Annotated in this window: 51 protein-coding genes, 1 tRNA gene and 2 pseudogenes (2 of these 54 running past the window's edge); 25 read left to right on the plus strand and 29 right to left on the minus strand. The window is 61.9% G+C overall.

The window, feature by feature from the left end; genetic code table 11:
- Positions 1–27, minus strand: the 5' end (the start) of a protein-coding gene (locus tag G6N78_RS07455) for a two-component system response regulator (protein ID WP_165217064.1). Its footprint begins 2,124 nt before the window's first position; the window shows 27 of its 2,151 coding nt (coding positions 1–27); it begins with the start codon at positions 25–27; its stop codon lies off the left edge, out of view.
- Positions 28–391: 364 nt separating this feature from the next.
- Between G6N78_RS07455 and G6N78_RS07460 the strand changes: the two genes are divergently transcribed.
- Positions 392–607, plus strand: a complete 216-nt coding sequence (locus tag G6N78_RS07460; RefSeq protein WP_165217066.1) for a hypothetical protein — start codon at positions 392–394, stop codon at positions 605–607.
- 72 nt (positions 608–679) lie between these two features.
- Positions 680–1,063, plus strand: coding sequence for a hypothetical protein (locus G6N78_RS07465; RefSeq protein ID WP_165217068.1), 384 nt, complete (start codon positions 680–682; stop codon positions 1,061–1,063).
- Positions 1,064–1,072: 9 nt separating this feature from the next.
- On the opposite strand, the gene G6N78_RS07470 is transcribed toward G6N78_RS07465, so the two are convergent.
- Positions 1,073–1,297, minus strand: coding sequence for a DUF1674 domain-containing protein (locus G6N78_RS07470; protein WP_165217070.1), 225 nt, complete (start codon positions 1,295–1,297; stop codon positions 1,073–1,075).
- A gap of 115 nt (positions 1,298–1,412) precedes the next feature.
- Between G6N78_RS07470 and htpX the strand changes: the two genes are divergently transcribed.
- From htpX to purH, 4 genes are all read left to right on the plus strand, one after another.
- Complete coding sequence (htpX, locus tag G6N78_RS07475; protein WP_165217072.1) at positions 1,413–2,372, plus strand: zinc metalloprotease HtpX; 960 nt, start codon at positions 1,413–1,415, stop codon at positions 2,370–2,372.
- Complete coding sequence (locus tag G6N78_RS07480) at positions 2,369–3,772, plus strand: RsmB/NOP family class I SAM-dependent RNA methyltransferase (RefSeq protein WP_370691493.1); 1,404 nt, start codon at positions 2,369–2,371, stop codon at positions 3,770–3,772. Before htpX ends, G6N78_RS07480 begins: the two co-directional genes overlap by 4 nt.
- A 110-nt stretch (positions 3,773–3,882) precedes the next feature.
- Positions 3,883–5,559 (plus strand): heparinase II/III family protein, encoded by a 1,677-nt coding sequence (locus G6N78_RS07485; protein ID WP_165217073.1) that lies wholly within the window; start codon positions 3,883–3,885, stop codon positions 5,557–5,559.
- 110 nt (positions 5,560–5,669) lie between these two features.
- Positions 5,670–7,286, plus strand: a complete 1,617-nt coding sequence (purH, locus tag G6N78_RS07490) for a bifunctional phosphoribosylaminoimidazolecarboxamide formyltransferase/IMP cyclohydrolase (protein ID WP_165217075.1) — start codon at positions 5,670–5,672, stop codon at positions 7,284–7,286.
- 213 nt (positions 7,287–7,499) lie between these two features.
- Here purH and G6N78_RS07495 read toward each other — a convergent pair whose 3' ends face one another.
- On the minus strand, positions 7,500–8,888 hold the full coding sequence (locus G6N78_RS07495) for an MFS transporter (RefSeq protein ID WP_234905903.1): 1,389 nt from the start codon (positions 8,886–8,888) through the stop codon (positions 7,500–7,502).
- A 33-nt stretch (positions 8,889–8,921) separates the two neighbouring features.
- Positions 8,922–13,667 (minus strand): NAD-glutamate dehydrogenase, encoded by a 4,746-nt coding sequence (locus tag G6N78_RS07500; RefSeq protein WP_165217077.1) that lies wholly within the window; start codon positions 13,665–13,667, stop codon positions 8,922–8,924.
- A 148-nt stretch (positions 13,668–13,815) separates the two neighbouring features.
- On the opposite strand from G6N78_RS07500, the gene pdxY reads away from it, so the two are divergent.
- Both pdxY and G6N78_RS07510 read left to right on the plus strand, forming a co-directional pair.
- On the plus strand, positions 13,816–14,685 hold the full coding sequence (pdxY, locus tag G6N78_RS07505) for a pyridoxal kinase PdxY (RefSeq protein WP_165217079.1): 870 nt from the start codon (positions 13,816–13,818) through the stop codon (positions 14,683–14,685).
- 74 nt (positions 14,686–14,759) lie between these two features.
- Positions 14,760–15,401, plus strand: coding sequence for a carbonic anhydrase (locus G6N78_RS07510; protein ID WP_165217080.1), 642 nt, complete (start codon positions 14,760–14,762; stop codon positions 15,399–15,401).
- Positions 15,402–15,489: 88 nt separating this feature from the next.
- Here G6N78_RS07510 and G6N78_RS07515 read toward each other — a convergent pair whose 3' ends face one another.
- Positions 15,490–16,260, minus strand: coding sequence for a lytic murein transglycosylase (locus tag G6N78_RS07515; RefSeq protein ID WP_165221451.1), 771 nt, complete (start codon positions 16,258–16,260; stop codon positions 15,490–15,492).
- Positions 16,261–16,285: 25 nt separating this feature from the next.
- On the opposite strand from G6N78_RS07515, the gene G6N78_RS07520 reads away from it, so the two are divergent.
- Entirely contained in the window at positions 16,286–16,471 is a 186-nt protein-coding gene (locus G6N78_RS07520) for a hypothetical protein (RefSeq protein WP_165217082.1), read from the plus strand.
- 15 nt (positions 16,472–16,486) lie between these two features.
- On the opposite strand, the gene G6N78_RS07525 is transcribed toward G6N78_RS07520, so the two are convergent.
- The gene (locus G6N78_RS07525) at positions 16,487–17,521 is read right to left on the minus strand and encodes an aspartate-semialdehyde dehydrogenase (RefSeq protein ID WP_165217089.1); all 1,035 of its coding nucleotides are present in this window, start codon (positions 17,519–17,521) and stop codon (positions 16,487–16,489) included.
- Positions 17,522–17,898: 377 nt separating this feature from the next.
- On the opposite strand from G6N78_RS07525, the gene G6N78_RS07530 reads away from it, so the two are divergent.
- The 3 genes from G6N78_RS07530 (at position 17,899) to G6N78_RS07540 (ending at position 21,885) form a co-directional block, all read left to right on the plus strand.
- Positions 17,899–18,960, plus strand: coding sequence for an MraY family glycosyltransferase (locus G6N78_RS07530; RefSeq protein ID WP_165217091.1), 1,062 nt, complete (start codon positions 17,899–17,901; stop codon positions 18,958–18,960).
- 20 nt (positions 18,961–18,980) lie between these two features.
- Positions 18,981–19,913, plus strand: coding sequence for a UDP-glucose 4-epimerase family protein (locus tag G6N78_RS07535; protein WP_165217093.1), 933 nt, complete (start codon positions 18,981–18,983; stop codon positions 19,911–19,913).
- Positions 19,914–19,989: 76 nt separating this feature from the next.
- Positions 19,990–21,885, plus strand: a complete 1,896-nt coding sequence (locus G6N78_RS07540) for a polysaccharide biosynthesis protein (RefSeq protein WP_165217095.1) — start codon at positions 19,990–19,992, stop codon at positions 21,883–21,885.
- Positions 21,886–21,913: 28 nt separating this feature from the next.
- Here G6N78_RS07540 and G6N78_RS07545 read toward each other — a convergent pair whose 3' ends face one another.
- The 4 genes from G6N78_RS07545 to G6N78_RS07560 all read right to left on the minus strand — a co-directional run bounded on the left by G6N78_RS07545 (position 21,914) and on the right by G6N78_RS07560 (position 25,076).
- Positions 21,914–22,729 (minus strand): phosphatase PAP2 family protein, encoded by an 816-nt coding sequence (locus G6N78_RS07545; RefSeq protein ID WP_206531616.1) that lies wholly within the window; start codon positions 22,727–22,729, stop codon positions 21,914–21,916.
- Positions 22,730–22,827: 98 nt separating this feature from the next.
- Positions 22,828–23,937, minus strand: a complete 1,110-nt coding sequence (gene leuB, locus G6N78_RS07550) for a 3-isopropylmalate dehydrogenase (protein WP_370691494.1) — start codon at positions 23,935–23,937, stop codon at positions 22,828–22,830.
- Positions 23,938–24,090: 153 nt separating this feature from the next.
- Positions 24,091–24,696 carry a 3-isopropylmalate dehydratase small subunit gene (leuD, locus tag G6N78_RS07555; RefSeq protein ID WP_165217097.1) on the minus strand — a complete coding sequence of 202 codons (606 nt, stop codon included), beginning with the start codon at positions 24,694–24,696 and terminating at the stop codon, positions 24,091–24,093.
- A 134-nt stretch (positions 24,697–24,830) separates the two neighbouring features.
- Positions 24,831–25,076 carry a hypothetical protein gene (locus G6N78_RS07560; protein ID WP_165217098.1) on the minus strand — a complete coding sequence of 82 codons (246 nt, stop codon included), beginning with the start codon at positions 25,074–25,076 and terminating at the stop codon, positions 24,831–24,833.
- A 110-nt stretch (positions 25,077–25,186) separates the two neighbouring features.
- On the opposite strand from G6N78_RS07560, the gene G6N78_RS07565 reads away from it, so the two are divergent.
- The 3 genes from G6N78_RS07565 (at position 25,187) to murA (ending at position 27,835) form a co-directional block, all read left to right on the plus strand.
- The gene (locus tag G6N78_RS07565) at positions 25,187–26,089 is read left to right on the plus strand and encodes an HpcH/HpaI aldolase/citrate lyase family protein (protein ID WP_165217100.1); all 903 of its coding nucleotides are present in this window, start codon (positions 25,187–25,189) and stop codon (positions 26,087–26,089) included.
- A gap of 1 nt (position 26,090) precedes the next feature.
- Entirely contained in the window at positions 26,091–26,297 is a 207-nt protein-coding gene (locus G6N78_RS07570; protein ID WP_165217102.1) for a DUF1737 domain-containing protein, read from the plus strand.
- 227 nt (positions 26,298–26,524) lie between these two features.
- On the plus strand, positions 26,525–27,835 hold the full coding sequence (gene murA, locus G6N78_RS07575; RefSeq protein WP_165217104.1) for a UDP-N-acetylglucosamine 1-carboxyvinyltransferase: 1,311 nt from the start codon (positions 26,525–26,527) through the stop codon (positions 27,833–27,835).
- A 19-nt stretch (positions 27,836–27,854) separates the two neighbouring features.
- Here the strand turns inward: murA and G6N78_RS07580 are convergent, their stop codons facing one another.
- Complete coding sequence (locus tag G6N78_RS07580) at positions 27,855–28,298, minus strand: metallopeptidase family protein (RefSeq protein ID WP_165217106.1); 444 nt, start codon at positions 28,296–28,298, stop codon at positions 27,855–27,857.
- A gap of 172 nt (positions 28,299–28,470) precedes the next feature.
- On the opposite strand from G6N78_RS07580, the gene G6N78_RS25770 reads away from it, so the two are divergent.
- From G6N78_RS25770 to bfr, 5 genes are all read left to right on the plus strand, one after another.
- Positions 28,471–29,406 carry an ImuA family protein gene (locus tag G6N78_RS25770; protein WP_234905904.1) on the plus strand — a complete coding sequence of 312 codons (936 nt, stop codon included), beginning with the start codon at positions 28,471–28,473 and terminating at the stop codon, positions 29,404–29,406.
- A gap of 40 nt (positions 29,407–29,446) precedes the next feature.
- Entirely contained in the window at positions 29,447–30,874 is a 1,428-nt protein-coding gene (locus G6N78_RS07585; protein WP_234905941.1) for a Y-family DNA polymerase, read from the plus strand.
- Positions 30,871–34,260, plus strand: coding sequence for an error-prone DNA polymerase (locus tag G6N78_RS07590; RefSeq protein ID WP_165217109.1), 3,390 nt, complete (start codon positions 30,871–30,873; stop codon positions 34,258–34,260). The genes G6N78_RS07585 and G6N78_RS07590 overlap by 4 nt, the downstream gene beginning before the upstream one ends.
- A gap of 230 nt (positions 34,261–34,490) precedes the next feature.
- Positions 34,491–34,808, plus strand: coding sequence for a (2Fe-2S)-binding protein (locus tag G6N78_RS07595; protein ID WP_234905942.1), 318 nt, complete (start codon positions 34,491–34,493; stop codon positions 34,806–34,808).
- A complete protein-coding gene (gene bfr, locus G6N78_RS07600; RefSeq protein WP_165217112.1) occupies positions 34,774–35,259 on the plus strand; it encodes a bacterioferritin in 486 nt (161 codons plus the stop codon). The genes G6N78_RS07595 and bfr overlap by 35 nt, the downstream gene beginning before the upstream one ends.
- 64 nt (positions 35,260–35,323) lie before the next feature.
- Here bfr and G6N78_RS07605 read toward each other — a convergent pair whose 3' ends face one another.
- On the minus strand, positions 35,324–36,283 hold the full coding sequence (locus G6N78_RS07605; protein WP_234905905.1) for a quinone oxidoreductase family protein: 960 nt from the start codon (positions 36,281–36,283) through the stop codon (positions 35,324–35,326).
- 89 nt (positions 36,284–36,372) lie between these two features.
- On the opposite strand from G6N78_RS07605, the gene G6N78_RS07610 reads away from it, so the two are divergent.
- Positions 36,373–37,242: a LysR family transcriptional regulator gene (locus tag G6N78_RS07610; RefSeq protein ID WP_165217113.1), complete on the plus strand. Its 870-nt coding sequence runs from the start codon at positions 36,373–36,375 to the stop codon at positions 37,240–37,242.
- A 14-nt stretch (positions 37,243–37,256) separates the two neighbouring features.
- On the opposite strand, the gene G6N78_RS07615 is transcribed toward G6N78_RS07610, so the two are convergent.
- From G6N78_RS07615 to rplU, 14 genes and pseudogenes are all read right to left on the minus strand, one after another.
- On the minus strand, positions 37,257–37,727 hold the full coding sequence (locus G6N78_RS07615) for an RNA pyrophosphohydrolase (RefSeq protein WP_234905943.1): 471 nt from the start codon (positions 37,725–37,727) through the stop codon (positions 37,257–37,259).
- A gap of 70 nt (positions 37,728–37,797) precedes the next feature.
- A complete protein-coding gene (locus tag G6N78_RS07620) occupies positions 37,798–38,997 on the minus strand; it encodes a divergent polysaccharide deacetylase family protein (protein ID WP_206531617.1) in 1,200 nt (399 codons plus the stop codon).
- Positions 38,998–39,065: 68 nt separating this feature from the next.
- A complete protein-coding gene (locus G6N78_RS07625; RefSeq protein WP_165217117.1) occupies positions 39,066–40,397 on the minus strand; it encodes a S41 family peptidase in 1,332 nt (443 codons plus the stop codon).
- Positions 40,387–41,802, minus strand: coding sequence for a murein hydrolase activator EnvC family protein (locus tag G6N78_RS07630; RefSeq protein ID WP_370691495.1), 1,416 nt, complete (start codon positions 41,800–41,802; stop codon positions 40,387–40,389). Before G6N78_RS07630 ends, G6N78_RS07625 begins: the two co-directional genes overlap by 11 nt.
- Positions 41,803–41,885: 83 nt before the next feature.
- Complete coding sequence (gene rlmH, locus G6N78_RS07635; RefSeq protein WP_165217119.1) at positions 41,886–42,368, minus strand: 23S rRNA (pseudouridine(1915)-N(3))-methyltransferase RlmH; 483 nt, start codon at positions 42,366–42,368, stop codon at positions 41,886–41,888.
- A gap of 110 nt (positions 42,369–42,478) precedes the next feature.
- The gene (gene rsfS, locus G6N78_RS07640; protein ID WP_234905906.1) at positions 42,479–42,922 is read right to left on the minus strand and encodes a ribosome silencing factor; all 444 of its coding nucleotides are present in this window, start codon (positions 42,920–42,922) and stop codon (positions 42,479–42,481) included.
- Positions 42,923–42,980: 58 nt separating this feature from the next.
- Positions 42,981–43,647 (minus strand): annotated as a pseudogene (locus G6N78_RS07645) (nicotinate-nucleotide adenylyltransferase); the annotation flags it as partial.
- A complete protein-coding gene (locus tag G6N78_RS07650; RefSeq protein ID WP_165217126.1) occupies positions 43,622–44,902 on the minus strand; it encodes a glutamate-5-semialdehyde dehydrogenase in 1,281 nt (426 codons plus the stop codon). The gene G6N78_RS07650 and the pseudogene G6N78_RS07645, both read right to left, overlap by 26 nt.
- Positions 44,892–46,064 (minus strand): glutamate 5-kinase, encoded by a 1,173-nt coding sequence (proB, locus tag G6N78_RS07655; RefSeq protein WP_165217128.1) that lies wholly within the window; start codon positions 46,062–46,064, stop codon positions 44,892–44,894. The genes G6N78_RS07650 and proB overlap by 11 nt, the downstream gene beginning before the upstream one ends.
- A gap of 3 nt (positions 46,065–46,067) precedes the next feature.
- Positions 46,068–47,129, minus strand: coding sequence for a GTPase ObgE (obgE, locus tag G6N78_RS07660; RefSeq protein ID WP_165217129.1), 1,062 nt, complete (start codon positions 47,127–47,129; stop codon positions 46,068–46,070).
- Positions 47,130–47,305: 176 nt separating this feature from the next.
- Positions 47,306–47,878 carry a GNAT family N-acetyltransferase gene (locus G6N78_RS07665; protein ID WP_165217131.1) on the minus strand — a complete coding sequence of 191 codons (573 nt, stop codon included), beginning with the start codon at positions 47,876–47,878 and terminating at the stop codon, positions 47,306–47,308.
- Positions 47,875–48,510 (minus strand): GNAT family N-acetyltransferase, encoded by a 636-nt coding sequence (locus tag G6N78_RS07670; RefSeq protein ID WP_165217132.1) that lies wholly within the window; start codon positions 48,508–48,510, stop codon positions 47,875–47,877. Before G6N78_RS07670 ends, G6N78_RS07665 begins: the two co-directional genes overlap by 4 nt.
- A 134-nt stretch (positions 48,511–48,644) precedes the next feature.
- Complete coding sequence (rpmA, locus tag G6N78_RS07675) at positions 48,645–48,914, minus strand: 50S ribosomal protein L27 (RefSeq protein WP_165217134.1); 270 nt, start codon at positions 48,912–48,914, stop codon at positions 48,645–48,647.
- A gap of 40 nt (positions 48,915–48,954) precedes the next feature.
- Positions 48,955–49,266, minus strand: coding sequence for a 50S ribosomal protein L21 (rplU, locus tag G6N78_RS07680; RefSeq protein ID WP_165217136.1), 312 nt, complete (start codon positions 49,264–49,266; stop codon positions 48,955–48,957).
- A 310-nt stretch (positions 49,267–49,576) separates the two neighbouring features.
- On the opposite strand from rplU, the gene G6N78_RS07685 reads away from it, so the two are divergent.
- Positions 49,577–49,666: transfer RNA gene (locus tag G6N78_RS07685), tRNA-Ser, on the plus strand.
- 222 nt (positions 49,667–49,888) lie between these two features.
- On the opposite strand, the gene G6N78_RS07690 is transcribed toward G6N78_RS07685, so the two are convergent.
- The gene (locus G6N78_RS07690) at positions 49,889–51,712 is read right to left on the minus strand and encodes a hypothetical protein (RefSeq protein WP_165217138.1); all 1,824 of its coding nucleotides are present in this window, start codon (positions 51,710–51,712) and stop codon (positions 49,889–49,891) included.
- 220 nt (positions 51,713–51,932) lie between these two features.
- Between G6N78_RS07690 and G6N78_RS07695 the strand changes: the two genes are divergently transcribed.
- The 3 genes and pseudogenes from G6N78_RS07695 (at position 51,933) to istB (ending at position 55,528) form a co-directional block, all read left to right on the plus strand.
- Positions 51,933–52,925 carry a tyrosine-type recombinase/integrase gene (locus tag G6N78_RS07695; protein WP_165217139.1) on the plus strand — a complete coding sequence of 331 codons (993 nt, stop codon included), beginning with the start codon at positions 51,933–51,935 and terminating at the stop codon, positions 52,923–52,925.
- Positions 52,926–53,294: 369 nt separating this feature from the next.
- Positions 53,295–54,861, plus strand: a pseudogene (gene istA, locus G6N78_RS07700) (IS21 family transposase).
- Entirely contained in the window at positions 54,794–55,528 is a 735-nt protein-coding gene (gene istB, locus G6N78_RS07705) for an IS21-like element helper ATPase IstB (protein WP_165217142.1), read from the plus strand. Before istA ends, istB begins: the two are co-directional and overlap by 68 nt.
- 259 nt (positions 55,529–55,787) lie before the next feature.
- Here the strand turns inward: istB and G6N78_RS07710 are convergent, their stop codons facing one another.
- On the minus strand, positions 55,788–56,159 hold the full coding sequence (locus G6N78_RS07710; protein ID WP_206531618.1) for a hypothetical protein: 372 nt from the start codon (positions 56,157–56,159) through the stop codon (positions 55,788–55,790).
- A 40-nt stretch (positions 56,160–56,199) separates the two neighbouring features.
- Positions 56,200–57,364, minus strand: the end of a protein-coding gene (locus G6N78_RS07715; protein WP_165217144.1) for an ATP-dependent helicase. 1,718 nt of this gene lie beyond the right edge of the window; only the last 1,165 of its 2,883 coding nucleotides appear in the window; its start codon lies off the right edge, out of view; it ends in the stop codon at positions 56,200–56,202.

Raw genomic sequence — 57,364 nt, forward strand, 5'->3', positions numbered from 1 at the left:
ATCGTCGAGAATCGCAATGAGCGGCATTCATGTTTCCGATAACATCTCGGCACCGACACCGGCCGACTGCCGGCGACGGAAGTTTGACGGTGACAAAATCCGACACTTTCCCACATAAATTAGCGGTTGAGATCTTAAGAATTCGTTCCTGCCTGCATCGAGGCGGCGCAGAACTGCACACTCCCGCAACAAGAGCGACAGAACCGACAAAAAATTGGGCATCCATCGCTGGTCGGCGCCCGCTGTCTCGAATGGCGCCAACAACAATCCACCTGTCCTACCGTTGCAGCCATGACACACCGGACCACGGTTCGCGGTCGCGGGCCATGCTTTGTTTTGACCTTATCTAATATACTTCCTAGGCTCGCCCCATGGCTTGGGGAGACGCGCGATGACGTTCTCATCCTTTGATACGCTGGACGGCACGGACCTTTCTTTCCTGAGAATGGTGCTCGAGGACGTGTGCGCCGAACGCGCCCTGCCCCTGGACGGACCGGAAGCGGCCGACATGGCGCGCGCGCTCGTCGATTGGTACCTGTTCGGCATCCGCCACCCGCAGCAACTGAAACAGATGCTATCCCCGCTGCCCGCCTTTTTGGCGAGCTGACGATCAGGGGTCGCCCTGCCCCCGCGTTTCACGTACAGGCTGACCGGATGATCCTCCGGAAGAGGGAACGGAATGCCGAAGCCGCGCCTGCGAACGCCACTTGCCAAACTTCGCAAACACTGGAAACGGGCAAGCCCGGAGGAACGGCACGCCTTTCTCGAGCATATCGGCGCACGACAAGCCACGCGACCGCCGGAGAGCCAGGAGCCGACGGAGAGTGGGCTGAGCCACCTGATTGCCAATGGCCGCTACCTGCTGCCGCAAACGGTGGTGCGTATCGAGGCCATCATGCGGGCCCGCAGGATCGGCCCTGCCGAGGTGGTGGCGGAACTGGGTTTTCCCGACCAGGGCGTGGCGCTGGCACGCGCACTCACCCAGCAGTCCAGCCTGCGACTTACGGTCATCGCCGCCTTGAGCGCATGGCTGAAGGCGCGAGAGGAATCTCCGACGTCCTGACAGGCGAGCTCAGAAATCGATGGCGCGGCCGTTGATTTCCCAATCGCCGAAACGGGCGGGATCGGCACCGCCGCGACCGCCCAGCTCTGCGGGCCTCTCGACGGGTTTTTCCTGCGCCCGGCGCTCCTCCGCTTCCTTCAGCGCCCGCTGGGCGGCGGGGGAAAGAACCTTCGGGGCCTCGCCCGCGTCCGTCCCTCTGTTGTCCCCTCTGTTGTCGTTGTCCGGTGCCTGCATCACATCAACCCATGCCGATCTGCATCAATATTGAAAACCAACCCTCAATAACCACATCCTAAGGCAAAGCGCGGAATTTGCCAAAGCACCGCCACCCTTTCCTGGAGACGCAAGAATGAACATGATGCGCACCGCCATGCTTCTGGCCTTCATGACGGCCCTGTTCATGGGCGTCGGCTTCCTGATCGGCGGCCGCGGCGGCATGATGATCGCTTTCCTCATTGCCGCCGGCATGAACCTCTTTTCCTACTGGAACTCAGACAAGATGGTGTTGTCGGCCTACCGGGCTCAAGAGGTGGATGAGAGAAACGCGCCGGAATTCTTTCACATGATCCGTGATCTCTCCGCCAATGCGGGGCTGCCCATGCCGCGGGTCTACATCTATCAGAGCCCGCAGCCGAACGCATTCGCCACGGGTCGCAATCCGGAAAACGCCGCCGTTGCCGCCTCGACCGGGCTTCTGGAGCGGCTGACGCCACAGGAGGTGGCCGGTGTGATGGCGCATGAACTGGCCCATGTGCAGAACCGCGATACGCTGACCATGACGATCACGGCGACACTGGCCGGTGCCATCTCCATGCTCGGCAACTTCGCCTTCTTCTTTGGCGGCAACCGGGAGAACAACAACCCGCTCGGCTTCATCGGCGTGCTGGTCGCGATGATCGTCGCCCCGTTGGCCGCGGCACTTGTGCAGATGGCGATCAGCCGCACGCGCGAATATTCCGCCGACCGGCGTGGCGCCGAGATCTGCGGCAATCCGCTCTGGCTCGCCTCGGCACTCGGCAAGATCGCCGGCGCCGCGGAGGTGATCCACAATGACGATGCCGAGCGCAATCCGGCGACCGCGCACATGTTTATCATCAACCCGCTCTCCGGCGAACGGATGGACAATCTCTTCTCCACCCATCCGAACACGGAAAACCGGATTGCCGCGCTGCAGGCCATGGCCTCCGAATTTGCCGGCGCCTCGACGCCAGCCTTTTCCGCTGCTAGACCCACGCGCAGATCGCGCTCCGTTCCGACGACCGGTTCAGGACGCAGCCCCGACGAACCGCGCAAAGGTCCCTGGTCTTGACGGCAGACGATAACAAGAAACGCAGCAAGAAGCCCTTCAAGCGCCCGGCGGGCCGGGTTGAAAGAGAGCCGAACAATCCCTTCGCGCCAAAGCCCGGGATCGAGGTGCGCATGACGGCGGCCAAGATCCTGGCTGCCGTGATCGACAAGAAGACGTCGCTGGACGGCATGCTGGACCCGGCGCATGGAAACCCGGCCTACAAGGTGCTGAGCGATGCGGACCGGGCGCTGACGCGCGCCATCCTCAACACCACGCTTCGCCACCTGCCGCGGGTGGAGCATGCCATTGCCTCGCTAATCGATTCGCCGCTGCCGGAAGGTGCGCGCGCGCTTCAGCATGTGCTCTCGGTCGCCGCCGCGCAGATCCTCTATCTCGACGTCCCGGCGCATGCCGCGGTGGATCTCGCCGTCGAGCAGGCCAATCGCGACCCGCGCAACCGGCGCTTTGCCAAGCTGGTGAATGCCGTTCTGCGCCGCATGGTGCGCGAACGCGACGAGATTCTCGCCGCCAGCCTTGCAATTTCCCCCGTGCCGGACTGGTACCGCGCCCGCCTCGTGAAGGCCTATGGGACGGAGCAGGCGGACCGGATTGCCGAAGCCCAGCTTTCACCGGCCCCGATCGATCTGACCGTAAAGGGTGATCGCGACGAATGGGCAAAGCGGCTCGACGCAAAACCGCTGCCGACGGGCAGCCTGCGGCTCAAATCCTTCGACGGGTCGGTCACCGGATTGGACGGCTTCGAGGATGGCACCTGGTGGGTGCAGGACGCGGCCGCCGCCCTTCCCGCTCAACTCTTCGGTGACCTGAAGGGCAAGCGGATCGCCGACCTCTGCGCCGCACCGGGCGGCAAGACCGCACAGCTGGTGGCACTCGGCGCCGATGTGATCGCCATCGAGCAATCGGCGAACCGGGCGCAAAGGCTGACGGAAAACCTGGAGCGGCTGAAGCTCTCAGCCGAGATCCGCAACACCGACCTCTTCGACTTCAAGCCGGACGAGCCTCTCGACGGCGTGCTGCTGGATGCCCCCTGCTCCTCCACCGGCACCACACGCCGCCACCCGGATGTGCTGTGGACAAAGGGTCCAGCGGATATCGAGAAACTGGCGGGCCTGCAGGCGCGCATGCTGCGCCATGCGATCACACTGGTGAAGCCCGGCGGCCTGATCGTCTTCTCCAACTGCTCGCTCGACCCTCTGGAAGGCGAGGATCTGGTGAAGGACCTGCTGCGGGAGGACTCGTCCGTCGACCGCGTGTCGATCCGGCCCGAGGACTGGCCGGGGCTGGAAAGTGCCATCACACCGGACGGCGAATTCCGCACCACACCGGCAATGCTGCCGGGTGACGAGGTCTATGCCGGCGGCATGGACGGTTTCTTTGCCTGCGTCCTCAGGCGACGCTAAGACTTTATTCACCATACCGGCGCACATATTAGCGATGAGGGGACGAGCCTTCGCGGCATGCGGCGAGGGTGCGGGAGGCGTCTCCGTTTCGACAACATCGGTATCGGAATATGCTGCTGGCTGAGCGCCGACGACGTCTAGCTCTGGGACTGACAGAGGCGCAGCGGCGCCTTTGCCGCCGGCTGCTGCCCGTGCGCATGACAGCAACCCGCGTCGGCATGACCGTTCCGGAGCGACTGGTGGTGGCGCCGACGGATCTCAGGGCCGCAGACCCGTTCATTGCTCAGGAAATCATGGCAGGACGTTTCCCGCTCGCCGGCCGGGTGTTCGAAACGGAGGAGGATAATCCCTTCCTCGAGCCCCTGCCGTCGCGCGCCTTTGCCGAGCGGCTGCACTCCTTTGCCTGGCTGCGACATATCCGGGCGCTGCGCAAGGACGAAGCGCGCGTCCAGGCCCGCCACCTGCTGAACGCCTGGATGCAGATCCACGGCCGCAAGATCTCCGTCCCCGCCTGGGAACCGCACGTGGCGGCAGAGCGGATGATTGCGCTGCTCTCCCATTCGCCCGTCGTGCTGCAGGGGGCGGAAGGCGGCTTTTATCGACGTTTCATGCGATGCATCGCCTGCCATCGACATTTCCTGCGCAAGGCGGTGGCCTGCCTGCCACCGACGGAAACGCGGCTCCGGATCCATATCGCGCTGGCCATGGCGACGCTGGCCATTCCCTCCCCGGAAAAGGTCATCCGCCGCGAAGGGGCAAGGCTGGACCGAGAACTGGAACTGCAGATCCTGGCCGATGGCGGCCATGTGTCCCGCAATCCGCGGACGGCCCTCGAAATCCTGCTCGATCTTTTGCCGCTCCGGCAGACCTACATCAATCTGGGATACGACGTTCCGCAAAAGCTGATCCCGACCATCGACCGGATCTATCCGGCGCTGCGTTTCTTCCGCCATCAGGATGGCGATCTGGCACTCTTCAACGGGGCAAGCGCCACGCCGGCGGCCGAACTGTCCGCCGTTCTCCGCTACGATGAGACGGGCGGCAAACCCTTCAAGGCCCTGCCCCACTGCCATTATCACCGGCTGACGGCGGGCGAGACGACGATCCTTGTCGATACCGGCCGACCGCTATCGCCCGATCTCTCGCGCGGCGCGCATGCCGGCTATCTGTGTTTCGAATTCTCCGCCGGACGCAGCCGGTTCATCGTCAATGCCGGCGCCCCGAAATTCGCCGGCCGCACCTATCGGCAGCTGTCGCGCGCCACCGCCGCCCATTCGACGGTGACACTGGGAGAAACCTCGTCCGCGCGGATCGCCACATCCCGCCTGCTCGGCCCCCTGCTTCTGGATGGTGCCCGAGATTTTTCCGTGCAGCGCTGGGAGGATACCTATGGCAATGACTGGCTGAAGGCCTCGCATGACGGCTATGTTATGCCCTTCGGTTATGTGCACCAGCGCGAGATCGGACTTGCCGCCAAGGGTCACAGGGTCAAGGGGCACGACCACTTCTTCGTGCCGGAGGGTGCCGAAGGAAAGCAGGTCACCGGCACCGCCCGTTTCCATATCCATCCCTCCGTCCTTCTGTCGCGCGTCGATGCCGAGACGATTTCCATGGAAGGCGCGGACGGCGAGGTCTGGCTGTTTGCCGCACCCGGTCTGGAGGTGGGCATCGAGGAGGATGTCTTTTTTGCCGATGTCTCCGGCATGCGCCCCAGCCAGCAACTGGTCATCGATTTCGAGCTGCCCGGCACCTCTGACCTCCGCTGGATGCTGAAGCAGCAGGTTTGAACCGGCCGATCGCGCCACAGCCGTTCCCCTCCGGCTCAAGCTGTGCTAGGCGGCGCGCATGAAAAGGCCGTCCGCCGGATGAGACGGCCTGCCCCTGAACGGAGTGACCGATGGCCGTTGTTTCCAAGATGATCCCCGCCCCAGACAAAGTGAAGATCCGCACGGCGCTGTTGTCCGTCTCCGACAAGACCGGCATTATCGAGCTGGCGCGGGCCTTGAGCGAATTCGGCGTGCGGTTGCTCTCGACCGGTGGCACCTTCAAGGCGATCCGCGAGGCCGGCCTCGACGTCACCGACGTCTCGGACGTTACCGGCTTTCCGGAGATCATGGATGGCCGCGTCAAGACGCTGCACCCGGGCGTTCACGGTGGCCTGCTCGCCATCCGTGACGATGCCGAGCATGTGAAGGCGATGGAAGAGCACAAGATCGGCGCGATCGATCTTGCGGTCATCAACCTCTACCCCTTCGAGGAAGTGCGTGCCGCCGGCGGCGACTATCCGACCACCGTCGAAAACATTGATATCGGCGGCCCGGCGATGATCCGCGCCGCCGCCAAGAACCATGCCTATGTGACGGTCGTCACTGATCCGCAGGACTACCCGCAGGTGATCGAAGCGCTGCGCTCCGACGACGGCCAGACGGCCTACGCCTTCCGCCAGAAGCTCGCCGCTCGCGCCTATGCCCGCACGGCCGCCTATGACACGATGATCTCCAACTGGTTTGCCGAGGCGCTCGACATCGAGATCCCGCGCTACCGCACGCTCGGCGGCGCGCTGTCGCAGGAAATGCGCTATGGCGAAAACCCGCACCAGTCCGCCGGCTTCTACCTGACGGGCGAGAAGCGCGAAGGCGTTGCGACCGCCAAGCTCCTGCAGGGCAAGCAGCTTTCCTACAACAACATCAACGATACCGACGCCGCCTTCGAACTCGTCTCCGAATTCGATCCGAAGAAGGCCCCGGCCTGCGCCATCATCAAGCACGCCAATCCGTGCGGCGTGGCGATCGGAACCTCGCTGACGGAGGCCTACAAGCGGGCGCTCGCCTGCGATTCCGTCTCGGCCTTCGGCGGAATCGTGGCGCTCAACACGCTGCTGGATGCAGAAACGGCAACCGAAATCGTCAAGGTCTTCACCGAGGTCATCATCGCGCCCGCCGTCACCGACGAGGCGCAGCACATCATTGCGGCGAAGAAGAACCTGCGCCTGCTGGTGACCGGCGGCCTGCCCGATCCGCGCTCACGCGGCTTCACGGCAAAGACCGTCTCCGGCGGCCTGCTGGTCCAGACCCGCGACAATGCCATGGTCGAAGATCTCGATCTCCGCGTGGTGACCAAGCGCGCCCCGACCGAGCAGGAACTGATCGACATGAAGTTCGCCTACAAGGTGGCGAAACACGTCAAGTCGAATGCGGTGGTCTATGCCAAGGACGGCCAGACCGCTGGCATCGGCGCTGGCCAGATGAGCCGCGTCGATTCCGCCCGTATCGCCGGCATCAAGGCCGAGGATGCGGCCAAGACCATGGGCTGGGCTGAGCCGATGACCAAGGGTTCTGCCGTGGCCTCCGAAGCCTTCCTGCCGTTTGCCGACGGCCTGCTGTCGATGATCGCCGCCGGCGCCACCGCCGTGATCCAGCCGGGCGGTTCGATGCGCGACGAAGAGGTAATCGCCGCCGCTGACGAGCATGGTGTCGCCATGGTCTTCACCGGCATGCGGCATTTCCGCCACTGAGGATGGAGGTGCAGCCCATCACTCCTACGTCGTCCAGATCAAGACCCCTCCCCACCCTCCCCACAAGGGGCAGGGCTTTAACCCAGCCGACCCGCCGAAGCTGATTGAAGCGCCGGCGGGCGCCGCCTGCGGTCTCCCCCTTGTGGGGGAGATGGCGGCAGCCAGAGGGGGTTCGGCCACACGCGCGACCCAACCCTGCACACACTCAAACTCTCAACGTACCGCTTCCCGCGCCGGATAGGGCGTCTTGAGCAGCAGCAGGAAACCCGCCGCCAGGAAGACGATCAGCACCGCCATGCCCAGCCGTGAGGAGCCGCTGGCATAGGTGACGAGCGAGAAGGAGAGCGTTGCCATGAAGCTGGTGGCGCGGCCGGAGAGCGCATAGATGCCGAAGTACCGCCCCGCCTCGTCCGGGTGCACACTGCGCGCCAGATAGGAGCGCGACGAGGCCTGCACCGGGCCAAACGCCATGCCGATCAACAGGCCGAAGCCGAGATAGGCTTTTTCCGCCGGCGTGCCGAACAGGCCGCCGCTGTCGTCGACAGGCATGGGAATAAGTCCGAAGGCGACGAAGCCGGGCCCCGTCGAAATGATGCCGACGGTGGCAATGAGCAGCAGCACGAGGCTGAGGATGACGACCGCCTTCGACCCGAACAGCCGGTCGAGGCGACCGGCAATCAGGCAGCTGAACACAGCCACCACATTCAGGAGAATGCCGAAAAGGCCGATTTCCAGCGTCACCCAGCCGAACATGCCGGCGGCGAACGTGCCGCCGAGGATCAGCAGGCCGTTGACGCCATCCTGGTAGAGCATGCGGGCGACGAGGAAGCGCAGCACCATGCGCCGGCGATCGAGAAGATCGCGGATTGTGGCCTTCAACTCGCGCAGGCCGGAGCGCACCGCCGTTTGCAGCGGCTCGCCCTGTTTCGCATCCGGCGTGAAGAAAAACATCGGCAGGATGAAGACGAGATACCAGAGCGCGGCCAGCGGACCGGTGATGCGCGCATCCTCGCCAAGCGCCGGATCGAGCCCAAAGAGCGGTGGCAGGCCCAACAGCGTCTTGCCGGAGACGGGATCGGCCGCGAGAAAACCGACGACGAGGATTAGCACCAGCATGCCGCCGAGATAACCGAGCCCCCAGGCGGTGTTCGAGACGCGGCCGACATCGGCGGGGGCTACGAGCCGCGGCATCATCGAATCATTGAAGACGATGGAAAATTCCGCTGCGATCGAGGCGAGAATCATGAAGGTCACGGGCAGCAGGATCGGCGAGCCGGGGGCTGCGAACCAAAGCATCGTTAGCGATGCAATCTTGATCGCGGCGAAACAGGCGATCCACGGCTTGCGCGGACCGGACTGGTCGGCAATCGAGCCGAGGACGGGCGAGAGAAGCGCGATGACGATGGAGGAGACGGTCGCCATGTTGCTCCACATGGCCTGGGCCGCGACCGGATCCTCGGTGAGGCGCGCGACGAAATACGGCCCGAACACGAAGGTGGTGACCACCGTGAAGAAGGGCTGGGCCGCCCAGTCGAACAGCATCCAGCCCCAGATCCCGCGGGACGGCACCTTCTGCACCGTCCCCTCGCTTGTTCCTGCCACCGCACGCCTCCGGATTAACCGGAGGCCATAGGATCACCGAACGCCGCTTTGGGCAAGATCGGTGAAGAGGCTGGCGGCCACCATCATCCGCGCCAGCGTCGTTTCGCCGTCGCTCATCGCGAGAAGCTCGCTGCTGATGCGGTTGAGACGGATACGATCACTGGCAAGCCAGGCCTCCAGCGGCTTGCGATCCTTGCCGTGGGTCGCCAGCGCATTGCTGACGATATCCCGCCTGGCCGCCGCGATCTGCTGCAGACTGCGGATGATCGCGAGGTTCTCGTAGTGATCGGCGGCGTTGTAGCGCTCGCCGGCTTCCAGGAACCGGTTGACGCGGAACGTGTCGGTCACGCTGAAATAGACCTCGGTCGCCCGGGCAAGGGCGGCACCGCTGCGTTCCGAAATCAGCATGATTTCCGGCACCAGCACGAGGTTCGGCAGGATGTTCAGCTCCTCGATCAGCTCTTCCGGCACGTCGTCCGGCAGGCTGTCCGCGCGAACGGACGTCCTGGAGATCGCACCGCGCAGGCTCTTCAGACCGGTGCGGATGCGCGAGACCGCCGCCTGCACGGGACCTGCCGTCATGCCGGTCTGCAGAATGAAGATCGTCGCCCCGACGAAGATCTCGCCGATCTGCTCGTAGAGATCGTTCTGCGTCTCGCCGTCCAGCTGGCCGTCGAGCGCATCGACCGCAGCCCAGAGTTTCGGCAAGTCATAGGCATCGCGGGCGATGAAGGCAGCCTTCACCACATCCACCTGCCCCCGGCCACTGACATCGCTCAGCATCTGGGTGAAGCCCGGTCCGCCACGGTTGATCACCTCGTTGGCGAGCACCGTGGCAATGATTTCCCGGTGCAGGCGGTGATGGGCAATGTCATCCGCATAGGTCCTCTGCATCTGCTTCGGGAAGTAACCCGTCAGGACGGAGCCGAAGTAGGGATCGTCCGGCAGGTCGCTTCCCACGATCTGATCGAACAGCACGATCTTCGAATAGGAGAGCAGGACGCCCACTTCCGGCCGGGTGAGCGGTTTGCCGGCGGCATAGCGGTCGGCCAGTTCCGCATCGTCCGGCAGGGTTTCGACCTTGCGGTTCAGTTCGCCGCGCGCCTCGAGCGCCGACATGAGACGCGACAGATCCTCGCGGTTGCGGCTGCCGCGCCGCGTGGTGAGCGAGATTGCCAGCGTCTGCAGGTAGTTGTTGCGCAGCACGAGGCCGGCCACCTCGTCCGTCATGGAGGCGAGCAGCTTGTCGCGTTTGTCACGCGGCAGGCGGCCATCCTGCATGGCGGGGCTGAGTGCGATCTTGATGTTGACCTCGACGTCGGAGGAATTGACGCCGGCGGAATTGTCGATCGCATCCGAATTGATGCGCCCGCCATTCAGAGCATAGGCGATGCGGCCCTTCTGGGTGACACCGAGATTAGCGCCTTCGCCGATGACCTTCGCCCGCACCTCGGCAGCCGCGACACGGATCGGGTCATTGGCGCGGTCGCCAACCTCGGCGTCGGTTTCCGACTGTGCCTTGATGTAGGTGCCGATGCCGCCGAACCACAGAAGATCGACGGGGCTCTTCAGGATCGCCGTCATGATCTCGAAGGGGGTCGCGACATCCTTGTCGATATCGATCGCGGCTTTCGCCTGCGGGCTGAGCTTCACCGATTTTTCCGCGCGCGAAATGATCATCCCGCCTTCAGAAAGGACGGAGCGATCGAAATCCTGCCAGCTGGAGCGCGGCAGCTTGAACATGCGGTTGCGCTCGGCAAAGCTCTTCTTCGTGTCCGGATTGGGATCGATGATGATGTCGCGATGGTCGAAGGCGGCAATCAGGCGGATATGCTTCGACAGCAGCATGCCGTTGCCGAAGACGTCGCCGGACATGTCGCCGACGCCGGCGACGCTGAAGGGCGTCGACTGGATGTCGATGTTCATCTCGCGGAAGTGGCGCTTGACCGCTTCCCAGGCGCCGCGGGCGGTAATGCCCATCTTCTTGTGATCGTAACCCGCCGAACCGCCGGAGGCAAAGGCATCATCGAGCCAGAAGCCGGCTTCCTGCGCCAGGCCATTGGCGGTATCGGAGAAGGTGGCGGTGCCCTTGTCGGCGGCGACGACGAAATAGGGATCGTCGCCATCAAGCCGCAGCGTATCGGCCGGACCGACGATCTCGCCAGCAACAATATTGTCGGTGATCGACAACAGGGTGCGGATGAAGGTCTTGTAGGCCTCCTTGCCGGCGTTGAAGAAGGCATCCCGCTGAGCGGGCGACGGAAGGCGCTTCGGGAAGAAACCGCCCTTCGCACCAACCGGCACGATAACGGCATTCTTCACCTGCTGTGCCTTGACGAGACCCAGCACCTCCGTGCGGTAATCCTCGCCGCGATCCGACCAGCGCAGGCCACCGCGGGCAACCTTGCCGAAGCGCAGGTGAACGCCTTCCACTTCGGTGCCATAGACATAGATCTCGCGGAAGGGGCGCGGCTGCGGCAGGCCTTCCAGCAGCTTCGGATCGAACTTGAAGGCCAGGATTGGCTTCGGTTTGCCGTCGGCACCACGCTGGAAATAGTTGGTGCGCAGCGTCGAATCGATCGCATTGACGAAGCGGCGGAAGGTGCGGTCGTCATCAAGGTTCGGCACCGCAATCAGCGCCTCCTCGATCGCCGCATGGTGATCGGTCAGCTTGCGTTCGCGCTGCTTCTCGGCAATGGCCGGATCAAAGCCATCGCGAAAGAGCGCGAAGATGCGCCGGCTGATCGCCGGATAACGGGCGAGCGTATCGGCGATGTGGGCCTGCGAATAGACGATGCCCGTCTGGCGCAGATAGCGGGCAAACGCGCGCAGCACCGTGACTTCCCGCACCGAAAGTCCGGTCAGGAGCACCAGACGGTTGAAGCTGTCATTGTCGACGAGGCCAGCAAAGGCGGCGAGGAAGGCCTCCTCGATCAGCGGGGCCTCCTTGGCGAAATCGATCCGGCCGCCGTCCGGCAGTTCCAGTTCCATGTCGTGCAGCACGATCCGCTTGCCGGCCTCGGGCAGTTCCAGATCGAAGGTGCGCTCGCTCACCACCTGGAAGCCCAGGTTTTCCAGAAGCGGCACGCGACGCGACAAGGCGAGATGCTCTTCCGCGTGGAAGATCTTCAGGGCCAGGATGAGGCGCTCTTCCTCCTGCCGCTCGTAAAGCGAGATGCGGATCGGTTCACCACGCGCGCAGGCCAGGATATTCGGCAGGTCGGAAACGGTCTGTTCCGGCGAAAAGGCCTCCTGAAAGGCGAAGGTCGTTTCGATCACCGGGGCGTCGGCACCGGCAAGACCCACGAACCGCTCCTCCCAAGGCGTGGAGATCGCGCGGATCGCCTCCTCCAGCTTCGGCTGCGGAATGCGCGGCGTCTTGCCGTCACGCCGGCCGATGATGAAGTGGACGCGTGCCGCACCGCCTTCCGGGAAGGCCGGGTAATAGGCGGACACATGGCCCTGATAGGTGGCAGCCAGATAGGCGCCGATCTTTTCGCGCACCGCCGAATTGTAGTTTTCGCGCGGCACGTAGACGATGATCGAGACGAAGCGGTCAAAATGGTCGATACGGGCGAGCGCCCTCACCCGCGGACGCTCGGCCAGTTCCATGATCTGTTCGCAGTAGCGGGCGAGAAGATCCGTATCGATCTGGAAGAGATCATCGCGCGGATAGGATTCCAGCGTGTTGCGCAGCATGCGGCCGGAATGGCTGAGCGGATCGAAGCCGAAATGGTCTTCGACCTGTTCGACCTTCGCCCGCAGAAGCGGGATCTCGATGACCGAATGGGTGTAGGCGGTGGCCGTGAACAGACCGACGACGCGCAGCTCGCCGGTCACCTTGCCCTTGGCATCGAAACGCTTGACGCCGACATAATCCATGTAGGCGCGGCGATGCACGACCGATTTGACATTCGCCTTGGTGACGATGAGCAGATCCGGTCCCTGCAGGAACTGCAGGATTTCCGGCGTGGTCGTCACCGCATCCTTGCCCTGGCGCAGCACCAGCACATCCGGATCCGACAGGATGCCGAGGCCACTGCCCTTGCCGCGCTCCACCGTCGCCTTGTCGCCTTCGCCGGAATACACATATTCGCGCATGCCGAGGAAGATGAAGTTGCCGTCGCGCAACCAGGAGAGGAATTCCAGGGCTTCCTCGCGGTCCGACTTGCGGCGACCGGCACCGCTGGCGGGCAGTTCCGTCATTGCGGCGTTTAAAAGCTCGAGCATCGGCTTCCAGTCGCTGATCGCCGCATGCACGCGGTCCAGCACCTGCCGCAGCCGATCCTTGAGACCCGTCGACTGGTCGTCGGAAAGCGGGGCAAGATGGACCTGGACGAAGCTGACATGCCGGCTGCCCGCTTCACTCCGCTCAAAGGAATAGAGGCTTGGCGCCTTGCCCGCTTCGACGACAAGGATGGGATGGACCGCGAGCGTGATATCGCGGTGGGTGCTCGTCACCTCTCCCATGATCGAATCGAACAGGAAGGGCATGTCGCGGTCGATAACAGTGAGGACGCAGACCGGCACCCCACCGGGCGCAACACCATCGACTGTGGAGATGCTGATATGGGCGCTCTCGCCCGTCCAGGCCTTCAACTGTTCGCCGGCATGGATGGCCGACTTCGCCAGCATCTCCGGCGTATAGGCTGCAAGGTCGTCAACGCTGGCCCGACCGAACAGGATATCGGGATCAAGAGCCGCCGCGGCATCTGGACCGAGGACAGCCTTTGCCAGTTCGATGGGTTTCTCGCGTTTCAGATTTCGCTTCGCAGCCATGCAGTCCTCCCGGGGATCTTGGTTATGTCCGAACAACGGTTTCGGCTCGGTTTATGGCAGTTGTGGCACAGAGTTTTGTCTAATTTCATGGATTTTATTGACAGGATGCCATGAAAAATCGATCAAGACGCAAAAATCGGGGTCTTTCATGTCAGAAAGCAGTGCCGTCATCGTCATCTCGAGCCATGTGGTGCGCGGCACCGTTGGCAATCGTGCAGCCGTTTTTGCGCTGGAGAGCCTTGGCTTGCCCGTCTGGGCGCTGCCGACCATCCTGCTTCCATGGCATCCGGGTCATGGTCCCTCGACACGGGTCACCATGCCGGACGAACAGTTCGGTGCGGTGATCGACGACCTGATCCGCGCCCCGTGGCTCGGCGAGGTGAAGGCGGTGCTGACCGGCTATTTCGGCAGTGCTACGCAGCCGCGCCACGTGGCACGGCTGGTGAATGCGCTGAAAGAGCGCAATCCTGAGATCGTCTACCTCTGCGATCCGGTGATGGGCGACAAGGGTGGCCTCTATGTGCCGCAGGCGACGGCGGAGGCGATCCGCGATGAGTTGATCCCGCTGGCCTCGCTCGCAACGCCGAACCGGTACGAACTCGGCTGGCTCTCCGGTGCCGATCTCGACACCAATGCCGCCGTGATGGATGCGGCCGTCGCGCTCGGCCCCCCGAAGATGCTGGTGACCTCCGCCGTGCCGATGATGGCCGGCGGCACCGGCAATCTCTATCTCACCGGCAATCACGCGCTGCTGGCGGAGCATCGGCTGATCGACAATCCGCCGAACGGCCTTGGTGACCTTCTGTCTGCCGTTTTCCTCGCCCGGCTGCTGTCCGGCATGGACGAGGAAAAGGCGCTGCAGCTGGCAACCGCCAGCGTCTACGAGATCCTGGCCCGCACCGCCAAGCGCGGTGGTGACGAGCTGACGCTGGAAACTGACGCCGCGAGCCTATCGACGCCGATGGCCATGGTCCAGCTTCGCCACCTGATGCACCCGTCCCGCACCCGCAGGCGTTAGGCCGGATCTCGCAGTCTCGCAGCGCACAATCGAGACAGTTGATATTCATGGCGCAGGAGATTAAGCAAACAGGCATGACAGATTTTCCGCCCACCCTCCTTGCCGGCTATGAGAATTTCATGAGCGGCCGCTACAGCGGGGAGCGTGATCGCTACCGCAACCTGGCGGAAACAGGCCAGAAACCGCACACGCTGGTTGTTGCCTGTTGCGATTCCCGGGCAGCACCGGAAACCATTTTCGATTCCGGCCCCGGCGAACTCTTCGTCATCCGTAACGTTGCGAACCTAGTGCCGCCCTACGAGCCGGACGGCCAGTACCACGCAACCTCGGCTGCGCTGGAATATGCGGTCCAGGTGCTGAAGATCCGCGACATCGTGGTGATGGGCCATGGCCGCTGCGGCGGCATTCAGGCAGCCCTTGATCCCTCTGACGAACCGCTGTCGCCCGGCGACTTCATCGGCAAGTGGATGGGACTTTTGCGCCCGACCGCCGAGCAGATCCCCAATACAGACGTGCTGACCCAGGCGGAACGCCAGACGGCGCTGGAGCGGGTTTCGATCCGCAGTTCGCTCGCGAACCTTAGAACCTTTCCTTGCGTGCGCATTCTGGAGGAAAAGGGCCGGATGCGCCTGCATGGCTCCTGGTTCGATATTTCCACCGGCGAGCTGTGGGTGATGGATTCCAAGACCGGCGACTTTATCCGTCCAACGGTCTGAGGTCGCCGATCCGGCAAACTGCGTGAAGGAAAAAAGAAAACCCCCGCGATCATCGCTGATCCGGGGGTTTTGTCTGTCTGCGTAGACCTCAGCGTCCGTCGATCTGGGCGCCGATATAGGCGATGGCCTGCTGATAGACGGTGGCGGCATTCCAGCCCTGGATCGCAACGAAATTCGGCTGGCCCGGCTGATAGCCGGCACCCGCGCGCCAGCCATGGCCGACGAGGAAGTTGGCGGTCGAGGCCAGCGCATCGGCACGCGAACGGACCATGTCGATATGGCCGTCGCCATCGCCGTCGGCGCCGTAGCGGATGACGTTGAGCGGCAAAAACTGCGTCTGGCCGATTTCGCCATGGGCTGCACCGCGGGCGGACGTGCTGAGATCGCCGCGGGCGACAAGCTGCAGCGCCGCATACAGCTGCTCGGTGAAAAAGGCCGAACGGCGGCAGTCATAGGCAAGGGTGGTCACCGCCGACAGCGTGTGCTGGTCGCCGAGGAAGCTGCCGAAGCCGGTTTCCATGCCCCAGATGGCGAGAAGCGGGCCGGCCGGCACGCCGTAACGGCGCTCGATGGCCGAGAACAGCGAGGCATTCGACGCCTTCATGCTTTTGCCGCGCGAGATGATCGCTTGGCCGCCGCGCTTCTTCATGAACTCTTCAAAGGACAGCTTGAAGCTTTTCTGGCCGCGGTCGGCGCGGATCGTGGCGCGGTTATACTGCACCTCGGCAAAGGCCCGCTGGACGACCTGCGGGGGAATACCCTTCGACGGCGCCTGCTGCTTGAAATTCTCCACCCAGGCTTGAAAGCCTGAAGCATCATTGCCGCAGGCCGCGGCATAGGCCGCCTGGCTGGACATCATGCAGGTTGCCACGACGATGCCGCCGATGATCTTCTTCAACATTCTGTTGGACCCCAATGCCATTTCGAGGAGGGTCACCGCGTGGGCGACCGTCAATGTTTGCCCGGTTATGGCGGGCGCCATCCCCATCGACAACCTTTCCGTACATGAAAAGATCGTGATGGACCCAAAAAAAGCCCCGCTCATTCAGAGCGAGGCTTTACAGCAATAGGCTTAATAACTGGTATCAGGCAGCCTGCTTGCGCGGCTTGATGAGGCCGCGATTGACGAGCAGCTCGGCAATCTGGATGGCGTTGAGGGCGGCACCCTTGCGCAGGTTGTCGGAGACGACCCACAGATTGAGACCGTTTTCGACGGTCGCATCCTCGCGGATACGCGAGATATAGGTGGCATCTTCACCGGCGCATTCGACCGGGGTGATGTAACCGCCGTTCTCGTGCTTGTCGATGACGAGGCAACCGGGCGCATCGCGCAGGATGTCACGCGCCTGATCGGCGGTGATCTCGTTTTCGAACTCGATGTTGACCGATTCCGAGTGGCCGATGAAGACCGGCACGCGCACGGCCGTGCAGGTGACCTTGATCTTCGGGTCGAGCATCTTCTTGGTTTCGGCCAGAACCTTCCACTCTTCCTTCGTATAGCCGTCTTCCATGAACACATCGATGTGCGGGATGACGTTGAAGGCGATGCGCTTGGTGAACTTCTTCGATTCGACCGGATCGGCGACGAAGACGGCGCGGGTCTGGGTGAAGAGCTCGTCCATGCCTTCCTTGCCGGCGCCGGAGACCGACTGGTAGGTGGAGACGACGACGCGCTTGATCTTGGCGGCATCATGCAGCGGCTTCAGCGCCACGACGAGCTGGGCCGTCGAGCAATTTGGATTGGCGATGATGTTCTTCTTGGTGAAACCGGCAACCGCATCCGGGTTCACTTCCGGCACGATCAACGGAACTTCGGAATCATAGCGCCAGGCGGACGAGTTATCGATGACGACGCAACCCTGCGCGCCGATCTTCGGCGACCACTTCTGCGAAATGGTGCCGCCGGCGGACATCAGGCAAATATCGGTATCGGAAAAATCGTAGTTTTCGAGGTTGGAGACCTTGAGCGTCTTGTCGCCGAAGGACACCTCGGTGCCCTGGCTGCGGGCCGATGCCAGCGCCACGACCTCATCCGCGGGGAAGCTGCGTTCGGAAAGGATGTTCAGCATCTCACGGCCGACATTTCCGGTCGCGCCCACGACTGCAATCTTGAAACCCATGTTACTGCTCTCTTTCTCTTCTCTCCTCGGATCTCGGAGGGGGAACCACGGCACGAGGCGCGTGCTGTTCCTTGTCCCCGGCCAGACCGGGGAGAGAGCGGTGGGCCAGAGACGTCAGACGGTTTTCGTCGTCGTTTTGGCCTTGGTTTTGGAAGATACATAGACAGGGGCGAGCGCGCCGGCAGCGTGTGCCGGACCAAATGCAGCGGCGATGTTATAGTCGCGGCGAACCATTCTTGCTTCCCTTCGGGCAAACTCCTTAGAAGATTTCGCGCACGAGTCAAGCGCCGAGGCCAAAACGGAGCCGGTTTGGCTGGACAAGCGGCAGCCGAGGCACTACCAGCGTTGAAACACGCGAAAGACAGCCAGCCCACCTCATGTCGAGCCAACTCCTCATCCTTCTGGGTGCCGGTGCGATCAGCGCCCTGTTCGTTTTCCTGATCATCCGCAAGGCCGATCGGCTGGGCCTCGTGCAGGCCCCGGTGGCGCGCTCCACGCATGTGCGCCCGACCCCGACCGGCGGCGGCGTGGGCATCGTTGCCGGCGCGCTTGCTGCGGGCCTGCTGCTGCCGGGCGGCGAGGCCCTGTCGCTCACCTTGCTTCTCTTGGGCTTCGTGATTGCGCTCACCGGCCTGATCGACGACTGGCGACCGCTCAGCGCCCGTGTCCGCCTGCCGGTGCAGGCCATCGCGGTGGGCACTGCCATCTGGATGGTCGGCGCCACCCGGATCTTTGCACCGGATGGTGGTCTGTTCCTGGCGACCATCGGGGTCCTTCTCCTGCTGGTGGCCGGCGTCTGGTGGATCAATCTCTTCAACTTCATGGACGGCATCGACGGCATCGCCAGCCAGCAGGCCATCCTGATGATGGTCTCGGCCATGCTCGCCTCAGGCCTTGCCGCTCCTGATGCGACCGGCACCTGGATCTGGTGGATGATGGGCGCGGTCGCGGTCGCGAGCTTCGGCTTCCTGCTGTTCAACTGGCCTCCGGCGCGCATCTTCATGGGCGATGCGGGCAGCACGTTTTTAGGTTTCATTCTCTTTGCCTCTGCACTCGTGACGATGACGAACGGCTGGCTGAGCCTGCCGCAATGGCTGCTGTTTGCCGCGCTCTTTGCCAGCGATGCCACGGTAACGCTGCTGGTGCGCATTCTGCGGGGAGAAAACCCCGCCGAGGCGCACCGTTCGCATGCCTATCAGCGGCTTTCCCGGCGGTTCGGTGGGGCCAGACCGGTGACCGTCACCGCACTCCTGCTGAATGCGCTCGTCCTTTTGCCGATCGTGCTTCTGGTTCCGTCCGGCTGGACGGCCTGGGCTCTCACGGTCCTCGTCTACGCAGTGCTCGTCTTGGTCATCCTGTGGGCCGGCGCCGGTCTGGCGGATCAGGAAAAAGCCTCTTTTGCGACCTATCGACGGCTGCTTTTGGCGAAACGGCGCTAGAGGCTTAAGGAGCGGAACGCGTGATACTGGTGACGGGAGCAACGGGATTTGTCGGGCGCCATCTGTGCGAAGATTTGGCGCAGCGTGGCATGCCGTTCCGTCCGGTCAGCCGCAAATCCCTGCCGGATCATCTGACGATCCCAGACATCAACGCTGCAACCGACTGGACGGCGGCGCTTAAGGGCGTTGATTGCGTCATTCATCTGGCCGCCCGTGTCCATGTCATGCGCGAGCGGGAGGCCGATCCGCTGGCCGCCTTCCGCGCCATGAATGTCGAGGCGACGCTGAACCTTGCCCGCCAGGCGGCAAAGGCAGGCGTTCGCCGCTTAGTCTATGTCAGTTCGATCAAGGTGAACGGGGAAACGACCGCGGAAGGTCGGCCTTTTCAGGCCGATGACGCGCCTGCCCCGCAGGACCCCTATGGCCGCTCGAAGGCGGAGGCGGAACAATCGCTTCTGGAACTTGGCGAGCAGACGGGCCTGGAGATTGTCATCATCCGCCCGCCGCTCGTCTACGGGCCGGGGGTGGGTGCCAATTTCCGGCTTCTCATGCGCTGGGCGGCAAGCGGCATCCCCTCCCCCTTCGGCTGCTGCCGCAACAGCCGCTCGCTGGTCTATGTCGGCAATCTGACGGATCTCCTGATTGCCGCGGCAGACCATCCGGCAGCCGCCGGCCAGGTTTTCCTGGCGAGCGATGGCGAAGACCTCTCGACCAAGGACCTGTTCCAGATGATGGCCGACCTGCAAGGGAAACGCGCGCTCAGCCTGCCGCTTCCGATCAAGGCCATGCAGGCAGCTGCATCGCTTGTCGGCAAGGCATCCCTCAGTGATCGCTTGCTTAAGAATTTAGAGGTCGATATAGCCAAGACAGAAGCCGTGCTGGCCTGGAAACCGCACTATTCCGTCAAGCAGGGATTGCAAAGAACAATCTTCAGTGGCGCTCGGCAGGAGTAACGGTTATGCACCTGCTATTGCACCTCTTTATCAATACCCGCCTCGTCTTTTCGACGATTCAGTGTCCGGATAATGGATGATAGACTTCCTGCGCTATACGCTTGAAAGACTGCCTCGCGTCTGGAAGCGGGTGATCCTGATCAGCTTCGATGCCGTCGCGCTGATCGTTGCTCTGTGGGCGAGTTATGCGCTGCGCTATGCGGTGTGGATGCCGGTCATCACCGAGGAGCGGATTTTCCTGGCCCTGATCGCGCCGGTGATCGCCATCCCGATCTTCATCCGCATGGGGCTCTACCGCGCGGTCATCCGCTACCTGCCGGACACGGCGATCTGGACGATCCTGAGGGCCATGGGCATTGCGACGATGATCTGGATCATCGTCGTCTTCCTGATGGAGATGTCCGGTCGCGGCATCGTGCCCCGATCCGTTCCCTTCTTCTTCTTTGCCATCGGCACCGCCCTAATCGGCGGCGCCCGCTTTGCCGCAAAAGTCGTGCTCAGCCACGGCACCGGCATGCGCCGCGACGAGCAGCCGGTCTTCATCTACGGCACCAGCTCATCCTCGGTGCAACTCGCCATGGCGCTTCGAGGCAATGGCAACCGCTTCGTGGTCGGACTTCTCGATGAGGACCCCACCAATCACGGCCGCGATGTCGGCGGCTACCGGGTCTACAACCCGGCCAACCTGCCGCGCCTGATCGAGCAATACGGCGCGCAGGAGATCATCCTCTCGCTGTCCTCCATTTCCGCGGATCGCCGCAAGAGCGTCATCAGCAGCATCAGCGGGCTTGGCGTGAAGATCCGAACCGTGCCGGACATCACTGATCTGGTCGATGGTCGTTACCTGGCCAATCAGATCCGCGAGATCGAGATCGACGAGCTTCTGGGCCGCTCCTTCGTGCCGCCGGATCCCGCGCTGCTGGGCGGCATCCTGGAAGGCCGGACGATCATGGTGACCGGCGCCGGCGGCTCCATCGGCTCGGAACTCTGCCGCCTCATCGTGCAGTGGAAACCGAAGAAACTGGTGCTGTTCGAGGCGAATGAATTCGCGCTCTACCGGATTGACCGCGAACTGCAGGGGCTGAAACATTGCGAGGTCGTGCCCGTGCTGGGCTCGATCACCAACGAACCGCGGGTGCGCGAAACCATCCGCGGCCATGGCATTGAGGTGCTCTATCACGCCGCCGCCCACAAGCATGTGCCGCTGGTGGAAGCCAATGCGCTGGAAGGCATCGAGAACAATGTCTACGGCACCATGGTGGTGGCGAAGGTCGCCTTCGAGGAGGATGTCGCGGATTTCGTGCTGATCTCGTCCGACAAGGCGGTGCGGCCGACCAATGTGATGGGTGCGACCAAGCGCTGGGCTGAACTGATCGTGCGCCACATGGCGCTGGAGGCGCAGCGGCTCGGCAAGAAGCAGCATTTTTGCGCCGTCCGCTTCGGCAACGTGCTGGGCTCGAACGGCTCCGTCGTACCGCTCTTCAAGCAGCAGATCGCCCAAGGTGGCCCGGTGACGGTGACCGACCCGGACATGCGCCGCTATTTCATGTCGATCCAGGAGGCGGCGGAACTCATCGTCCAGTCGAGCGCGCTGTCCAAGGGCGGTGACATCTTCCTGCTGGAGATGGGCGAACCCGTGCGGATCGGCGATCTGGCGGAAAACATGATCCGTCTCGCCGGTTTCACCGTGCGCGGTCCGGAGAACCCGCTGGGCGGCATCGAGATCAAGGTCACGGGCAGCCGGCCGGGCGAGAAGCTGTTCGAGGAACTCTTCTACGACATGGCGAACGCGCTCGAGACACCGCACCCGAAGATCCTGCGGGCGGACTCGACCGCCATCGTCCATCATAACGTGACGGAAGCCTGCGAACGGCTGAAAGTGGCCATGAGTGCCCGTGACGAGACCGCCGCCCGCGCCATTCTGTTCGATTTCATCGGCATGGCACCGGGCGGCAAGGTCACCGAGATCTGACCGGTCACACGACCGAGCATCCCATTGTTCAAGCGGCGGCCGACAGGGCTCCGCCATCCTCACGATGGTCCGGCGAAACCGCGGGTTTTGCACCGGTGACGGCAGGTTTGGGCAGCGCCAGCGGAAACGTGCGACGCAGAACCGGAAGTGCCGTCCCTTGGTCGCGAAACAGGATGCCGTGGCGGGCAAACAGCACGGCCAGCAGGATCGATGACCAGGCGCCGAGCGTCAGCCCCGCGATCACATCGCTCGGGTAATGCGCTGCGACCACGACGCGCGAGATGCCGAGCCAGATGGCCATGACCAGACAGAGCGCACGGTAGCGTGGTGCGATCAGGGCAATCGCCATGAGAACGGCGCCGACGGTGGTGGAATGGCCGGAGGGAAAGCTTTCGAACTGGAAACCGCCGTGCAGCGGCGAGAAACCGAAGATTCCGGTCTCATCCTGATAAAGCGGGCGCACCCGGCCGATCAGTCGCTTGGCAAGGTTGGCGACGAGGCCGGAGACGATGACCGTTGCCAGAAGATAGGCCGCCAGTTGCCCCACATGGAGCGCCTGGCAACGGGCCGAAACGGACCGTGTGAGACGCGACACGGACAAGGCTTCGAAAAGTAGAAGAACCCCGGCAAAGATCAGCCAGTCGGACTTGCCGACATCCGTCACGACCGCGCCGATCTGCCTGAGCATCGAACCGGAATGAAGTACAGAGGCCGAGACCGGCTGATCGAGCAGCAGGACGGCCAGGAGAACGAGATTGGCGCCGATGAGCAGCACCGGCATATGAAGATTGAGACGGGCGCTGCCGCCATGGCGCGCATAGCGGCGCCTGAGCTTGCCGTACATGGTGATCCCCTGCTTTCCCCGGAGGGAAATCTAGCAGGGCAGTGTGACAGCCATTTTGAAGAGACGCGGCAAAACCGCGCCTCTTCGCGTTTGGATGATCAGGCCGACAGAGCCTTGAACTCGGCGAGGATGGCATCGCCCATCTCGGTGGTACCGACCTTCGTGCAACCTTCGCCCATGATGTCGCCGGTGCGGATGCCCTTGTCGAGCACGTTGGCAATCGCCTTTTCCAGGCGATCGGCTTCGGTGACCATGTTGAACGAGTAGCGCAGGCACATGGCGAAGGACGCGATCATGGCGATCGGGTTGGCAATGCCCTGGCCGGCAATGTCCGGGGCCGAACCGTGCACCGGCTCGTAGAGAGCCTTGCGTTTGCCGGTCTTGGCATCCGGCGCGCCGAGCGAAGCGGACGGCAGCATGCCGAGCGAACCCGTCAGCATGGCAGCGACGTCGGAGAGCATGTCGCCGAACAGGTTGTCGGTGACGATGACATCGAACTGTTTTGGCGCGCGCACCAGCTGCATGCCGCCGGCATCGGCCAGCATGTGCTCCAGCTTCACGTCGGAGAATTTGGCCTTGTGGGTTTCCGTCACGACCTGGTTCCAGAGCACGCCGGACTTCATGACGTTGCGCTTTTCCATCGAGCAGACGGTGTTCTTGCGGGTGCGCGCCAATTCGAAGGCGACCGAAGAGATGCGCTCGATCTCGTAGGTGTCATAGACCTGCGTATCAATGGCGCGCTTCTGGCCATTGCCGAGATCCGTGATCGTCTTCGGCTCGCCGAAATAGACGCCGCCGGTCAGCTCGCGCACAATGAGGATGTCGAGGCCTTCGACCAGCTCCGGCTTCAGCGAGGAGGCATTGGCGAGTGCGGGATAGCAGATGGCCGGGCGCAGGTTGGCGAACAGTTGCAGATCCTTGCGCAGGCGAAGCAGACCGGCTTCCGGGCGCACGTCATACGGCACCTCATCCCACTTCGGGCCACCGACGGCACCGAAGAGAACCGCATCGGCCGCCATGGCCTTTTCCATGTCGCCTTCGGAGATGGCAACGCCATGCGCATCATAGGCGCATCCACCGACGAGGCCTTCATCGGTCGTGAAACCGGCGCCCATGGCCTCGTTCATATAGGCGATGATCTTCACGACCTCGGCCATGGCCTCGGGGCCGATGCCATCACCGGGAAGCAGAAAGAGAGAATGCGACATGATCGGGTGTCCTTGAAATGGGCAGGCTCACCATGACGCGCGAAAAGCGCGCCTCCCCCTTACCTCGTCCGAGCCTGCCGCAGAACGAGAGATCAGAGTGTGTCTGAACGCCCTTACCCCTCTGCGCGGCAGAGGGGTTGGGCCACCGGCTCATCAGAGCCAGGGACGCTCCGACTGGATCTTCGTTTCGAACGAAGCAATCGCACCATCGCTCTTCAGCGTGGTGGCAATGTCGTCGAGACCTTCCAGCATGATGTGCTTGCGAGCCGGATCAATGTCGAAGGTGATCTTACCGCCGTCCGGACCGGAGATTTCCTGGGCTTCCAGGTCGATGGTAAGCACGGCATTCGAACCGCGCGAGGCATCGTCCATCAGCTTGTCGAGGTCATCTTGGGAGACGACGATCGGCAGGATGCCGTTCTTGAAACAGTTGTTGTAGAAGATATCGGCGAACGAGGTGGAGATGACGCAGCGGATGCCGAAATCGAGAAGCGCCCACGGCGCATGTTCGCGCGAGGAGCCGCAGCCGAAATTATCACCGGCAACCAGGATCTTGGCATTCTGGTACTGCGGCTTGTTCAGCACGAAATCAGCATTGAGCGTGCCATCCTCGTGATAGCGCGCTTCGGCGAACAGGCCTTGGCCGAGACCGGTGCGCTTGATCGTCTTCAGGTAATCCTTCGGAATGATCATGTCCGTGTCGATGTTGACGACCGGAAGCGGCGCTGCAACGCCCGTGAGCTTGACGAATTTTTCCATGATCTGCCTCCGCGAGACTTATGACTGCGGAAGCTGCAATAGACCAATTTACAGGGGATTTGAAGACCACATTCCTATCAAACGGTACGCAGGCAAGCTTGCGAGCGCACCGCTTGGGCAGTCATTCCGCCGGATCAGAGATCGATGATCGTGCCGCGGCCATCGTTCCAGACGCGCATGTCCTGTTTGCGGTCCTGCTGAGCGCCCTTGGACCTGGCGCGCACCGGCACCGGTTTGAGGCGGGGCGACAGAGCCTTCACGGCGGTAAAGACCGCAAGCATGCCGGCAAAGGCAATCGTCAGCGACGCCGTCAGCACAACGAGGGTACCGATGGCGGCGATGCCAATGAGACCGAGGAAGAGCGCACGAATGTTCTGCATGATGTTGAACCTTTCTCTGTGGGAAATGTGGTCCTTTCTCTTGAGTCTTGCAAGGGCCTTTGGCTTCCTGCGCTATTGCGCCTCATCACAAAGCTTGCCAGAAGATCGTGATGCTTGATCACCCGCCCTCCCCCCGGCCGCCGCGCCGGTCGCTTTTGAGCGTGCCCGCCATCAATCAGCGGGCGCTGGAAAAATGCCGGACGCTTGCCTGCGACGGCGTGATCTTCGACCTGGAAGATTCGGTGGCACCGGAAAAGAAGGCGGAAGCGCGGGAAAACCTGCGGCAGCTGCTGGCCGGCGCGCCGCAGCAGAAGCAGGAATCCATCATTCGCATCAATGGTTTGGATAGCCCCTTCTGGCGCGAAGACCTGGATCTGGCGATGGCGCTTGCCCCCGATGCCATGCTCATCCCGAAGGTGGAGCGACCGGACGACCTTAGGGCGGTGCAGAAAGTGCTGGATCAGCACGGAGCCAACACCACGAAAATCTGGGCCATGATGGAGACGGCGCGGGGTGTTCTCGATGTGGCGGCGATTGCCGCAAGCCGCTTTTCCGTCACCCGACTTGACGCATTTGTGATCGGCCTCAACGACCTTCGCAAGGAAACGCGCGTCTTGCCGCGCCCGGGCCGCGGCTTTCTCACGCCCTGGCTGATGCAGGTGGTGCTGGCCGCGCGGGCGTATGACGTGAGCGTCATCGACAGCGTGTTCAACGATTTCCGCAATGCCGACGAATTCGCTCAGGAATGCCGGCAGGGTCGCGAGATGGGCTTTGATGGCAAGATGCTGATCCACCCGGCCCAGATCGAGCCCGCCAATCTTGCCTTCGGCCCGTCACCGGACGAGATCGCCGAGGCAGAAAACATCGTCTCTGCCTTTGCCCGCCCGGAGGCGGCCGACCTGAATGTCATCAACCTCGATGGCCGCATGATCGAGCGACTGCACCTGGAAGAGGCCGAACGGCTTCTCGCTTTGGCAAGATCCCTCAACGACAAAAAGACAGAAAGATCCTGACATGAAAGTCTATCGTTTCCTCACCGGACCCGACGATTCCAGCTTCTGCCACCGGGTGACCGATGCGCTGAACAAAGGCTGGGAACTGCATGGATCCCCCACCCACACCTTCAACGCCGCGGAAAACAAGCTCTATTGCGGTCAGGCCGTGGTGAAGACCGTGCACGGCAAGGATTATGATCCCAGCATGAAGCTGGGCGAGCAGTAAGCGCTCTCCCTCATCGCCTCATCCATGGTGCGGGATTCGGGCATGGATGAGGCTGTCGCTCTCCGATCGCTTGGCGGGCATGTGCGATTTCCACAGAACGATGGCCTTCATGCCATAAAATGGGCCTTCTCCGCGACGAAGCAGGCTCAGATCGTTTTTTCAAGTCCCCGTCACCTCCTCCCTTCGCCACCGCCTTGGCGCGCGGCTTTCCCAAGAGGCAGAACAGCATGGCCGAACCCAGAGCCGCAGAGCGCATCGAATATATCGTTGAAGGAGGCCACCGACTGTCCGGCTCGATCGAGCCCTCCGGCAACAAGAATGCGGCGCTTCCCATCATCGCCGCAGCATTGCTGACCGATCAGCCGGTGGAGCTGCATAACGTTCCCCGCATTCGCGATGTCGAGGCGCTGGTCAGGCTTCTGGCTTCGCTTGGCGCCGAGACCGAATGGACGGGCCACAATGCGCTGCGTATCCATGCGCGCCACATCCAGCCGGCGACCCTCGATCCGGATCTCTGCTCGCGCATCCGCGCCTCCATCCTGCTCGCAGGACCGGTTCTTGCCCGCTGCGGCGAAATCACTCTGCCGCCCCCCGGCGGAGACGTGATCGGACGACGCCGTCTCGACAGCCATTTTCTCGCCCTGCGGCAACTGGGCGCCGAGATTACCCTGGACGGCGATTATGTCTTCAAGGCCAAGGCCTTGACTGGGGCCGACGTGTTTCTCGACGAACCCTCGGTGACGGCGACCGAGAATGCGCTCTGCGCCGCCGTGGCGGCAAGCGGCACCACCATTTTGCGCAACTGCGCCTCCGAGCCGCATGTGCAGGATCTGGCGCATTTCCTCAATGCCATGGGTGCCCGGATCGACGGGATCGGCACCAACTGCATGACGATCGAGGGCGGGCGGCCGCTCGGCAGCGCCACCCACCGCATCGGTCCGGACCATATCGAGGTCGGCTCGCTGATCGGACTTGCGGCGGTCACCGATTCCGATCTGCGCATCACCAATGCCGGCGTCGAACACCTCCGCTCCACCCTGATGGGCTTCGAGCGGCTCGGCATTCACTGCCGGATCGAAGGCGACGACCTGATTGTGCCGTCGGGACAATCGAAGAAGATCGAACCCGATTTCGGCGGCCATGTGCCGAAGATCGAGGACCAGCCCTGGCCGGCCTTTCCCGCCGATACCATGTCGATTGCCATCGTCACCGCCACCCAATGCGAGGGCATGGTGCTGATGTTCGAAAAGATGTTCGAATCGCGGATGTTCTTCGTCGATAAGCTGATCGCCATGGGCGCCCGGATCGTCCTGTGCGATCCGCACCGGGCGGTGATTTCCGGCCCGGCACCGCTGAAGGCTGCACGGCTGGAAAGCCCGGATATCCGCGCCGGCATGGCCATGCTGATTGCCGCCATGGGCGCGGACGGCACCTCGATCATCAACAATGCCCAGCAGATCGAGCGCGGTTACGAGCGGATCAACGAGCGCCTGAATGCGCTGGGCGCCAAAATCCGTCGCATCCCGCCCAGAGCCTGAGGCGGGCCTGAGGCGATCCTCAGCCCGTCCGGTCGGCAGCCTCTTCGGCGCTTTCCTCGATGCGCTCCATGTCGTCATCCGACAGGCCGAAATGGTGGCCGATCTCGTGGATCAGCACATGGGTGATGATATCACCCAGCGTCTCCTCGTTTTCCGCCCAGTAATCGAGGATCGGCCGGCGATAGAGGCGGATTCGGTTCGGCAACTCGCCGGTTTCCACCGTGAACCGTTCCGAAAGGCCCCGCCCTTCGAACAGGCCGAGCAGATCGAAGGGCGTTTCCAGCGCCATGTCCTCGAACACCTCGTCATCGGGAAAATCCTCGATTTCGATGGTGAGGTCATGAGTCAGCGCGCGGAATTCCTCCGGCAGGTTGCCATAGGCCTCGATTGCCAGCGATTCGAAGGCGCTGATGGTCGGGGCATGGCGATCCCGCCAATCATCGGTCTGGTCGACACGGGCCATGTGTGCTCCTTTTTTACAAGCCATATAAGGTTTTCGGGAATTTTTTTCGAGAGCGGATTCAAGCAGCAAGCGGGAAGCGTAAACGAATCTCGCCAAGCCCCCCGTTGACTCTTCCGGCGGCCTCTGGAATCCATAAGAACATAAAGTGAACATTCTGAATGGAGCTGACGCCATGACACGGTCTGTCCTGGCGCAGGAGACGGTTTTTGCCCTGCGCGAAACAATTGCCCGAATGGAAGGCAAGGCTCTGCCGGCGCTGGCAGCCGCCGAGGCGGAGCATGTCGCCGATGGCAAGGGGGAGAGTCCGTCACGACTGCCGATGGCCGTGACGGCCCTGGATGAGGCTCTGGAGGGCGGTCTGCCGCTCGATGCCATCACGGAAATCCGCAGCCTTGGTTTCCGGCACGCGGGCGCGGCCAGTGGTTTTGCCCTGTCGCTGACGGCCCGTCTGCAGCATGCAGGCCCTGAGACCGGCCCGGTGCTGTGGATTTCGGACCGCATGGCGAGGGGGGAGGCGGGCCTGCCCTATGCGCCCGGCCTCAAGGCCTTCGGGCTGGATAGTGCGCGTTTCTACCACGCGCTCCCGCAGCGGCTGGAGGATGCCCTGTGGCTGGCGGAGGCTGCCCTTTCCAGCGGCATTTTTGCGGCTACCCTTTTGGAAGTTCACGGCAATCCGGCACCTTTCGGCCTGACCGAAAGCCGGCGGCTCAGCTTGCGGGCAAAGGCGGCGGGGCGGCCGCTTCTGCTCATCCGGCATGCGGGCGAGGAGGAGGCCTCCAGTGCCCTCTTCCGCTTTCTCGCCGAACCGGCGCCTGCCCTCGAGCGGCGCCTTCCCGATGGTTCGATGCTTGGCGGCAGCATCGGACATCCCGTCTTCCGTCTCACCCTGGAGAAGAGCCGCATCCCGGCTCCCCTCTGCCTCGATCTGGAGTGGAACCCCCATGACCGCCAATTTTTCGCTCTCCCACACGGCCTTGTCTCACGAGGAAGGGCTGTTCCGGCAAGCCAGCCCGCAGCGCATTCTGGCACTCTACTTTCCGCGCCTTTCGATCGACCGGGTGCTCCGGCGTCGATGGGGTCTGTCGTGGCGTTTGAACGGGCGTCCTGACGATCCGCCGGTCATCTATGCCGGCCGGCGCGACAACGGCCTGCGCCTTGTCGCTCTGGAGAAGGAAGCGGAAGCGGCCGGGTTGAAGTGCGGCCAGGGACTGGCGGAGGCACGTGCCATCTGCCCGAACCTCATCGTCATCGAAGAGGACACCTCCGCCGACAGGCGGTTCCTGGAAGCGCTCGGCGACTGGTGCGACCGCTACACCCCGCTGGTGGGACTGGAAGGGGCTGACGGGCTGTTCCTCGACATCACCGGTTGCGCGCATCTCTTCGGCGGCGAGGAGGCCATGCTCAAGGACATCCTCACCCGGCTCAACCAGATGGGCATGGCGGTGCGGGGGGCGATTTCCGCGTCTCCCGGGCTGTCGTCGGCCATTGCCCGTTTTGACGGCGACCGCATCGTCGGAGACGACGAAAGGGAAGCGGTTCTTTCGCCGCTGCCGGTGGCGGCGTTGCGGCTGGACGACAGCACGGTCCAGGCGCTGCACAAGGTGGGCCTCAAGCGGATCGGCGATCTGATGGAGGCGCCGCGGGCACCGCTGGCGCGCCGTTTCGGAACCCGGCTTCTTTTGCGCCTCGACCAGGCGCGCGGCGAGGACGAGGAGGCGATATGCCCCCGCCGGCCCGTCGCGCAACTGTCGGCGGAGCGGCGACTGATGGAACCCGTCGTTGCGGAAGACGACATCCTGGCACTCACCGCGCAGGTGGCCCACGCCCTGCAGCCGGGCCTGGAGGCCCGCGGTGCCGGCGGGCGTGTGTTCGAACTGGTCCTGTTCCGGGTGGATGGCAAGGTCTTCCACCTGAGCGCCGGGACAGCGCGGCCCTTGCGGGATCCGAACCGCATTGCCCGGCTTTTCGCAGAGCGCCTGAAAGCCGTGGGGGACGAGCTCGATGCCGGTTTCGGTTTCGAAATCCTGCGTCTGAACGTCCTGCATCACGAAGCCTTTGACAGTCTGCAGAGCGATTTTGCCGGGAACGATCGTGAGCAGGGATCGCTGGCGGACTTCGTCAACCAGGTTTCAGCCAGGCTCGGCCCGGAGTGTCTGCGGGTCCACCAATTGCGCGAAAGTCATGTTCCGGAGCGCGCCGTCGTTCCGCTTCCGGCTCTGGACCATGTAACATCCCGCAAGCCCCTGCCGGATGCTGCCCCCCTCGCCCATCAATGGGCCCTGCGGGAACGACCACTCAGGCTTTTCGAGCATCCGGAGCCGCTGGAGACCTTTGCCGTGGAAATCCCGGATGGACCGCCGATGCGGTTTCGCTGGCGCCGTCTGACCCATACGGTATTGCGCGCGGAGGGGCCCGAACGGATAGCCGCCGAATGGTGGGTGGATGGCGAGACCGCCCCCACCCGCGATTATTTCCGTCTGGAATCGGTGGAGGGACAGCGTTTCTGGGTCTACCGCCAGGGACTGTTCGATCAGCCCGCCTCTCCCCGCTGGTTCATGCACGGGATTTTCGCATGACCACGCCACCCCGCTTTTTCGAGATCGGCGCGCGCACCAATTTTTCCTTTCTGGAAGGGGCCTCGCATCCGGAAGAAATGGTGCAGGCCGCAGCAGCCTTAGCACGACAGGGCGAACTGGCCGGCATCGGCATTGCCGATCGCAATACCGTGGCCGGCGTGGTGCGCGCCCATGCGCAACTGCGGGACATGCCGGAGGATGTGGGACTGAAGTTTCAGCCCGGTGCCCGACTGATCTTTGCGGACCAGACCCCGGATATCCTCGCCTTTCCCTGCAACCGGATCGGCTGGGGAAAGCTCTGCCGCCTGCTGAGTGCCGGAAACCTGCGCGGCGACAAGGGCCAGTGTACGCTGTTCATCGACGATCTCCTCGAATGGGGCGACGACATGATGCTGGCCGTGCTGCCTCGCCGCCACCTTCTGGACGACGCCGCAGCGGGAGGTGCCTTTGCCGCTCTCCTTCCCCGTTTCAAGGCCCGGTTCGGCAATCGGATCTATCTTGGCCTTTCCGCCGACTATGACGGACGCGATTCCGTCGCCTTTGCGAGTTTCGCCCTCTGGGCAAACAAGGCCCGCCTGCCGCTGATTGCCACCAATGAACCGCTGTATCACCACCCGGACCGGCGACCGCTTTCCGATCTGGTGACTGCCATTCGCACACATGTGACCGTGGAGGAGGCCGGTTTCCGGTTTGCCGCCAATGCCGAACGTTTCCTGAAGCCCGCTTCCCGTATGGCAGGCATCTTCCGCCGGTATCCGGAGGCCATTGCCAATACGGTGCCGTTCTTCGAGCGGCTCGAATTTTCCCTGCGCGAACTTCGCCACAACTATCCGGAGGAAAGGATTTTGGGCGAGACACCGCCTGAAACACTGGAGCGGCTGGCCTATGAGGGCGCTGGCTGGCGCTATCCGGACGGCATTCCTGACAGGGTTCGGGAGCAGATCCGCACGGAGCTCGATCTCATCCGCGAGAAGCAGTACGCGCCGTATTTCCTGACCGTGCGCAACATCATGGAATTTGCCCGCTCGCAAAATATTCTGTGCCAGGGCCGCGGCTCGGCCGCCAATTCCACCGTCTGCTACTGTCTGCGCATCACCGATGTCGATCCGATGACATCCTCGCTGTTGTTTGCCCGGTTTTTATCGACGGAACGCGACGAACCACCGGATATCGACGTGGATTTCGAGCATGAACGGCGCGAGGAGGTGATCCAGTTCATCTATCGCGCCTACGGACGGGAGCATGCGGGCCTGGCCGCCGCCGTCACCAGCTACCGGACACGCTCCTCCGGCCGGGAGGTCGCCAAGGCCTTCGGCCTGTCGGAAGATGTCCAGTCGGCTTTGTCGAGCACCGTCTGGGGATGGTCGACGGACGGACTTTCCGAACGGGAAGCCCAGAATGCCGGGCTCGACACGCAGGATCCCACCACCCGGCGCGTTCTCGATTATGCCAAGCAGCTGATGGATTTTCCCCGCCACCTCACCCAGCATGTCGGCGGCTTCGTGATCACCCGTGACCGGCTGGACGAGGTGGTGCCGATCATGCCGACGGCCATGCCGGGTCGCTCCATGATCGAATGGAACAAGGATGATCTCGATGTCCTCGGCATCCTGAAGGTGGATATCCTGGCACTCGGCATGCTCACCTGTCTTGCCAAGGCCTTCCGGCTGCTGGCCACTCATTACGGGCAGCAGGGGACACTTGCCTCCATCATCGCCGACCAGAAGGAGGCGGTCTATGACATGATCTGCCGGGCCGACACGATCGGCGTGTTTCAGATCGAAAGCCGGGCGCAGATGAGCATGCTACCGCGCCTGCGCCCCCGCGTATTCTACGATCTGGTCATCGAGGTGGCGATCGTCCGGCCAGGACCGATACAGGGGGATATGGTACATCCCTACCTGAAGCGGCGGGAAGAGAATCGGCTTGGCCACCCCATACCCTATCCGAGCGACGAACTGCGTGAGGTTCTGAAGCGCACCCTCGGCGTTCCCCTCTTCCAGGAACAGGCGATGCAGATTGCTATCGTCGCGGCGGAATTTTCGCCGAGCGAAGCCGACCAGTTGCGCCGGGCCATGGCAACCTTCCGGCGAACCGGCACCATCCACCACTTCCGGGAGAAGATGGTCGGCAACATGATCCGCCGCGGCTATGATCCGGACTTCGCCAGACGCTGCTTCAGCCAGATTGAGGGATTTGGCGAGTATGGTTTTCCGGAAAGCCACGCGGCCTCTTTTGCGCTGCTCGTCTATGTCTCCTGCTGGTTCAAGGCTTTCTACCCGGACGTCTTTCTCGCTGCCATTCTGAACGCCCAGCCGATGGGGTTTTATGCCCCGGCCCAGCTTGTGCGCGATGCCCGCGAACATGGCATCGAGGTCCTGCCGGTGGACGTCAACTTTTCCGATTGGGACGCGGCCTTGGAGGAGGGGACGGGATTTCAACCGCGCGGGATGGCCGATCAGCACCGTTCGATGCACGGCGTCATCCGGTCGCGAAAATCCGTTCGCCTCGGTTTGCGCCTGGTCAAAGGTCTATCGGAAGACGATATCCGTCAGAAACTGGTGGCGGCCCGCGGGAGCGGATACCATTCGATCCGCGATCTCTGGCTTCGGTCGGGCCTTCATCGTTCGGTGATCGAGAAGCTGGCGGAAGCGGATGCCTTCCGCTCCATCGGGCTTGATCGGCGGCGGGCACTCTGGGAGGTCAGGGCGCTGGATGCGAAACAGGCAAGCGAAAGCCTGCCGCTTTTCGAACGGGTCGGCCAGGATGATCTGCAGACGGAACCGACAATGATATTGCCCGAAATGCCGCCGGGCGAACAGGTGATCGAGGATTATCGCAGCCTCACTCTGTCGTTGAAGGCACATCCGGTCTCTTTCCTGCGCCCGGCACTTCACGAGCGGGGGTTCGTCACGACGGCGTCTCTTCGAACTGCGCAGAAGAACCGGCGGATCGACGTGGCCGGACTGGTGCTGATCCGCCAGCGCCCCGGCACGGCCAAGGTGATCTTCATGACGCTGGAGGACGAGACCGGCGTGACCAATGCCATCGTGCGCCCCCAGATCTTTGCCAGATACCGATCGATTGTCATGGCCGCCCGGCTGGTGCGCATCCGGGGTCTCCTGCAGCGGGAAAGCGACGTCATCCACGTGATTGCCGATCACATCGAGGATCTGACGCCCATGCTGGGTCTGCTTGAGGAGGAGAGGCAACGTTTCGGTCTGTGTGAGCGCGCAGACGAGGTTGTCAGAGCAAGCATGGATCCGCGGGAACGCCCGAGCCGGCGGAGGACTGCGCTCCCGGGTGAAACGCCGGCAGAAGCCCTATCCGGCACCGGCCGGCCCGAAAGCGTGCAGGTTCTGCCCAAGGGTCGCAATTTCCACTGAATCGGATCCTGGCAGAACGCCCTGCTGCCGCTTTGAAGCGATGCGTTATCCGGCAGACGCGGGATCAACCGCTCCTACGGCCAATGGGAGTCGAGCCCCTGTGCACACGCGGATGTGACCCGATCTTCTGGCTTCACGAGCGGAGAAAGACCGTTTCCGACTCATTTTTCTTGACATACGCCATCCGCTTTATCAAAAAAGAGGACGTCCAACGTCATGTTTGATGGCTAATAAGCATGCTTGTCTGTAGTTGCAATTACATCACCGACCACGAGATCAGAGATGTCATTAACGGCATGCTCGACGACGACTGTTGGCAGTTGATCGTTCCGGCGAAGGTCTATCATGCCATGGAAAAGCGCGGTCGCTGCTGCGGCTGCTTTCCGAACGTGGTCGATCTGATCATCCGCACGACAGAAGAATATCATGCTCGCCGCCACTCGACGGAAGCCGAGCTTGTCGATTATATGTCGCGCCTGAGACAATTCCACGAGGAAAACAGGAGAGCGGACATTGAAAGGCGACAAAAGAGTCATCGAGCGGCTTAACGAAGCCCTTTTTCTCGAACTCGGCGCAGTAAACCAGTATTGGCTACATTACCGTCTTCTTGAGGATTGGGGTTACACCAAGCTCGCCAAGAAGGAACGTGCTGAATCCATCGAAGAGATGCAGCACGCTGACAAGATCATCGCGCGCATCATTTTCCTCGAAGGTCATCCGAACCTGCAGACGCTGGCACCGCTTCGCATCGGCCAGAACGTTCGGGAGGTTCTGGAAGCGGATCTCGCCGGCGAATACGACGCCCGCACCTCCTACAAGGCCTCGCGTGACATCTGTCACGAAGCCGGCGACTACGTCTCGATGAAGCTGTTCGAACAGCTCCTGATCGATGAAGAAGGCCATATCGACTTCCTCGAAACGCAGATCGAGCTTCTGACCAAACTCGGCGAGGAGCGTTACGGCCTCCTGAATGCCGACCCGGCCAACGAAGCCGAATAAGACGAGATACCCATCTTGAGAGGAAGCCGGCTGCCACCTGCAGCCGGCTTCCTGCATTTTGTGGTCACGGCACCAGTAACGCGGACCCGACAAGACGCCCGGCCTCGATATCCGCATGGGCGGCCGCGGCCTCACCGAGGGCATACCGCCTTGACGGGCGGTCCAGAATACCGCGCCGCATGACTGCAAACACCGCCTCCACCGCCGGCCGATAGGCCTCGCGATCCGTCGAAAACGCCATCACGCTCGGGCGCGCCAGCGCATTCGATCGCAGCGCCGACAGCGGAACGGGCGGCGCCACACCGCCCACCTGCCCCACGGACGCCGTCATGCCGAACGGCCGGACACAGGCGATCGATTTTGCCAGCATGGCCCCGCCGATGCCATCGATAGCAAGATGCACGCCCTTGCCATCGGTCAGTTCCTCGACGCTGCGCACCGGATCGACGCCGCGGCCGACGATGACGTGATCGGCGCCATGGGCGCGAGCAAGCTCGGCCTTTTCGTCCGAACTAACCGTCGCGATCACCTCTGCACCCAGCAGCTTTGCCCAGCGCGTGACAACGGACCCCAGACCACCGGCACCGGTATGGACCAGCAACTGCATGCCAGCCGACACCGGATAGAGTTTCTGCAGAAGCATGTAGGACGTCATGCCCCGCAACAGGCTGGAACCCGCCATCTCCGCCGAAAGATCGTCGGGCAGCGGGATCGCACGCCAGGCCGGCAGAATGCGCTGATCGGCATAGGCGCCCACCACGCCGGCATAGGCGACCCGCTGACCGACCGTAAGGCCAGTGACATCCGGCCCGAGAGCCTCGATCACGCCGGCGCCCTCGACGCCGGGGGCGGCAGGAAGGGCGAGGGGATAGACACCCGTTCGATGATAAACATCGACGAAGTTGAGGCCGACCACATCCTGGCGGATCAGCACCTCGCCCGGTCCGGGCGCCGGCACATGGACCTCCCGTCTTTCCAAGACATCGGGCGCGCCAAGCGTTGAAAACTGCATCTGGTAGGGCATCGGAATCTCCTTTCGACGGCAACTATACGGCGTCGAAAGGATGTGCGAAAATTCGCAAATTCTGCCCACCCCATGGGAAAATCCGCACAATGAACTGGGATGATCTTCGCCATCTGGCAAGCTTTGCCGAAGAGGGCAGTCTGCTGGGCGCCGCCCGGCGGCTGAGTGTGGAACATGCCACGGTCGCCCGCCGGATCGAGTCGCTCGAAGCGGCTTTGAACCTGAAGCTGGTGGATCGCCGTGGCCGACGGCTCAGCCTGACGGCGGAGGGAGAGCGGATCGCGGCGATCGCCCGGCGCATGAGCGGCGAGGCGGACGGCATTCCGCGGATCGTCGACACCTCGCTCAGCAGTGTCCATGGCGAGGTGACAATCTCCGTTCCGCCGGCCTTCGGCGCCGCCGTGGTGGCGCCTCATGTGGCAAGACTGACGGCAGAGCATCCGCAGCTGACGATCCGTCTGATGGGAGAGGCTCGCCAGGCCTCCCTCAATCGGCGCGAGGCCGACATCGCGATCCGCCTCAGCCGCCCGGTGGAGGGCGACCTGATGATCGTCAAGCTGATGGAGATATCCTTCCGCGCCTATGCCAGCCCCGATTACCTGGCAAACCACCCGCGTGACCGCTGGCAGTTCATCGGCTCGGACGGGGAAACCGGACGTTCGCCACAACAGGCGGAGCTTCAGCGGCTGGCGGGGGATCAGCGGTTCAGTGCTTGGACCGGCGAGGTGCTGATGCAGCTTGCCCTGGCCAAGAATGGCGGAGGAATCGCCATGCTGCCGGATTTCCTGAAGCCGGAGGACAACAGGCTGGTCCCGGCCTTTCCGGAGCACCCGCCGCTGATGCGGGAGGCCTGGCTGGTGGTTCACAACGATCTGCGTCGCTCACCTGCGGTGCGCGCGGTCATCGACCATCTGAAGAAAACCCTACAGCCGCGGCCACAGGGCACGCCGCCGACCTGAACAGAGGACCGGCCTCAGACCTTCGTCCCGGCAAGGTGGGCAAACTCGGCAACCACCTGTTCATAGGCCGCGCGCTTGAAGGGGACGATGAGTGAAGGCAGCTCCTGCATCGGCTTCCAGGCCCAGGCGTCGAACTCCTGATGCTGCCCGCTGGGCGGGTTTTCGATGTTGATCTCGCTCTCGTCACCTTCGAAACGGAAGGCGAACCAACGCTGCGTCTGGCCGCGATATTTTCCCTTGAGGCCGATGCCGATCAGGTGCTCCGGCAGATCGTAGTTGATCCAGTCCTTCGCCTCGGCCATCAGCGAGACGGTCTTCATGCCGGTCTCCTCGAAGAGTTCGCGGTAGGCCGCGTCCCGCGGGTCCTCGCCTTTGTCGATCCCGCCCTGCGGCATCTGCCAGAGCTGCGGTGAACCATCCGATTCGGAATTGCCTTCGGACAAGCGCCGGCCGACCCAGACCAGTCCGTCGCGGTTCAGCACCATCACGCCGACGCATCGGCGATAGGGAAGGTCCGCAGCATTCGGTTTCGGCTTCTTGGTCACGAAAAACTCCTCATTGTTCGGCCGGTTGGGAGACGAGGCTCGCGACGCCGACGATTTCGATGCCCCGACGCTCCGCCTCCTCGATCCAGTCTGCCACCGCATCCACGGTTTCATCGAAGGCCGAACCCATACCGATCGCCGTTCCCTTGCGCTGGGCGATACGCTCCAGGTCATCGAGCTTCTTCAGGATTTGCGTGCGGTCCAGCTGGCTGTCCACGGTGAGATCACCAAACCCGATCGGGGCGCCGATCGCCTTGCCGATCTTACCCGTCAGCGATTGGGCCGACGAGCCGTCATCCAGGAACAGAAGCCCGCGATCGGCAACATCGCGCATCACGGGTTCCAACGAATCCGCATTCGCCATGTAACGTCCGCCGAGATAGCTGACGATGCCAGTATAATTGGTGATCCGTCCCAGCGCCTCATGCAGCTTCTTGAGGTTTTCCGCTTGCGGCGCATCCACCTTCAAGGTCAGCGGGCCGGGATTGTTTGCCGGGTAATCGAAAGGCTCCATCGGAACCTGCACGAGCAGTTCGTGGCCTTTGCGGCGCGCCTCCTGCATCCAGCGCTGCAGGCTGTTGCCGCTTGCCGCAAAGGCAAGCGTCACGCTGTCCGGCAGTCGCTGGATCGCCCGTTGCGTCCCCGTCTGGCTGAGGCCGAGGCCGCCGATGACGATAGCAATGCGCGTTCCCCGCGCGCCGGACCAGGGCCGGGCATATTGGTCCATTGGGCGAAGGCCATCCGGCCCACGCACCGGAAGCCGGCCATAGGGGGAATCCTCCAGCAGCGCCTCGTTCGGCGTGGCAGCCAGCCGAGGATCCTGGCCAACCCGCTGCGCATCGATGATCAGCGGGCCGTCGCTCTCTCTTTGCTTGGGGGAAAACTTGGTGACGACAGAGCCGTCGCTCATCTGCATGTGCTCGACATTGGCCCCGGCCTGGGCACCGGAGCGGGAGACAGAGGACGAGGGGTCGGCGGTCGCATTGGGCGCGGCCGGTTGCGGCTCCTGTGCCGGCACCGGCGGCACCGCCAGTGTCACCTCCGTGGTGGAGGCCTGCTCCACCTGGCCAGCGCGGATGATGTAGAATGACAGCCCTAAGATGGCGCCGCCACAAAGAAGCGCCAACAGAACACCGGACGAGGGGCGCCGCGGGGGCCGCCCCTTGTTGCGTTTCACCGGTGCGAGAGGCGCGCGAAGATCAGTCCCCAATGGATCGTCCGCTCTTCCAGATCATCAAAAGCCCATCCTGCCGTGTTGGCAGGATGGGCAAAGACACCTTACGGCTTGGTGTTCGCAGCAGCCTTTTCCGGCTGCGGCGGGAAGGACGGATCGCTCTTGCGGCCGTTCAGCAGGTCGAGTGCATAATTCAGCTGCACGTCGTCCTTGGCTTCCGGCGGCACATAGGCGCTGGAGCCCGAACCTTCTTCCGTCTCGCTCTGGCCCTGGATGTGACCCGGCAGGCTCGATTCGCCTTCCGAACGGACCTTGCCCTGCAGCTCTGCCGGCAGCGGCTGCTCGACCTTGATGTCCGGCGAAATGCCGGTGCCCTGGATCGATTTGCCGGACGGCGTGTAGTAGAGCGCGGTCGTCAGGCGCAGAGCGCCCGCTTCGCCAAGCGGGATGATGGTCTGCACCGAGCCCTTGCCGAAGGAACGGGTTCCGACGACGGTCGCCCGCTTCAGATCCTGCAGCGCACCGGCCACGATTTCCGAGGCCGAAGCCGAGCCGCCGTTGACGAGCACGATCACCGGCTTGCCATCCGTCAGGTCGCCCGGGCCGGCATTGAAGCGGCGGGTTTCTTCCGGGTTGCGGCCACGGGTGGAGACCACCTCGCCACGTTCCAGGAAGGCGTCCGATACATTGATCGCCTGGTCGAGCAGACCGCCCGGGTTGAGGCGCAGATCCAGCACATAGCCCTTCAGCTTGTCGGCCGGAACGTCGGCCTTGATCTTCTTGATCGCCTTTTCGAGGTCGTCATAGGTCTTTTCCGTGAAGGAAATGACACGCAGGTAACCGACATCGCCCTGCTCGACGCGCGACTTCACGGCGCGAACGGCAATGATGTCACGCACGACAGTGATATCGATCGGCTTGTCGGCGCCCTTGCGCAGGATGGTGAGCTTGATCGGCGTGTTGACCGCGCCACGCATCTTTTCGACCGCGTCCTCAAGCTTCAGGCCGCGCACCGGCTTGCCGTCGATTTCCGAGATGAAGTCGCCGGCGAGAACGCCCGCGCGGGCGGCCGGCGTGTCATCGATCGGGGTGATGACCTTCACCAGCTCGTTTTCCATCGTCACTTCGATGCCGAGCCCCCCGAACTCCCCCTTCGTCTGGGTGCGCATGTCGGCGGCATCCTTGGCATTCATGTAGCTGGAATGCGGATCAAGCGAGGAGAGCATGCCGTTGATGGCGTTTTCGACCAGCTTCTGCTCATCCGGCGGCGTCACGTACTGCGCGCGCACGCGCTCGAAAACGTCACCGAAGATCGACAGTTCACGATAGGTCGATGAACCGGCCGCCTGGGCAGGCACGCCCGCCGAGTAGACGACGCTCATGGCGGTTGCCCCGAGCAGCGCCCCAACGATGACAAGAGAAGCCCTACGAATCATTTCGTGCCCTTCCAGTTTCTTTTGACGTCCACCACGGTTTCGAATCGACCGGGGTCCCGTCCTTTCTGAATTCAATGTAAAGCGTCGGGCGATCCGTTTCCAGCGCCAAGGCCGTCGCGCTCGCCACTCTTTTCTCACCCATGGCAGCAATCGGTTCGCCTGAAAAGACGAACTTTCCCTGCCGGACATTCACTTTATCCATGCCCGTCAGAACGACATGGTAGCCGTCACCGACATTGAGGATCACCATCTGGCCGTAGCTGCGGAAAGCCCCGGCAAAAACCACCAAACCATCCGCCGGCGCCGTCACCACCGCGTCCGGGCCTGTCGCAAGCGTGACACCGCGCGCCGGATGCCCGGTTCCGTCGGGATCACCCCAGGCCCGCAGCAGATCGCCTGCAGCCGGCAGGCCCAGTTTTCCCTTCAGACTGGAAAACGCATATGCGGGCGCAATACGGTTTTTGTCGGGCACTCCGCTTTCGGCAAGCTCGCGGGCCTTTTCCCGTTCCTCCGCGGTAAGCTGTTGCCGGCGTTCCTCTTCCTCCCTTGCACGTTGCATCGCATCGCGCACGGAGGCAATCTCACTTTCCAGTGACTGGATCAGATTTTCGAGATTGGTGGAGCGGCTTGCCAGCTGTTCGGATCGCTTACGCTCCGCCTGGAGTTCTGCCGTGCTCGCGGCGTTCTGCCGGTCGTTTTCCGCCAGGAGAAGATCCATTCGGCGGTCTTCCTCCAGGCTTGCGGTCATGGCAGCGGATGCCTTTTCCCGCTCGGCCACGAGGTCTCGTTGCGTCTCTCCCAGCGATTTGAGGTCCGCCATCAGCCGGTCGGCCTCGCTGCGCATGCCGGGAACGACGGCACCGAGCAGGATCGCACTGCGCACCGAGGCCAGCGCATCCTCCGGCGAAACGAGCAGGGCCGGCGGCGGGTTGCGCCCCATGCGCTGCAACGCCGCCAGCACTTCGGCAAGAACACCGCGCCGGTCGTGCAGGGATTTGCGGATCCCGTCTTCCTTCAGCTTCAACTGGGCAAGCTTCTTCTCGCTCGTCTGGATCTGCTCTTCCAGCGCCTTGCGGCGGGCAGCCGAGTCGATCAGCGCCTGGCGAAGGCTGGCGCTGCTCTTGTCGAGCTGAGCGATCGACTGCTCGATTGATTTGGCCTTATCGCTGGAAAGGCTTAAGGTCTTTGACAGCTGCTCAAGTTCGGTGCGCGTCTCGTCGCGTTTTCTCTGCAGCGCTTCGACCGGATCGGTTGCGGGATCGGCCGCTGGCGTCTGCACGGTCTCCGAGGCCGGGGGAAGGGTCCCGGTCACCTGGGCGCTCGGCGTGCCAAAGGGCACCGTGCTCATCAGCACAGCCGTCAGCCATGGCCGCCAGTCAACCTTGTGCCTGCTCGTTTTGCGCATTCCGCCCTTGCGATCCGTTCCAGCCGCAGACCCTAAGCTGATTTGCCGGCGAACGCCAGAAACAACGCGGACGGCCATGCCCGTCAGACGCGGTGATAGGGATGGCCGGAGAGAATGGTCACGGCGCGATAGAGCTGTTCGGCAATCAGGATGCGCACCAGCTGGTGCGGCCAGGTCATGGAGCCGAGATTGATCACCGCGTCGGCGCGGTCGTAGAGGGCCGGGTCGAGGCCGTCGGCGCCACCGATCGCGATCATCATGTCGCGTTTGCCCTGGTCCCGGAACTTGCCGACGAGGTTCGCAAAGGCGGGACTGTCGAGGGCTTTACCCCGCTCATCGAGCAGGATCAGAACGGCACCCTCCGGAAGGCTCTTGTCGAGCAGACCGGCTTCCTCGCGTTTGCGCGTCTCCGCCGCCGAAGCGCGGCTTTCGTTGACTTCCGTCACGCGCGACAATTCGAGGCTCACCGCAGGGCCGGCCTTGGCGAAGCGGTCGAGATAACGCGACGCAAGCTCTTTCTCAGGTCCGGCTTTGAGCCGTCCCACGGCAAAAAGGCCAATCCGCATATCTGCCACCGCATGTTCTGTCGCCGCGAAGGTTTTACCGGCTGAGCAAAACGCCCAGCCGCCCATGACGGCCTATGGCACTGCGGTCTCAGGACTGCCTGATCGGGCCGCTAGTGCAGCGTTCCTTCCTCGTCGGGAGCCGCCCACATCTTTTCGATGTTGTAGAACTCCCGCACTTCCGGGCGGAACACATGGATGATGATGTCACGGGTGTCAATCAGCACCCAGTCACCCGTATCGAGACCCTCGACGCGGGCGCTTCCGAACCCTTCGTCCTTCAGATCGGTCAACAGATGTTCCGAGATCGCCGACACATGCCGGTTCGATCGCCCGGAGACCACGACCATGTAGTCGCCCAGCGCAGATTTCCCAGCAATGTTGATGGTGACGATGTCTTCGGCTTTGGAGTCCTCAAGGCTTGCGAGGACCACTTCGAGAGCGCGGGCGGCAGCATCGGCGCCACGTTCCAGGCTCTTCGGGATCACGCTGAGCGCTCTCCCCTTGGCGTGTACTGTTGTCAGAGTTGTTCCTTTCGTCACGAACAGAACAGGCACGACGCGAATCCGATCGTCTGGATTCACCTCATGAAGGTGGCATCGAATGGTTAATCTTTCAAGTGCTCGTCTTTTGCCGGACACCCAGCCGGATCGCCGTCGAACTGAGGCTCGATCGCGGGCCATGGATGAAGGTCCAGGCCGGCGGCGGCCTGAGCCCCAGCGACCGGGCGGCGGTCTCGTCAACACGCGCAAAGGACAGCGCACGGGCGGCCGGCGAGGAGAGAAAGGAGAGGGTGGCACCCGGACGATCGACCACGGCGATCGGCACCAGGTCGGCAATCTCCCGCCACTTCTGCCAGCGGTGGAAGGTCTTCAGGCTGTCGGCGCCCATGATCCAGACGAACCGGACGCCAGGATTGCGCGCCACGACATGCGCGAGCGTATGGGCGGTATAGCTCGTCTCCAGCCGTTCCTCGAAGGCGGTGATCTTGATGCGGGGGTCGCGCGCCAGGTCACGGCTGAGCGCGATCCGCTCGGACAGCGGCAGAAGAGCGGAGCGGCTTTTCAGCGGGTTTCCGGGCGTCACCATCCACCACAACTGGTCGAGCCCCAGCCGTTGCAGGGCGATTTCCGCCACCAGCAGATGGCCGGGATGCGGCGGATTGAACGACCCGCCGAAGAGGCCGACGACCATGCCTCGCTCCACATGCGGCATGGCGAGATACGGTGCCAGGCGTTCCCCCTCCGCCACGGGCATCAGGGCCGCGTCTGGCCGGTGCCGTGCACGCGGTATTTGAACGAGGTCAACTGCTCGACCCCGACAGGCCCGCGCGCATGCATCTTGCCGGTCGAAATGCCGATCTCGCCGCCCATGCCGAACTCCCCGCCATCGGCAAACTGGGTCGAGGCATTGTGCAGGAGGATCGCCGAATCGATTTCGTTGAAGAAACGGGCAACGACGACCGGATCTTCCGCGAGAACCGCCTCCGTGTGGCTGGACGAATAGGTGTTGATGTGGGCGATCGCGCCATCGATGCCGTCGACCAGCCGGACCGAGATGATGGCTTCCAGATATTCGGTCCGCCAGTCTTCCTCCGTTGCGGGAATGAGGCCGGGAACCAGTGCCCGCACCTCGTCCGACGCGCGGATCTCGCAGCCCTTGGCGGCAAGCGCGTCCAGAATCGGCTTCAGATGGGTACCGGCAGCGGCCTCATCGACCAGCAGCGTCTCGGCAGCACCACAAATACCGGTGCGCCGCATCTTGGCGTTGACGACGATGTTGACGGCCATGTCGAGGTCAGCGGACTTGTCGACGTAGATGTGGCAGAGCCCCTCCAGATGCGCAAACACCGGCACGCGCGCCTCCGACTGCACCCGGGCGACGAGGCTTTTGCCGCCGCGCGGCACGATCACATCGACAGCACCATTGAGGCCCGACAGCAGAGCGCCAACTGCGGCCCGGTCGGCCACCGGCACGATCTGGATCGCCTCTTCCGGCAGGCCGGCGTCAGCGAGACCCTTGCACAGGCAGCGATGAATCGCCTGCGATGAGAACAGCGAATCCGAACCACCGCGCAGGATGACGGCATTGCCGGCCTTGAGGCACAGCGCACCGGCGTCGGCCGTGACATTCGGGCGGCTTTCATAGATGACGCCGATCACGCCAAGCGGCGTGCGCACCCGCTCGATCTTCAGCCCATTCGGACGCTCCCAGGCGGCGATCACGTCGCCGACCGGATCAGGCAGGGCGGCAATGGCGCGAAGCCCCTCCGCCATCTCGGCCACACGCTTTTCCGTCAGGGTCAGGCGATCGATGAAGGAGGGCTGCAGCCCCTTGTCCGCCACCGCAGCGAGATCCTTCGCGTTTGCGGCGAGAATATCGGCCGTTGCGGCCTCGATGGCATCCGCCGCGGCATTCAGCGCCGCGTTCTTGGCGTCCGTCGAAGCCGTCGCCAGCAGACGGGCCGCAGCCTTGGCCTTGTCGCCGATGGCCTGCATCATCCGATCGATCTCGGTTGTCGCGACCCTATCCAGCATGAGCGGCATCCTCCTCTTGGACCTCGTCCCTGTCGGCCACAAGCAGGCCGGTGATCACCAGATCATCCCGGTGCACCATGGCGGCGCGTCCGGCATATCCCAGAATGGTTTCGATCTCGCCGGATTTCCGCCCGGCAATCGCCCGCGCCTCATCCGCATCATAGCCCACCAGACCACGGGCGATTTCGCGCCCCTGCGTGCCGATGATGGCGACCGTATCGCCGCGGCTGAACGGGCCGATCACGGCCCGCACGCCGGCCGGCAGCAGGCTCTTGCCCGAGGCGAGAGCCCGTTCGGCCCCGGCATCCACCGTCAGCGTGCCCGCCGGCTGCAACTGCCCGGCAATCCAGGTCTTGCGGGCGGTGACCGGCGTTCCGGAGGGTGCGAACCAGGAAGAGCGCGCGCCCTGCTCGATTGCCTGCAGCGGATGGTTCGTCTTGCCGGATGCGATGATCATGCCGCAGCCGGCACTCGTCGCGATCTTGCCGGCATCGATCTTGGTCCGCATGCCGCCGCGCGACAATTCCGAGGCCGCACCGCCGGCCATGGCCTCGATGTCCGGCGTGATCGACGGGATCGTTTCCAGGAATTTCGCGGCGGGATCGAGATGCGGCGGGGCCGTGTAGAGCCCGTCGATATCCGAGAGCAGCACCAACAGGTCGGCACCGGTCATGGTGGCGACCCGTGCCGCCAGCCGGTCATTGTCGCCGTAGCGGATCTCGGTGGTCGCCACCGTATCGTTCTCGTTGATGATCGGGACGGCGCCGAGCTTCAGCAACTGGTTGATCGTGGCGCGGCCGTTCAAATACCGGCGACGCTCTTCCGTGTCACCCAGCGTCAGCAGGATCTGGCCGGCCACGATACCATCCCGCGACAGGCTTTCCGACCAGGCACGCGCGAGCGCGATCTGCCCGACGGCCGCCGCCGCCTGGCTTTCCTCGAGCTTCAGCGCCCCCGGTGCGAGCCCGAGCACGGTGCGGCCAAGCGCGATCGCCCCGGAGGAGACGACCAGTACCTCGATACTCTGGGCACGCAGTGCCGCGATATCGGCACAGACCGAATGCAGCCAGTCCGATTTCAGCCCCGTCTTGCGGTCCACCAGCAGCGCCGAGCCGATCTTGATGACGATGCGGCGATGCGCGTTCAAAGCCTTGCGGGACATGGATCAGCCCTCATCCTCGGCGTCGAGGTCGTCGCTCGGCACAAAACGGCTGCGGTCGGGCAGGGCCGTCTCTTCGCTCGATTCGACAATCACATCACGCAGCGCGCGCAGGGCTTCGGTGATGCCCATATGCGCTGCCGCCGACAGAAGAAGCGGCGGCTTGCCGCAGGCCTTCTGCAACTCCTTCGCCTTCTTCTTCACCTCGGCTGGCTCGAGCACATCGATCTGCGACAGTGCAACGATCTCCGGCTTGTCTTCGAGACCGCCGCCATAGGCTTCCAGCTCGTGCTTCACCGTCGTGTAGGCCTTGCCGACATGCTCTTCCTGGGCGGAGACGAGATGCAGCAGAACCCGCGTGCGTTCCACATGGCCGAGGAAGCGGTCGCCAATGCCGACGCCTTCATGGGCACCTTCGATCAGGCCCGGAATGTCGGCGAGCACAAATTCGCGCCCATCGATCGTGGCAACGCCGAGGTTGGGATGCAGCGTCGTGAACGGATAGTTGGCGATCTTCGGCCGTGCCCGGGTGACCGTGGCCAGGAAGGTGGATTTGCCGGCATTCGGCAGACCGACGAGCCCGGCATCGGCAATCAGCTTCAGGCGCAGCCAGATGGTTTTTTCGACGCCCGGCAGGCCGGGATTGGCCCAGTCCGGCGCCTGGTTGGTCGAGGTCTTGAAATAGGCATTGCCGAAACCGCCGTTGCCGCCGGCGGCCAGACGGAACCGCTGGCCTTCCTTCGTCAGGTCGCAGATCAGCGTTTCATTGTCTTCCTCGAAGATCTGCGTGCCGACCGGAACCTTCAGCGTTACGGCTGCGCCATTGGCGCCGGTACGATTGCGGCCCATGCCATGAATGCCGGTCCCCGCCTTGAAATGCTGCTGGAAGCGGAAGTCGATCAGCGTGTTGAGGCCGTTCACCGCCTCGACCCACACATCGCCGCCGCGCCCGCCATCACCGCCATCCGGGCCACCGAACTCGATGAACTTCTCGCGGCGGAAGGAGACGGCGCCTGCGCCACCATCTCCGGACCGAATGAATACTCTTGCTTCGTCGAGGAATTTCATGGGTTCTGCCCGTTCGTCATGCGGTTGATCGAGACGATAACCGGATTTTTCTTCAAGGGTTTTCGTTATCGTCGCTTTGCCGCCACGTCAAAGCCTATCGTGGCTCGTGGCCTCTGAGACGCATGTTCACCCGCTCCGGACGGCAGGTTCGGCCATCCGGAGCGGGTGGGAAAGCGTCACGGTCGGCGAAAATTCTCCGCCGTCAGCCGCGTTTCCAGGTGTGGAGCCATGGCATTGCGGGCCAGGCTGAAGAGATCCGAGCATGTGAGGATCTGAAAACCGAGCTTTTCCTGGATGCGGAGCGAGCCGGCATTGTCGGCAAAGGCACCGGAGTGGAGGACCTCCTCCGGCTTGCGCCGGAAGAAACGATCCACCACGGCACCGGCCGCCTCCGTCATCAGGCCCTGGCCCCAGTAAAACCGGTTCAGCCAGTAGCCCAGATGCCATTCACCCCGTTGCAGTTCCACCGAGATGCACCCAAAATGCACGCCATCCCCCTCGGTAATGGCAAAATACCAGTCACCGGTGGCCTGGATGGAGTTCAGCCAGTCGAGCGCATCGCCGCGGCTGTAGGGCACCGGCACGCGCGCCAGCATGCGGGTGACCTGCCAGTCGCTGAGCGAACCGGTGATGGCATCGGCATCGCTCATCTGGTGCGATCTGAGCACCAGCCGCCGGGTTTCGATGATTGGGCAGGGGCCGAGCACGCCCTCCGTGGCACGGGGGCGGTTCATCAGGGAAGCGGTCATCGCATGTCCCCCCAGCTCTTCAGCGACATCCAGGTCTTGCGGTCCAGCCGGAACCACTCGACCGGCACCATGCCGCCGAGTGCCAGAGAGCCGACCATGCCGGAGCCCTGGAACTGGAAACCGCACTTCTGGATGACGCGGCGCGAGGCGATGTTGGTGACCCGGCAGCGCGCGTCGATCTGGTCGATGTCGCGCGTGCGGAACGCCATGTCGATCAGCGCATGCGCCGCTTCCGTGGCATAGCCCTTGTTCCAGTAGGGTTCGCCCAGCCAGTAGCCGATCTCGAGCGTGAGATCGTCATTGGCATGCGGCTCCAGCGCGCAGCAACCGAGGAAGGCGCCGTTATCGGCTCGGGTAATGGCATAGACGCACTTGCCAATCTCGCCGGCTTTCGTACGTCGTACGAAATCGGCGGCGTCTTTTGCCGTGTAGGGATGCGGCATCCGCGACACCATGGTCGCGATATTGGCGTTGTTGGCGAGATGGGAAAGGGCGTCGATGTCTTCTTCGTGGGGGGCGCGCAGAACTAATCTCTGCGACAATAAGACGGGGCAATCGCTCCTTAACCGTTGCGGTCTCAACCGCTCTTCGGGCGACCGGCTCTGGCCGCTCCGTAACATTTCGCCTTGCATGGTTCAGTCCTCCTTTTGGACAAAGAAAAAGGGAAGGTGGGTGGCGCCCCATCTCCCCTGTTTTCTAGACTGAACCTTTTGCGAGTATCAGCCGGGTCGATGAGACGCCGGCTGTTTTAACGCGCTACCGGCTTTTATTCCGCGGCTTCCGCTTTCGGCATCACAGACACGTACACGCGGCCATTGGCCTTGGTACGGTAGTTCACATTGCCGGCGGTGAGCGCAAAAATGGTGTAGTCCTTGCCGAGGCCGACATTGGCGCCCGGATGCCACTGCGTACCGCGCTGGCGCACGATAATGTTGCCGGCAACGACGTTTTCGCCGCCGAACTTCTTCACGCCAAGGCGCTTGGAATTAGAATCGCGACCGTTGCGCGAGGAACCGCCAGCTTTTTTATGTGCCATGGGAGTTCTCCTTTAAATCTCTCGAAAACCTAACGACCGATCAGGCGCTGATGGCGGTGATGCGGACAACCGTGTGATGCTGGCGATGGCCGCGAATCCGCTTGGAATTCTGGCGGCGACGCTTCTTGAAGGACAGAACCTTCTTGCCACGGTTATGCTCGACCACTTCAGCCTTGACGACGGCGCCGGCCACGAAGGGCGCGCCGATCTTGGCATCGGCGCCTTCGCCGATGATCAGGACTTCGTTGAATTCGATGACTTCGCCAGCGGCCACATCGAGCTTCTCGATCGTAACCACATCGTCGGCCGCTACGCGGTACTGCTTACCGCCGGTCTTGATGACTGCGAACATTTTTTATCCTTTCATGTTCGATCCGGCTCTTTCCGCCAAAACGGAAAGCCGTCTTTTTATCAGTCCACGTTTGAGCAGGATTGCAAAAGAAGAACTCTTTTGAACCGGTCTGCCGGTGAAACCGAAGCCCGCTTGGCCCCGGAGGTTCTGGTCGGGACACACGACCCCAGACCTGAACGTGCGGGGGATAATTCAGCCCCTCCCTGCTGTCAAGGAAAAAGACTGGAAAGACTGCGATTTCTCCCTTGCCACCCGCCCCGTTCATCGCTATGTAGCGCACCGCACCGCCATGGTGCCGACCAGATTGACCGGAGAGGTGGCTGAGTGGTCGAAAGCACCGCACTCGAAATGCGGCATACGGGCAACCGTATCGTGGGTTCGAATCCCACCCTCTCCGCCATCATGGACCCTTGGGGTGCAAGGGTTTCTCCATAGCTGCCCCACTGTTCTCGACTTTGAGTTACGCTGCCGAAATTGGCTAGGGCCACGCTTGAGGCGCTATCGTTTCTCGATTTGCTACTCGCCGCGGCAGGGTTGGCTTCCGCCTGCACTGGTCGGCGTAGCACATCGTGTCGGTCTGCAAATTTCCCGGATGACTCGCTTGCTGCCAAACAATCGTCACCTACTCCTCGCCGAAGACAATAGATTTGTCTCGATATCTAGGCAGCTGCCATACTACCGGAAACTCTGAGTCCGATTTCAGCGATTGCAAATACGATCGATACTGCTCGATGGCGTAATCAAAGCACGACAAGAACGTATCGAACTCATTCTTCCAGGCTGAGAGCTCAAGGCAGAAAAGCAGCGTTTGATCAAAGAAATCATGTGCGTTTTCGACAAGATATTTCGTATATGCTGGACTGTTTCCGGAATGAACGATGCTGTTTCTTGTCCTGTATATTCTATGTATCTGCCACTCAACCATTTGTTGGTGGCTGTTGATTTTCTCCATTGTATTGTCCCTGTCTGACATCAAGACGGACAGGTTGTATATCCTGTTTCTAAGTAACTCAAAATTACCACAGCTTTTAAGCAGATACTCAAGTGCTTCAATATTTTCATTTCTGGTTAGTAAGCTGACGAATTTCGATTTTATGTCCGTTTCATCTTGGATTTTTGCCATCGATAAAGCGGTTTTAAAATTTGGCCTACTCCAACGAAGGACATCAAATAAAAGGTTGGATATCAATCTATTCATATATCCAAGCATAATGATTGGAACTGCGTTTTTAACAACGTGCGATATTTTTGACCCGCTTCCGCCTGCTGGGACCAGTGTTTCCAGGCACGTCCATATGTTTACCAGCTGGATATCAGGACTTGATATATTCAAACTCATGCCATGGATGTTGACTGCATTATTAAATTTGTGGGAGTCGTGTCCAACGTCTAAAGAAATCACTTCGGAGAAACGCTTTAATACGCTGGTTGCCTTTGCCTTCCTCATGTCTCTTATAAAATGCATATTATTGTTTGAAGACTGGAGTATTCGTCTTTCTCCTGCGCAGCAATTTTGTTCGACGAGCGCCGACCCGGATATATCGAGAAAAGACTTGTGGCTAAAAACCCTCAGAAAGTTGAATACCTCTTCAATCTTATTTCGAGCTTTTATTACTGCCGAGTTGTAATCTGTTGCTTCTGCAAATGCCATGCATAGGTGGGGATATCCGACGCTTTCTTTAAAACTCATAAGTGCTTCATAGAAGCCCTCCGAAATATCTTCGTCAATTTCTTCATCTAGATCTGCCGGGAGTATTGTGGCGTTTGCGCGCCTTAACGTCTTGGCATCTATAGCTGCGAGCGTTGATGCAACTCCGAATACAACGCAGAATCTGTGTTGGTGCGGGTATACCTGAATACAAAACTGCTTGAACTGGGTGGTGTTTTTTATTTCATTGTCCTTCCAGAAGAAATCTTGAAGGACATTTTGCATGTGCTCTCTAGAAACTTCTCTGGACTGTAGGAACGAGGAAAATTCTCTGGCGAGAAAGTCTAGTTTCGCCTTGTTCTTTCCATCGTTCCCCAGTTCTATGATATTTGATATTATCTCGTGCAGATATGACTGACTATTCAGCTCTGCATAGGCTATTTTGAATCGCCGCTCGACCTCAGTGATAGGTTCTTTCTCGCCCTTATGTGCTGTTAGGGTATCTAGGTTCAGAGATGAGACCGACTTTGCTATAAAGTTACCTTTCAGCCGAAGCCGAATTTCGTCAATTATATGCGACAAAGAGTTCATCGCTTTTTCAAAATTTTGCTCTCCGAGGGTTTGACACTCCCGAATGAGGGTCAATGACTCCAAGAGTAGCCCTTGGACTGACATCGTCGGGGACTTGTAGCTATCAAGGGAGTAGGGGAAGGTGAGCTCTTCGAGTCTCTGGACCAGGAAAAGTAGTCCTTTCGTTTCCTCAAGGTTGGTCCAGTTTGAAGTGTCGCGAAGAAGCATATTCAGATCCCAAATTGACTCACTGCACTAGCCTAATTGCAACCGGTGATGTTTGGGAACCGAAAATTGCATTTGACCTACGACGCCTTCCGTCTTGCTCAGCAAGCCAGCGCAACATGCCCCGCGCGCCTTCCCTGGTAGTTCAATGACTGCCGCGATAGTCCTTGGCACCCCTCTAGGGGCATCCTACGCGTGACCTTCAACATCGATTGGAGGTCACATGGCGACGATCCGGAAGCTCAGAGGACGCTGGCAAGCTCAGGTGCGTCGGCGTGGGATGAAGCCACGGTGCAAGTCCTTTGACACCAAGCAGGAAGCCGAGAAGTGGGCGCGCGATCTGGAAGCTCGGGTCGATCGCTTCGGCGTTGCTCCAGATACCAAGATCCTCGAAAGCACGACGCTGGGGCAGCTCCTGGAGCGCTACCAACGCGAGATCTCGCCGACCAAGCGCGGGTCAGTGCAAGAGATCCAGCGGATCGACGTGCTGCGTCGTCATGATCTTGCCTACCGGACGCTGATCGGACTGAGCCAGCAGGACATCGCGTCGTTTCGCGACGAGCGGCTGCAGTCGGTAGCTCCATCTACGACCGTCCGCGAGCTTGCGATCCTCAGCCATGTCCTTGAGGTCGCCATCCGCGATTGGGGTCTACCGCTGGCAAAGAATGTGGTGAAGCTGGTTCGTCGTCCGGTGATCCGCAATGAGCGCAGCCGCAGACTGTCCGGCGACGAAGAGCAACGGCTTCTCGATGGATGCGACGGCGGACAGATACCATACCTCAAGACGCTGCTGATCCTCGCCATTGAGACAGGGATGCGTCGAGGGGAGATCCTTGGTCTGCGCTGGTCCGACATCTCGCACAATCGACGGGTGATCACGCTTGCCTTGACTAAAAACGGCTCAGGTCGCGAGGTGCCATTGTCTCAGCGTGCGTTTGACGCGCTGATGGATTGGAGGGAACGGGCGCCAGTCGATGAATCGACCGTCTTTCCAATGACGCCGGGAGCTCTGGAGCAGGCGTGGCGTCGATTACTCATCAGGGTGGGCATCAAGCAGTTGCGCTTTCATGATTTGCGCCACGAGGGCGTTAGCCGGCTATTCGAGCGGGGTCTGAATATTGTCGAAGTCAGCAGTATCTCCGGGCATAAGGAGCTCCGGATGCTGAAGCGCTACACTCATCTCAGCGCCGACGATCTCGTAGCCCGCCTAGGGTAGATCTATCACGGTGGATACAAGCATAGAGATGTTGCCAAAAGTTGGCACTTCAATCTCTAGATGTGCTGCCGTGTCAACTTCTTGGGCTTCATCTCGCTGAACCTGTCAATCTAATGCCCGATAAAGCCACGATATTCGTGCTTTTATGGGCGCTAAGTTGACAGAAGTTTACGTTAAGTTGTCGCTTTCTGCCCGTTTCGTTGGTTTTTCGCAAAACGTCAACTTCAGTATTCACTAATGTTCTCCGTATTGCCATTGCTGTGTTTCGGCGTGCAAAATTGACCCCATTAGCGGGGTAATCGGCGTCCAATTTTGACCCCCTTCGGATTTATCTGACCATCCGTCTTTTGACGGCGGATGGAGAGGGAGTTGAAGCGAGTGGATACGATTGCGCGCGTCCGGCGGGCCTTTCATGTTCAAGGCTGGTCGATGAAGAAGATCGCCCGCGAACTGCATGTTTCCCGCAACACGGTCCGCAAGATATTGCGCACCGATGAGACCGACTTCTCTTACGAGCGCGAGCGGCAACCTTTGCCGAAGACAGGGGCCTGGAAGGCGGAGATCGAGCAGTTTCTCGTGACGAACGAAGGCAGGCCATCGCGCGAACGGCTGACGCTGATCCGGATTTACGAGGAGCTGCGGGCGCTCGGATACGACGGCAGCTATGATGCGATCCGCCGTTACGCCAAGGGTTGGGCGAAGAACCGCGGATCAGCGACGGCGCAGGCTTATGTGCCTCTCTACTATGCACCCGGCGAAGCCTACCAGTTCGATTGGAGCCACGAGATCGTGCTGATCAATGGCACGACGACGACCGTAAAGGTCGCCCATGTCCGGCTCTGCCACAGCCGCATGATATTTGCCCGCGCCTATATGCGCGAGAGCCAGGAGATGGTGTTCGACGCCCACGACAAGGCGTTTGCCTTCTTCCGTGGCACCTGCACACGCGGCATCTACGACAACATGAAGACGGCAGTGGAGGCCGTGTTCGTCGGCAAGGAGCGGCTATACAATCGCCGTTTCCTGCAGATGTGCAGTCATTATCTCGTTCAGCCTGTCGCCTGCACACCCGCCTCCGGCTGGGAGAAGGGGCAGGTCGAGAACCAGGTTGGCTTGGTGCGCGAACGCTTCTTCACCCCGCGCCTGAGGGTCAAGAGCCTTGAGGAATTGAACGTCTGGCTGCTCGATAAATGTGTTGCCTATGCCAAGGCGCACAACCATCCGGAACAGGCCGACCAGACGATCTGGCAGATGTTCGAGGCCGAGCGCGGCAGTCTCGTTCCCTATGTCGGTCCGTTCGACGGCTTTCACTGCGTTCCGGCCTCGGTGTCCAAGACCTGCACGGTCCGTTTCGACAACAACAAATACTCGGTCCTCTCAACGGCAGTCGGCCGCCCGGTCGAAGTCCACGCCTATGCCGACCGGATTGTCGTCAAGCAGGATGGCACGGTCATCGCCGAACATCGGCGCAGCTTCGGACGCGGCGAGACGGTCTATGATCCCTGGCATTATGTGCCTGTCTTGGCCCGCAAACCCGGCGCTCTTCGCAATGGCGCGCCGTTCCGCGACTGGGTAATGCCAGCGGCGATGGAGAAGGTCCGCAAGCGATTGAAGACAGTCGATGATGGCGATCGGCAAATGGTTACTATCCTCGGATGCGTGCCAGGCGACGGGATCACGGCCGTGGAGGCCGCCTGTCAGGAGGCGCTTGAACAGGGTGTCTGCTCGGCTGCCGTCATTCTGAACATCCTGGCGCGTCGTCGCGATCCGGCTCCGGCTGCGCCCCTACAAATCCCCGATGCACTGCGGCTGACCCATGAGCCGGTCGCCGATTGCGCACGCTATGACAGCCTCAGGAGGGCAAGCTGATGGAACGCACACAGGTTCTGGAATTGATGAGCACCTTGAAGCTCTACGGCATGCGCAGCGCCTATGACGAGGTCATGGGCAACGGCATCAAGCGCCAGCATGAACCGCCGCGCATCGTTGGCGATCTTCTGCAGTCCGAGATCGCCGAGAAACAGGCGCGCTCCATTCGCTACCAGCTCAGCATCGCCAAACTGCCGCTCGCCAAAGACATCGACGACTTCGACTTCGCCAACACACCCGTCAATGAAGGCCTTGTCCGCGATCTGGCCACCGGAGCCTTTGTTGCCGATCAGCGCAATGTTGTTCTCGTCGGCGGCACGGGCACCGGCAAGAGCCACCTGGCCATCGCGATTGCCCGCGCGCTCATCCGCAACGGCACACGCGGGCGCTTCTACAATGTCGTCGATCTGGTCAATCGGCTGGAGACGGAGACGCGCAGCGGCAAGCAAGGCCGGACCGCGGATTATCTCAACCGCCTGGACTTCATCATCCTCGACGAACTCGGATACCTGCCCTTCGCCCAGGCCGGCGGCCAGCTTCTATTCCATCTGATCAGCAGGCTTTACGAGCGCACATCCATCATCGTCACCACCAATCTCGCGTTCGGCGAATGGCCAACCGTCTTCGGCGACGCCAAGATGACCACCGCGCTCCTCGACAGGCTGACCCATCACTGCGAGATCGTCGAAACTGGCAACGAGTCCTGGCGCTTCAAAAACCGCTCTCAAAGCTAAAGCCGAAGAGCCCCATCACTCGCACCTGGTTCGCCCTCTGCAACCCCGGCCAGCGCCGGGCGATCCAGGTGCTGATCGTCAACATGGGGGTCAACATTGGACGCCGATATGGGGTCAAGTTTCCGTGCCGATTGACAACTTCATCTAATATACACCGAATGTGATGACTCTTTCTGTGGTCACAGTGAACATAGATTACGCCGCTCTCTTCAAGAAGTTCATGAATTAGAACTATTCTCTCATATATGAACTGCAAGAATTAATCAGAAGCCCACATATCGGAGTATTGCTTTTCCTCGAATGAGGAGTGATCGCTTTCAGCCTGCTTACCTTTTACCGATATAATCTTCTTGTAGTCGGCTTTGCTGTCGAATGGGGGGTCGATGTAGGCGAAATTCACCTTCCCCCGGAACTCCCGCAGCAAGTGTGACATCACTTGCAAGTTGTCGCCCCAGTAAATGCGGTTCCACCAACCATTGATGGGATCGCCATAGGACTCCTTCTTCTGGGCTGGAAAATACTGAGTGTGTTTGAAGGGCCGCTTGCCTGCCCAACGAAGCTCCGGAAATCCCCGGATCGGGGGCAGGTTAAACTCAAAAGTCTCAAACGCTTCCTGGTTACTCTTACTCATGCCGCCCCTTCGAACTCTATCTCAAATCCAGCCGTGACGATTAGGCCCGGCAAAAAGTCATGTCACAAAAAGACCGGAAATCGCAGTTTTTACAGAGCTTTTCCGGTCGCTCTCGCAAGCTATAGTCCCTTGCAACGATTTTGCCGATAACCTTATCCACCTGATCGATGGTGCCCTTGATGTCCAAGGATTCCCGATTGAAGTTGATCCGAGGATTGCCAGATTCCTCGCCCGTGTAATAGAGCGCCATCCGTTCCACCCGCACCCCCCGCTTCTCCTCGAAGAGATGGGCATAGATTTGCAACTGGCGCCGATAGCGGGCCAGCTTTTCGGCATCATCGATCAGGTCGGGCTTCTTTTCGGTCTTGAAGTCAATGATCTCCCAAGCCCCATCATCGGCCTGGATGAGATCGACATTTCCTGTCAGGACGTAATCCTCCTTCAGCAGGCTCAGCTCGACCTCGGCCTCCCGCAGACGGTGCCAATTGTTGCGCTCCCGCTCGACATAGGTCGCAACATGGCGGCGGGCAATCCGCAGCACCGGCTCGCCCAGATAGACTCGCTTCCGTTGGGAAATGTTGGCGTAATTGGTTCGGAACCAGGCATCGATCTGTTCGGCGGTGACCTTGCTCTCCTCGCCACGCAGCACGGCGTTGTGGATGTCCTCAATGGTCTGGTGAACCAGGGTGCCGAACAGCATAGAATTGGTGCGAACGGGGGCGAATTCCAAATCCTTGAAGAAGCGATACTGCTGCGGGCAGGCCTCGAAGATCAGCACGTCGGAGGTGAACGAGTATCCTTGCTTGAGCTGAGTGTCCTTGATCGCCGCCAGCTTCACCAAGGCAGGATCGAAATGCAGCTCCCGCCATGGCTTCAGGGGTGAATAGGTGGTCTGGAAATAGGCAGAAGGGACATTGCGCTGGCCCCTGCTCTTGGGGGTGTTCTCCTGACAGCCAAGCACCAGCATGTTCTGAGCGCGGGAGAAAGCGGTGTAGAACAGCCTCCAGAAGTCGAAGGTCTTGATTCGGTCGAGCGGTTCGAAGGGGCCGCCTTCCCCGAACTCGTTTTCCAATAGGTCATCCAGGGCGTGACGCTGTTTCCTGGGGACGGCATCCAGTGAGTTGGTGACGACAATGGGGAATTCCAATCCCTTCGATTGGTGGATCGTCATGAACGACACACAGCCGGAAGGGGCGTATTCCGCC

Source organism: Allorhizobium pseudoryzae (assembly GCF_011046245.1).
Classification (GTDB): Bacteria; Pseudomonadota; Alphaproteobacteria; order Rhizobiales; family Rhizobiaceae; genus Neorhizobium; species Neorhizobium pseudoryzae.

Bases quoted from the DNA above. Each gene is read 5' to 3' on its own strand.
- G6N78_RS07460 (WP_165217066.1), top strand. From the start codon at position 392: ATGACGTTCTCATCCTTTGATACGCTGGACGGCACGGACCTTTCTTTC.
- G6N78_RS07465 (WP_165217068.1), top strand. From the start codon at position 680: ATGCCGAAGCCGCGCCTGCGAACGCCACTTGCCAAACTTCGCAAACAC.
- G6N78_RS07470 (WP_165217070.1), bottom strand. From the start codon at position 1,297: ATGCAGGCACCGGACAACGACAACAGAGGGGACAACAGAGGGACGGAC.
- htpX (WP_165217072.1), top strand. From the start codon at position 1,413: ATGAACATGATGCGCACCGCCATGCTTCTGGCCTTCATGACGGCCCTG.
- G6N78_RS07485 (WP_165217073.1), top strand. From the start codon at position 3,883: ATGCTGCTGGCTGAGCGCCGACGACGTCTAGCTCTGGGACTGACAGAG.
- purH (WP_165217075.1), top strand. From the start codon at position 5,670: ATGGCCGTTGTTTCCAAGATGATCCCCGCCCCAGACAAAGTGAAGATC.
- G6N78_RS07500 (WP_165217077.1), bottom strand. From the start codon at position 13,667: ATGGCTGCGAAGCGAAATCTGAAACGCGAGAAACCCATCGAACTGGCA.
- pdxY (WP_165217079.1), top strand. From the start codon at position 13,816: ATGTCAGAAAGCAGTGCCGTCATCGTCATCTCGAGCCATGTGGTGCGC.
- G6N78_RS07510 (WP_165217080.1), top strand. From the start codon at position 14,760: ATGACAGATTTTCCGCCCACCCTCCTTGCCGGCTATGAGAATTTCATG.
- G6N78_RS07515 (WP_165221451.1), bottom strand. From the start codon at position 16,260: ATGATGTCCAGCCAGGCGGCCTATGCCGCGGCCTGCGGCAATGATGCT.
- G6N78_RS07520 (WP_165217082.1), top strand. From the start codon at position 16,286: ATGATCTTCTTCAACATTCTGTTGGACCCCAATGCCATTTCGAGGAGG.
- G6N78_RS07525 (WP_165217089.1), bottom strand. From the start codon at position 17,521: ATGGGTTTCAAGATTGCAGTCGTGGGCGCGACCGGAAATGTCGGCCGT.
- G6N78_RS07530 (WP_165217091.1), top strand. From the start codon at position 17,899: ATGTCGAGCCAACTCCTCATCCTTCTGGGTGCCGGTGCGATCAGCGCC.
- G6N78_RS07540 (WP_165217095.1), top strand. From the start codon at position 19,990: ATGATAGACTTCCTGCGCTATACGCTTGAAAGACTGCCTCGCGTCTGG.
- G6N78_RS07545 (WP_206531616.1), bottom strand. From the start codon at position 22,729: ATGTACGGCAAGCTCAGGCGCCGCTATGCGCGCCATGGCGGCAGCGCC.
- leuB (WP_370691494.1), bottom strand. From the start codon at position 23,937: ATGTCGCATTCTCTCTTTCTGCTTCCCGGTGATGGCATCGGCCCCGAG.
- leuD (WP_165217097.1), bottom strand. From the start codon at position 24,696: ATGGAAAAATTCGTCAAGCTCACGGGCGTTGCAGCGCCGCTTCCGGTC.
- G6N78_RS07560 (WP_165217098.1), bottom strand. From the start codon at position 25,076: ATGCAGAACATTCGTGCGCTCTTCCTCGGTCTCATTGGCATCGCCGCC.
- G6N78_RS07565 (WP_165217100.1), top strand. From the start codon at position 25,187: ATGCTTGATCACCCGCCCTCCCCCCGGCCGCCGCGCCGGTCGCTTTTG.
- G6N78_RS07570 (WP_165217102.1), top strand. From the start codon at position 26,091: ATGAAAGTCTATCGTTTCCTCACCGGACCCGACGATTCCAGCTTCTGC.
- murA (WP_165217104.1), top strand. From the start codon at position 26,525: ATGGCCGAACCCAGAGCCGCAGAGCGCATCGAATATATCGTTGAAGGA.
- G6N78_RS07580 (WP_165217106.1), bottom strand. From the start codon at position 28,298: ATGGCCCGTGTCGACCAGACCGATGATTGGCGGGATCGCCATGCCCCG.
- G6N78_RS25770 (WP_234905904.1), top strand. From the start codon at position 28,471: ATGACACGGTCTGTCCTGGCGCAGGAGACGGTTTTTGCCCTGCGCGAA.
- G6N78_RS07590 (WP_165217109.1), top strand. From the start codon at position 30,871: ATGACCACGCCACCCCGCTTTTTCGAGATCGGCGCGCGCACCAATTTT.
- G6N78_RS07605 (WP_234905905.1), bottom strand. From the start codon at position 36,283: ATGCCCTACCAGATGCAGTTTTCAACGCTTGGCGCGCCCGATGTCTTG.
- G6N78_RS07610 (WP_165217113.1), top strand. From the start codon at position 36,373: ATGAACTGGGATGATCTTCGCCATCTGGCAAGCTTTGCCGAAGAGGGC.
- G6N78_RS07615 (WP_234905943.1), bottom strand. From the start codon at position 37,727: ATGGTGCTGAACCGCGACGGACTGGTCTGGGTCGGCCGGCGCTTGTCC.
- G6N78_RS07625 (WP_165217117.1), bottom strand. From the start codon at position 40,397: ATGATTCGTAGGGCTTCTCTTGTCATCGTTGGGGCGCTGCTCGGGGCA.
- G6N78_RS07630 (WP_370691495.1), bottom strand. From the start codon at position 41,802: ATGCGCAAAACGAGCAGGCACAAGGTTGACTGGCGGCCATGGCTGACG.
- rlmH (WP_165217119.1), bottom strand. From the start codon at position 42,368: ATGCGGATTGGCCTTTTTGCCGTGGGACGGCTCAAAGCCGGACCTGAG.
- G6N78_RS07650 (WP_165217126.1), bottom strand. From the start codon at position 44,902: ATGCTGGATAGGGTCGCGACAACCGAGATCGATCGGATGATGCAGGCC.
- proB (WP_165217128.1), bottom strand. From the start codon at position 46,064: ATGTCCCGCAAGGCTTTGAACGCGCATCGCCGCATCGTCATCAAGATC.
- obgE (WP_165217129.1), bottom strand. From the start codon at position 47,129: ATGAAATTCCTCGACGAAGCAAGAGTATTCATTCGGTCCGGAGATGGT.
- G6N78_RS07665 (WP_165217131.1), bottom strand. From the start codon at position 47,878: ATGACCGCTTCCCTGATGAACCGCCCCCGTGCCACGGAGGGCGTGCTC.
- G6N78_RS07670 (WP_165217132.1), bottom strand. From the start codon at position 48,510: ATGCAAGGCGAAATGTTACGGAGCGGCCAGAGCCGGTCGCCCGAAGAG.
- rpmA (WP_165217134.1), bottom strand. From the start codon at position 48,914: ATGGCACATAAAAAAGCTGGCGGTTCCTCGCGCAACGGTCGCGATTCT.
- rplU (WP_165217136.1), bottom strand. From the start codon at position 49,266: ATGTTCGCAGTCATCAAGACCGGCGGTAAGCAGTACCGCGTAGCGGCC.
- G6N78_RS07690 (WP_165217138.1), bottom strand. From the start codon at position 51,712: ATGCTTCTTCGCGACACTTCAAACTGGACCAACCTTGAGGAAACGAAA.
- G6N78_RS07695 (WP_165217139.1), top strand. From the start codon at position 51,933: ATGGCGACGATCCGGAAGCTCAGAGGACGCTGGCAAGCTCAGGTGCGT.
- istB (WP_165217142.1), top strand. From the start codon at position 54,794: ATGGAACGCACACAGGTTCTGGAATTGATGAGCACCTTGAAGCTCTAC.
- G6N78_RS07710 (WP_206531618.1), bottom strand. From the start codon at position 56,159: ATGAGTAAGAGTAACCAGGAAGCGTTTGAGACTTTTGAGTTTAACCTG.